A 54,003-nucleotide genomic window follows, 5' to 3' on the forward strand; every position below is an offset into this window, starting at 1 on the left:
ACGGTGCCGGGGTGGGCGCGCGCCTGCTCGGGGTCGGCGACGATGTCGGCGAGCGTGCCGTCGAAGTCGAGGGCGACGACCGCGCGGTCGGGCCGGGCGAGCACGGCGTCGAGCCCCTCGCGTCCGGCCGGGGTGGTCGGGGTCGGCAGGTTTTCCGGGTGACTGCCCATGGGGCGAGCCTAATCCCTGGGCGGCAAAGAACGCATACCCACGCTGCGAGCCCGTGCGGACGCCTGCGTCCCGGGCGGGCCGGAGGTCCGGCCGGCCGAGCTTGACACCCGCTCCTCCACGACTCCATGATTCCATTAATTGACTCATGGAATCGAGGTGAGGCGCGTGGCAGACACGAGCTCCCCGGACGCGGCGTCCGGCAGCTGGGCACTCGAAGCCCGGGGCCTGGGCAAGCGCTACCGACGCGGCTGGGCGCTGCGCGACTGCTCCTTCCGGGTCCCGGCCGGCCGCATCTGCGGTCTGGTCGGTCCCAACGGAGCCGGCAAGAGCACCCTGCTCGGGCTGGCGACCCGGCAGGTACAGCCGACCACCGGCGGCCTGCGGGTCTTCGGCGTACCGGTCGACGACCCCGCCGTCCTGCCCAAGATCGCGTTCCTGGGGCAGGACAAGCCGCTGTTCAAGCGGTTCACCGTGGCCGAGACCCTGCGGCTGGGCGCCGAGCTGAACCCCGCGTGGGACGCCGCCGCCGCGCACCGCATCGTCCGCGCGGGCAACGTTCCGCAGAACGCGAAGGTCGGCACGCTCTCCGGCGGCCAGCGCACCCGCCTCGCCTTCGCCCTCGCCTTCGGCAAGCGGCCCGACCTGCTGCTCCTGGACGAGCCGATGGCGGACCTCGACCCGCTGGCCCGCGACGAGATGAGCACCCTCCTGATGGCGGAGGCCGTCGAGCGCGGCACCACGGTGGTGATGTCCTCGCACATGCTGACCGAGCTGGAGGACATGTGCGACTACCTGCTGGTCGTCTCCGAGGGCCGCATCCGCATGGCCGGTGACGCCGACGCGCTGGTCCCGGCCCACACCCTGGTCACGGGGGTGAGCCACGACGGCTCGCTCCCGCCCGAGCTCGGCCACCACACGGTCGTCGAAACCCGCCTCCAGGGACGGCAGTTCCAGGCGATGATCCGGCCGAAGGGGCCGCTCCCCGCCGACTGGCAGAGCGCCGATCCCTCGCTGGAGGAAGTCCTCCTCGCCCACCTCCGCTCCCCGGACGCCCCCTCGCTCTACACCCAGGGCGCCCGCGTCGACGCCGAAGGGATCCAGGCCGCATGAGCGCCACCCTCACCGAGAAGCCCACCGGACCCGCCCCCGGCCGCCGCCTGTTGCGCGGAATGCCGTGGCTCGTCGTACGCCAGCATCGCATCGCGCTGGCCTGCGTCCTCGGCCTCACGCTGCTGACGGCGCTCTGGATCGTGTACGAGCGCAACGAGCTGGTCCACATGCTCGACACGAAGGGCTGGCCGGAGAACGACGTCGGCTGGCCGATGGAGAGCGACCGCGGCTACAACTACATCACCACCGTCCTCGGCGGCCTCCCGGTGATCCTCGCCGTCTTCATCGGCGCCCCGCTGATCGCGGGCGACCAGGAGAACGGCACCGCGCAGCTCGTCACCACCCAGTCGGTGACCCGCCGCCAGTGGCTGGCCGCCAAGCTCGGCCTGGCCTACACCCTCGCGCTGGTCTCCGGCGTGGTGCTCTCGGCCCTGTTCACCTGGTGGTGGAAGCCGTACCGCTCGGTCTTCCTCAGCCAGTGGATCGACGGCATGATCTTCGACAACACCGGGCCCGTCCTGCCCGCGTTCCTCCTCTTCCTCACCGCCGCGGGCATCACCATCGGCGTCCTGGTCCGCCGGGTGCTCCCGGCCATGGTGGTCACGTTCCTGTTCACGGCGATCACCACCATGTTCGTCTGGGACGAGATCCGGATGCGGCTCGGCTCCACGCAGATGTTCACCTACCCGAAGGGCACCGAACTCCCGGCACGCTTCAGCGACGCCTACGAGGTGGACCGCTGGGTCGGCAGCGCGGACGGAACCCTCTACAACTGGGGCATCTGCGCCGAGGCGACCGAGAAGGCGCAGAACGCGTGCATCGAGAAGCACGGCATCGTCAACGACGTGATCGAGTACCTCCCCTACAGCCAGATGGGCGCCATGCAGTGGATCGCCGCGGGCCTCCTGCTCGCCGGAACGGCCCTGCTCACGGCGTTCACCCTCTGGTGGGCCTCCCGCCGCCCGCTGTAGGTCCGGCCCCCTCTCCTACGTAAAGTGTCGGCAATCGAGCGGAAGGTGAAGTCCGTGGTCGTGTTCCGCATCGACCGGCGCAGTGGGGTGTCGACCTACCTCCAGATCGTCCGGCAGGTCGAACAGGCTCTGCGCATGGGGGCGTTGGAGGAAGGCGACCGGCTGCCCACCGCGGCCCAGGTCGCCGCGACCACCAAGGTCAACCCGAACACGACGCTCAAGGCGTACCGCGAGTTGGAACGTATGGGACTCGCCGAAGTACGGCAGGGCGCCGGAACGTTCATCACCCGCACCCTCGCCCAGCCCCAGTCCGGCCCCGACTCCCCCCTGCGGTCCGCGCTGACCGAATGGATGGGCCAGGCCCGCGCCGAGGGCCTCACCGGGCAGGACGTCACGGCCCTGTTCCACGCGGTGTACGCGAGCGCGTACCCGGGCGAGGCGCCGGACTGACCGGCGCCGGACCCCTCCGACCCGCCTGACCGGCACCGGGCCCACCGGCGCCGGTCAGGCGCGGTTGTAGCGGTAGCCGCTGCCGTGGGCGGGGCCGACGTCGTGCAGGATGCCGGACCCGGCGACGGTGAAGAACGAGGGGTCGGTGTCACGGCACATGCCGCCGGAACGGCCCCGGTCCACCACGCCGGCACCGACGTTGATCCGTTTCCCGCCGTCCGTCACGGAGTCGAGCTTCGCGGTGTACTCGCAGTGTCCCGTCCCCTGTACGTCGGCGACGAGGGTCACCGCCGACCCGCCGGGCGACACCCGCCGGATGACCATGGTGTGCGGCTGGAGGACATCGTACCGGGAGGCGATGGACCAGGTTCCGACGAAGTGCGACGGCACCCGGCCGTCGGGGGCGGGGCCGGGGTCCGACGCGGGCGGCTTCGCGTCGTCCCCGGAACCGCCCGACGCCGACGGGCCGGCGCCGCCCCGCCCGCCGTCCGCGCCCCCGGCCCCGGCGTCCGCGGACCCGCCCTCACCGGAGCCACCGCCGGGGGCCGAGCCGCCGCCGTCGGCGTCCCGCCCCTCGGCCGCGCCCTCCCCTTTCCCTTCCTCCGTCGTCCCCTTCTCCTTCGCCCCGCCCTTCGCTCCGTCCTTCGCCCCGCCCTCGCCCTTCCCGGCGGGGGCGGCCGCGGGGCCGGAGGGGGCGACACCGGCACCGGGCGGCATCGCGGCCTCCCCGCCCCGGGGAGCCGCGGACCCGCCGGGATCACGGTTGAGGAACGCCGTGGTCCCCCCGGCGGCCAGCACGGCGACGACCACGGCCGCGACGACCCAGACCCGGCGGCGACGCGAGCGGCCCCCGGGGGCCACGGCCACCGGGGCGGTGGTCACCGGCGCGGACGCCGGGGACGGCTCGGCCCCCTTCACCGGGCCCGGACGCAGATCGACCGTCCCGAGGTCCCGGGGGGCGGGAGGGGTGCGGGGGTCGGAGACCGCCGAGGCGGCCGTACGAGCAGGCTCCCCGCCCCCGGGCACGTCCTCGGCCCCGGGCACGTCCTCGGCCCCGGGCACGTCCTCGGCCCCGGGTCCGGCTGCGGTTCCGGGAACGGCGGCAGCCCCGGCCCCGGCCCGGGGCAAGACCCCGGCTGCGGCCTCGCGCACGTCCTCGCCCCCGGGCGCGGGCCCGGCTCCGGAGACGTTCCCGGTGTCGGACACGTTCCCGGTGTCGGGCTCGCCCGTTCCCCCCGCGCCCCTCGGGCCTTCCGAACCCGCCGAACCTTTCGAACTCCCCGGGTCCACCGCCCTCTCCGGAACGCCGGCGCCCTCCAAGCCCCCCGGCCGCTCACGGACCTCCCGACTCTCCGGTCCCCCCGCCCGCTGCGGAACATCCGCGTCGAGCAGCAGGGCGGACTGACGCGCCAGCCGGGCCAGCAGCACCGGCGGCAGCCAGGCCCCGTGCGGGACGGACGTGGACGCGGAGGCGGCCAACTCCTCCGCCAGCACGTCCACGGGCGGACGTTCGGCCGCGCTCTTGGCCAGGCAGCGTTCGATCAGGGTGCGCAGGCGGGCGTCCGCCACCGGGGTGAGGTCCGGCGGGGACTGAACGATCCGGAACATGACGGCATGCTGGTTGCTCGCACCGGCCCCGAACGGCAACTGCCCGGTGGCGGCGTACATCAGGACACAGCCGAGGGAGAAGACGTCCGCCCCGGGCCCGGTCTCCTCGCCCAGGACCTGCTCGGGCGCCATGAAGCCGGGAGAGCCGATGACCATGCCGGTACTGGTCAGGAGGGACTCGACGGACACCTGGAACGCGCGGGCGATACCGAAGTCGATGACGCGGGGGCCGTCGGCGGTGAGCAGAACGTTGGAGGGTTTGAGGTCCCGGTGGACGATCCCCGCGGCGTGGATGCCGCGCAGGGCCCGCGCCAACCCGTCGGCCAGGGCGTACACGGAGGCGACGGGCAGCGGGCCGTGCTCCCGGACGGCCTGTTCCAGGGAGGGGCCGGGTACGTAGCCGGTGGCCACCCACGGCTGCTCGGCGTCCGCGTCGGCGTCGAGCACCGGGGCGGTCCAACTTCCGCCGACCCGGCGGGCGTTCGCTATCTCCCGGCGGAAGCGGGCCCGGAACTCCCCGTTCGCGATGTGCTCCTCGTGCACCACCTTCACGGCCACGGTGCGCCCGCCGGGCGACCGGGCCAGGAACACGCGGCCCATCCCGCCCGCGCCGAGCCGGCCGAGCAGCGGATAGGGCCCGATCCGCACCGGATCGCCGGCCGCGAGCGGGCGTATGCCCTCCATCGCCGGGTACCGCCGCTCGTCCGCGCCCGCCGCTCCGCCCGCTCCTTCGCCCGCTCCCGCGCCTTCGCCCGTGCCGCCGCTCATGCTGAACAGTTCCCCCGATGGCCGTGACCCCTGCGGTGGTCCACGCCCGGCCCGAGCCGCGCGCCCGCCCAGGATAGGAGCACCGCCCGCCGGAAGGTCATGGGGCACCCGGGCGGGCCGTACCCGGCCGCGACCCCGGCACCGTCCGGCCCGCGGCAGGGGCGCCGCACAGGGGCGTACGGGCACCGCACAGGGGCGGCCGGGGACCGGCGAATACAATCGGCTCCATGTCGAAGCCTGACGCACTGCTTGTCGACGTTGCCGCCCTGGTGGAGTCAGGGCACAGCAACCAGATGACTCTGACCGTGGTCGCCGGTGGCGCCGTCATCACCGGCCGACTGGCCCCCGAAGCCGTCTGGAGGCAGCGGGTCTCGGAGGTCCTGGCCGACTCCGACCACCTCAGCGACTTCTCCACCGTCTTCACCGCCACGAAGACCGCGGAAGAACCGCCCACCCACCTGCACTTCCACGTGGCCCGCATCCTCCAGGGCACCATCGGCATCCCCGAGACAGGCGGCATGTACCGCGTCGCCATCCAGGACGTCAGCGCCTGGACCATGGGCGACTTCAGCTACTCCGACCACTGACCCACCACCCCACCCGGAAGCCACCCCACCCGGAAGCCGCCCCGCCCGGAAGCCCCACCCCGGGAAGCCCCACCCCGGCAAACCCCGGCAGAACGGGGCGAGGACCCCGCCGCCGCACCGGACGGAGCCCTCGTGCGTCCGCGTGTGCCGCCGGGCGGGGTGGCGCGATCGCTCGGCACAGCGCCGGCCTCTCGCGTTGCAAGGGAGTGGGCGCGGGGCGCCGGGGCGCGGCGAAGCGCGCCCGGTACCGGGCGGTCACTCGCGCATGCCCGCCAGTTCGACCGGCCGGACGCGCAGCGCGAACGACGCGGGCAGCACGGCGGCCACCGTCGCGAGGAGGGCGCTCGCGCCGATCACCGCGGCGACCGTGCCCCAGGGCACGACGACGTCGGACCACACGTCGAGCAGGCCGAGTGCGCTCCACACGCCGAGCAGGTTCACCCCGGCGACCACCGCGCCGAGCACCGCGCCGACGGCGACCACCACCAGGGCCTCGACCCCGACGAGCCGCAGCACCTGCCCCTTCGTGGCGCCCGTCAGACGCAGCGAGGCGAGGTCGCGGACCCGGTCCGAGGTCGCCATCATCAGGGTGTTGGCGAGCGCGATGCCCGTGTAGACCAGGGCGATGCCGAGGATCATCCACAGGCCGAGCCGGGTGTTCTCGCTGGAGCGCGGGTAGTGGGCCTCGACCCACCGGTCCCCCGTCAGGAGCTGCACGCCGGTCGCCTTCGCGGCGGCGTCGAGTGCGGCCGCCGCGCTGTCCGCGCCGTCCCGGGGCAGCGCGAGGTCGACGCGGTCGACGGGGGCGCCGGCGGCGTTGCGTTCGGTGAGGTAGACGCCGTTGCCGCCGGTGCCGGTGGAGAGCACCGCCGCGATACGCAGGTCCGCCTTGCGGCCGTCGCCCAGCCAGAGGGACACCGTGTCGCCCACCTTCGTGGTCAGCCACTCCTCGTTGACGACGATGCCGTCGTCGTCGAGGTCGGCGAGGCGGCCCGCCACGACCGGGAGGTGGGAGACGGCCGCGTGCGCCGCCGGATCGACCGCCTTGGCCTCGGACTTGACGAGGGCGACCCCCTCCTCCAGTACGGTCACGCCGGTGGACCGGGTGGCGCTGACGGTCACGCCGGGGACGGCCCCGGCGCGCCGGACGAATTCGTCGGGCAGCGCGCGGCCCTCTCCGCCCGCCGTGGCGACCAGGTCCGCGGTGATCTGCCCCCGCACCTCCCCGGCCTTGGCCTCGCTGATCGTGGCGGTGGTACCCATCAGGGAGGCGGCGAGGGCCACGGTGATGACGACCGGGGCGGCGACGGCGGCGGTCCGGCGGACCCCCGCGGACGCGTTCTCCCGGGCCAGCATGCCGATCGCGCCGGGAAGGCGGGCCGGCAGCCAGGTCAGCAACCGGGTCAGCGGCTTGACCAGGACCGGCGCGAACAGGGCGAACCCGACGATCAGCAGCATCGGCTGGGTGATGTAGGTCTTGCGCTTCAGGACGTCGCCCGGGCTGTCCAGCAGGGCCAGGGAGAGCAGCCCGAGACCGGTCGCGAGGACCGCGCCGCCGATCAGCCACCGGCTCACCGGCATGGCGCGGGAGTCGACCGCGGACTCGCGCAGCGCCTCCGTCGGACCGACCCGGCCGGCCCGCCACGAGGACACGGCCACACCGCTCAGGGCGACGAACAGGCCCGTCCAGAACGCGGTGTGCAGCGGCCACGTCTGCTCGCCGATCCGGAACCAGGCGGGGGCGATACCGGCGTCGGCCATCCAGGCGGCGAGCCGGGGCGCGCCCGCCGCGCCGAGCCGGCAGCCCGCCGCCGAGGCGAGCACGCCGATGACGAACGCCTCGGTGAACACCATCCGCCGCACCTGGGTGGGGGTGGCGCCGGCGGTGCGCAGCAGGCCGAACTCCCGGCGCCGCTGGGCGACCGCGAAGGAGAAGGTCGAAGCGACGACGAACACCGACACGAAGCCGGTGACGCCCGCGGCGGTGCCGAGGAGCGCGTTCACCGAGACCAGTGCTTCCTCGTCCCGGTCGGGGTCCGGGTCGGCGCGGCGGCGTTCATCGCCGGTCAGCACGTCGTATCCGGCGCCCACGGCCGCCTCGACCCGGTCGGCCGGGGCGTGCACGGCGACCGCGTCCACGTCGGGAGAGATCCGCGCGGCCTCGGCGTCGGTGAAGAAGAGCGCGTTCTCGAATCCGGCCGACGCGACCGTCCCGACGACGGTGACCTGCTCGGACCCGCGGGGGGTCGCGGCCTGCACCCGGGTGCCGGGCCGCAGCGCGTCCCCGGTGGCGACGGCCTCGCCGGGCACCGAGGGGGCGCGTCCGGCGGTCAGCGTGTAGGGGGTGAGCGCGGCGATCGACCACGGGTGGCCGACCGTGTCCTCACCGAGTCCGGGGCCCGACACGGGGAAGGTGCGGTCCTCGACGGCCTTGCCGAGCGCCGCGAGCTTCGCGGTGACGGCGGCCGGGACCGGCGCGGGGTCGGTGATCGTCTGCGTACGTTCCCCGATGGGCGTGTCCGCCCGGACGAGGTCGGAGGTCTTCACGACGACCGGCGCCTTCACGAGCCGCTCGGGCCCGCGGTCCGGAGCGCTGAAGGTCGCCGCCAGGGCGAGCCCCGTGGTGGCGATGAGGCCGACGCCGAGGGCGAGGGCGATGAACGAGCCGATGAACGTGTCCCAGCGGGTCCGCATTCCCTGCAGAGCGAGCTTCAGCACGGGAGGGCCGCCAGTCCGGTCATGTGCGCGGCGACCTGCTCGGCCGTCGGGGCGGACAGTTCGTCGTGGACCCGGCCGTCGGTGAGGAACAGCACCCGGTCCGCGAAGGACGCGGCCACCGGGTCGTGCGTCACCATGACGACGGTCTGCCCCTGGTCGACCATCCGGCGCAGCAGCGTGAGCACTTCACGGCTGGTGGTGGTGTCCAGGGCGCCGGTCGGCTCGTCCCCGAAGAGGACCTCCGGCCGGGTGACCAGGGCGCGCGCGAGCGCCACCCGCTGCTGCTGACCGCCGGACATCTCGCTGGGCCGGTGCCCGGCACGCTCGCGCAGCCCCACCTTCTCCAGCACGTCCAGGACCTCGTTCCGCCGGGGGCGGCGGCCGGCGAGCCGCAGCGGCAGCGCCACGTTCTGCTCGGCGGTGAGCGAGGGCAGCAGGTTGAACGCCTGGAAGACGAAGCCGATGCGGTCCCGCCGCAGCAGGGTGAGCTTCTTCTCGCTCAGCTTGCTCAGGTCGGTCTCCCCGAGGAGCACCTGGCCGCCGGTCGGCCGGTCCAGGCCCGCGGTGCACTGGAGGAAGGTCGACTTGCCGGAGCCCGAGGGCCCCATGACGGCGGTGAACGTGCCCCGGTGAATGTCCAGGGAGACGTCGTCCAGGGCGGTCACGGCGCTCGCGCCCTTGCCGTAGGAGCGAGTGACCGAACGGAGTCGGACGGCTGCTTGATTCATGGTGTCCACTCAATCGGGCCCGAAATCGGCGCACATCGCAGCCGGGCGGAGTCTTCGGGGTGGAGGTAACTCCACCCTTCTGTGCACGGTGGCCGCCCCGCGCGGGAAAGGCAGGGTCCGGAGTCGGCAGGAACGTGCGTGGGCAGCCTCCTGCCGCGGACCGGGTCGGATCACCGCGGCCCCGGCCCGCACCATGGAGGGACGGACACGGCCACCGCGGGGTGGCGGGAGGGCGGCTCGGAATGACGGTCATCAGCAGGGGGACGGCGGGGAAGTGGTTCCGGAGGTTTCCGGCGCGCGGCGGGGCGCCCCGGCTGCGCCTGGTGTGCCTGCCGCACGCCGGCGGCACCGCGACGCTGTTCCACGGCTGGTCGAAACAGCTGCCCGGTGACGTGGAGGTGCTGGCCACTCAGTACCCCGGCCGCCAGGAACGGTTCGACGAGCCGTGCGCCGCGTCCATGACGGAGCTGGCCGACGCGATCGCCGACGCGCTGGAGCCCGAACTCGACGCGCCGGTGGCCCTCTTCGGCCACAGCCTCGGTTCGGCCGTCGCCTACGAGGTGGCCCGCCGCCTCGAAGACCGCCACGGCGTCGTCCCCGAACGGGTCGTCGTCTCGGGCCGGAGGGCCCCGCACGCCGAGCGGGCCGGCGGCACCCTGCACCTGCTCGACGACGAGCACCTGGTGGCCGCGGCCCGTCGGCTCGGCGACGCGGGCTCCTCCGTCTACGACGACCCCGACCTGCGTCCGCTGCTGCTGCCCTCGCTGCGCGGCGACTTCCGGCTCATCGAGTCCTACCGGCCCCTCGACGTGCCCCCGCTGCGCGCTCCGGTGACGGCCGTCGGCGGCACGGCCGACCCGGGCTGCACCTTTCCCGAACTGCTGTCCTGGTCGGCGCTGACTACGGCGTCGTACGAGCACCGGCTGTTTCCCGGGGACCACTTCTACCTGATCCCGCAGGAAGGGGCACTGCTGCGCTTCCTCGCCGAGCGGCTGTGACCCGGACGCCGCCGGCCGCGGCGGGACCGCCCGAGGGGCCCCGGGCGCCCGCCTCTTCGGCGCGGGCGGCCGGGCGCGCCCGCCGCGGGCCGTGAGCAGCAGCGGCAACGACGTGGTCAGCAGCACGACCGACGCGCAGGCCGGCACACCCGAACCGCCCCACTTCTCCAGGGGCCCCCGGCGAGCAGCCCGAGCCCCACCCAGCACGGCGCCCACAACAGCGCGGCCGGCACCGACCATCCCGGGTACGGCCGCCAGGGCGCCCGCACCGAGCCGCACAGCGCTGGAACCGGGGTGCGCAGGCCCCCGTTGAACCGGCCGAACAGCCCGGCACGGCCGTGCCGGGCGCCCACCGTGGCCGGCGCCGGCCGATAGGACCGCGAGCCGGCGAGCCTGCCGGGGAGAGCGCCTTCCAGCCGGTCGCCCCGTACCCGAGCACATGGCCCGCCGGCGCCCCGGCCGCCGCCAGCGCGAACACCCCCTCCACCGGCAGCACCCCGTGGTGCGTGAGCGCCCCGCTCGCCACCAGGGCGGTCCGCGAAGGGAACAGCACCCCACCAGCGGTACCGGAGGCTCCCCCACGGGCAGCAGGAACACGATCACCAGCGTCGGCCAGACGGTCCCAACCGCGAACACGGCCTCCGACGAGAACACCCCGGCCCCTCCCCCCCGTACAGGAGCGGGCGGCCGTCCACCGCCCCCGTCCGACCGCGCGGCGCCCCCGCACGCACTGCACCTGGCGGCCGTCCTCACGGGGAGCCTGCTACCGGTCCGATGGTGGAGCCGGCTGGGTGTTCCGTGCCCTACGGGCCCCATATCGTGCCCCCATGCACCCACCCAGCCTCTGGCAGGCCCTGCACCAGCGCCGGTACCTCCGGAGCGGCTGGCCGTGGCGCTGTGCCCTGTACTTCCTGACCAGCGTGCCGCTGGGTGCCGCCCTGCTGGTCTGCCTGCTCGTCCTCGCGCTGGCCGGCAGCCTCCTGACCGTGGTCCTCGTCGGGGTGCCGCTTCTGCTGACGCTGGTCCTCGCCGGGCTGCCGCTTCTGCTGACGCTGGTCCTCGCCGGGCTGCCGGTCGCGCACGTGGAGCGGCGCCGGCTGCGCCTGATCGACCCGGCCGTGCCGCTGGCCGACGCCCACCAGGACCCGCCGCGCACCGGACCCGCCGCCTGGCTGCGCACCCGCCTCCAGGAGCGTTCCACCTGGCGGGAGCTGGGTTACGCCCTCCTCTTCGGCTGCCTCCTGTGGCCCCTGGAAGCGGTGGTCATCGGCACGGTCCTCGGCGTGAGCGGGGGGCTGATCTCCACCCCCCTGGTCATGACCACGGCCGGCGGCGGCGAGGAGGCGCGCGTCATCAAGCTGTGGCTGGTCCACTCCTACCCGGCGGCGTTCGCCGTCGCCCTGGCCGGACTGCTCCTGCTCCCCCTGCTGGCCTACCCGCTCGGCCTGCTCGCCGTGGGGCGCGCCCAGCTCACCCGCCTCCTGCTGGACGCGTCTCCCCGTCAGGACGACGTACGCGTAAAGGAGTTGAGCCGGTCGCGGATGCGCCTGGTGACCGCCTTCGAGGCCGAGCGCCGCCGCATCGAACGCGATCTGCACGACGGCGCCCAGCAGCGGCTGGTCGCCCTGTCGATGCGGCTGGGGATGGCGCGCCTCGACGCCCGCGAGGAACCTGTCGCCGGGCTCCTGGCCCAAGCCCACGGCGAGGCCCAGGCCGCGCTGGTCGAGCTGCGGGAGCTGATCCAGGGCATCCACCCCCGAGTCCTCACCGACCGGGGGCTGGCCGCGGCCATCGAGGACATCGCCGACCGCTCCCCGGTCCCCGTCGACCTCGATCTCGACCTGCCCCACCGGTTCCTCGAAGCGGTCGAGTCCGCCGTCTACTTCGCGGTGAGCGAGGCGCTGGCGAACGTCGCCAAGCACAGCCGGGCCACCCGGGCCTCCGTCGAGGCCCGCGTCGACCGGGGCCGACTCGTCGTCCGCGTACGGGACGACGGCGTGGGGGGCGCGGACGAGGCCGACGGCACCGGGCTGGAGGGCGTCGCGGATCGCATCTCGGTCCTCGGGGGGCATTTGCTAGTGTCCTCACCGTCCGGCGGGCCCACCGTCTTCCGCCTCCTCGTGCCCTGCGCCCCGGCTCCGGACCGCCGCCTCGACGCCCCGACGGCCCGATGATCCGATAGAGGAAACAGATGTTGCGCATCGTGTTGGCCGAGGACAGCGTGCTGCTGCGGGAGGGCCTCGTCGGGCTCATGGAGCGCTTCGGCCACCAGGTCCTCGCCGGTGTCGGCACGGCCGACGAACTCACGGCGGCCGTCGCCGAGCACGCCCCCGACATCGTCGTCACCGATGTACGGATGCCGCCCGGCTTCTCCGACGAAGGGCTGCGGGCCGCGCTGCGCCTGCGCGAGAAGAACCCGCGGCTGCCCATCCTCGTCCTCAGCCAGTACGTCCAGCGCGCCTACGCCGAGGAGCTGCTCGACTCCTCCGACGGCACCCACGTCGGCTACCTGCTCAAGGAACGCGTCGGCAACGTCGAGGAGTTCGTCGAAGCCCTCCAGCGGGTGGCGGCCGGAGCGACCGTCGTCGACCCCGAAGTGGTCCGCCAGCTCCTGCGCCACCGCCGCGATCCGCTGGCCAGACTGACCCCCCGCGAGCAGGAGGTCCTCGCGCTGATGGCCGAGGGCCGGTCCAACGCGTCCGTCGCCGCGGCCCTGCACGTCAGCGAGGGCACCGTCAGCAAGCACTTCGGCTCCATCCTCACCAAACTGGACCTGAACCTGTCCGACGCCACCAACCGCCGGGTACTGGCCGTCCTGGCCTACCTGCGCGGCTGACCTCCCGGGCGGCGTCACGGCCGCCCGCGTCCGGCCCCGCTCAGCCGGCGAGCCGGCCCCCCTGGGCCGCCAACGCTCCCAACTGGAAGCGGCTGCACACTCCCAGACGGCCCATCAAAACATCGGTCACCCGGCGACTGGTACCAGTTCCCGCACGGATGCCACCGGCCCGCGCTCCGATGCACTGCGGTACTCGTCGATCAGGTTCTCCGCCGCGAGTTCCGTCTGCGTGAGAATCCGCTGCCGCCGGAGCAGCTCCCTTTCCCGTCCGGCGTACCGGGATCGTCGGCACTCACCCAGTCTGCTTCCCGCCTTGCCCGTCGGTCCCGCGCAGACGACGAGCTCGCTCGGCGAGACCGCTGGAGAGCTTGTTCTTCACCGAGTTGGCCCGGTCGAGGGTCTCGTTTCCCAGGCTTCGGGCAGCACCCACACCCTTCACTCCTTTTTCCACCGCCTTGTCCCTCACTTCCACGGCGGCTTCCGTCCATCGCCTCGCCTCGGACGAGTCGCCACCGGACTCGATTCCGAGCCGCTCGTGAAAGTCATGGACGCCTCTCGCGATCTGGTTGCTCGACTGGACCACGGCCGGGGATGCGGCCGGATGCAGCAACACCTTGGCATTGGCCACGCCGGCAGCGGCGTTCATCCTGGCCAGCAGAGTCTCCGTACTGCGCGAGATGTACTCCAGCCGATCCTGCCGGGCGGCCTTCAGACCGAGGCGATGCCCGTTGAGCTCATCCGGGGACGCGTCCAGCACCCTGTCGAGTTCGAGTACGGCGATCGCGTCCTGCAAGTGAAAGCAGCGAGCCAGAACGGCGAGCCATTCCCCAACGACGGCCTCAGCCTCCTTGGCCATCGCGGCGAGCTCGCCGATCTTGGTCTGCCGCTCCATGTCCTCCGCGAGCGCGTCGAGTTGACGCAGTGCGTACGCCTGCGTCTCCGCGATCGTCGCCGGCGCGGCGTGCACCTTCGACCAGGTGACCTCGTCGACCCTGCCCCGCTTCTCCCGAAGGGTCATGGCCTCCCCGATCACGAAGCCCACTCCGATCATGCGGGCCAGCACAGCGTCCTTCTGGGCACGCAGTACGTCGTCGACCTTCTTGTCGATCGCGGCGAGGTAGTCGGTGATCTCGTCCATGGTCTGCTGCATGGCGACCTGCGCCATGAACTTCCCGGCGTTGGCCAGAGCAGCCGGGTTGGACAGGAGCGATCGGGGCGCATGCGCGAACTCCAGAAACCCCTTGATCTGCCCCTTCTGCCCCTTCAGCACACCCGTGCTGAGCCCCGTCTTCGCACTCTCCCTCAGGCCGTACTTCTTGAGAAGCAGCGCCGACTCCGGGGTCAGCTTCACCCAGTGAGCAGAGTGGGCGGCGATCTCCGATGCCGCCTCCGCGACCACAGCACCCGCAGCGAAGACGGACTTGTACCATCGCGGTCCGAGGCTCTTGGAGGGCAGCGCCTCCGAAGCGAGGAATTTTTCGACGTCCTCGGCGCTCCCGACGACTGTCAGCCCGTCCCCGTCGCTGATCAGCTGGATCTCGTTGTCCATGGTCCGCTCCTGAAGTGGCTACGCGCATCGCATGCAGTGCCTGGTCCGCCCGGACGGTGTGTTCGGCGCGGAGTTCATGATGCCCGTGAAAAGACGCCCCCACATGACCGAGCACTACACCTCACCGAAGCGCCTCCGCCCCCACTTCATCGGCGGCCGGCACGTCCTGCTCACTCCGCACCCCACTGAGTTCACCGAGCGCCCCCACGTCGGCCAACCGCACGACCGCACCCACCGCATGGGCCTCCTGCTCGCGGCCCGGACGTCCACCCTCACCGACCACTTCTGAGAGAAGACCCCATGAAGCACGAATACGAGGCGAAGTTCCTGGCCGTCGATGTCGCCGACCTCCAGAACAAGCTGAGCGCCCTCAATGCGGTCCAGGCGTTCCCCCGCACGCTCCTCACCCGCAAGATCTTCGAGAACGACTCCCTCGACGGCGGGGCCTGGATCCGCCTGCGGGACGAGGGCACCCGCTCGACTCTCACCCTCAAGCAGGTCACCGACGCCACGACGATCGACGGCACCAAGGAAATCGAGACCGAGGTCACCGACCTGCACGCCATGGCCGACATCCTGCGCCGGGTCGGCCTCACCGAGGTCCGGTACCAGGAGAACTACCGAGAGGAATGGCGCCTGGGAGAGGTCGCCTTCGACTTCGACACCTGGCCCGATCTCCCCACCTTCCTGGAGATCGAAGGACCCGACGAGGCATCGGTACGCCAGGCCGCCGCGCTGCTGGACCTCGACTACTCCGAAGCCCGGTTCGGCAGCGTCGACGAGATCTACAAGAGCGAGTCCGGCCGCGACATCCTCCCCGAACCCACACTCATGTTCTCCGCAGCCGAGAAGCAGAAGGACGCTTCTCCCACGGCCCAGGACCGTTGATCACGCAGGGAGACGAGCGATGCTGACGGAAGTCGCCCTACAGCACAGGGCGATCTCCGGGATCGCCGAGTTACAGGAACGGGACCGGCAATCCTTCTTCCCAAGAGCCGCCTGGCCGGCTCCCCACGGTTGAACGAATCCGCCGCGGTGAGGCGTTCGACTTCCGGCAGAAGAGCTGGCAAGTATCGGTGCCAAAGAGCAGATCCCCGCAACGGTCCCCCTCACACCGGCACGACACAGCACCCCGGCTGCGCGCCGCCCCAGGCCCCAAACAACAGAAAACCCCAGGTCACGGGTTATGCGACCTGGGGTTCAACTGAGCCGCCTTCGGGATTCGAACCCGAGACCTACGCATTACGAGTGCGTTGCTCTGGCCAACTGAGCTAAGGCGGCGCGCCCTGTCGCACTATGGTGCGATCAGCAGCGGAGCCAAGTCTACACAGTTTCCGGGGGTGCTCCGCACACGGTGCCCCTCGCGGCGTTTGCGCTGGTCAGGGGCGGTCGGGCGGGGCGCGGCGGTGGAGTGGCGGTCAATTGCACTTCTTGTCGTCCGTGGGCGGGGTGCCCTCCAGGAGGTACGTGTTGATCGCCGTGTCGACGCAGTCGCTGCCCCGGCCGTACGCCGTGTGGCCGTCTCCCTCGTAGGTGAGCAGGATGCCGGAGGAGAGCTGGTCGGCGAGGGACTCGGACCACTTGTACGGGGTGGCCGGGTCGCGGGTGGTGCCGACGACGAGGATCGGGGCCGCGCCCTCCGCCTTCGTGGGGTGCGGGGCGCCGGTGGCCCCGGTGGGCCAGTACGCGCAGTTCAGGGAGGCCCAGGCGAAGCCGCGGCCGAAGACCGGGGACGCCTTCTCGAAGTCCGGGACCGCCTTCTCCACCGCGTCGGGGCCGTCGAAGGCGGGCGGCAGGTCGAGGCAGTTCACGGCGGCGTTGGCGAACATCAGGTTCGCGTACTTCCCGTCCGGCTCGCGCTCGTAGTAGCTGTCGGCCAGGGACAGCAGACCGGAGCCGTCGCTTCGCTGCGCGCCCGCCAGCGCCTCGCGGAGCTGCGGCCAGGCCGCCTCGTCGTACATGGCGGCGATCACCCCGGTGGTGGCCAGCGCCTCGCCCAGCTTCCGGTGGTCGCCGGTCGGGACCGGGTTCGCGTCCAGGTCCTTGAACAGCTGCTTCAGGGCGGTCGCGGCGTCCGCGGGGGAGGTGGTGCCGAGCGGGCAGTCCGGCTGCTTCACGCAGTCGGCGGCGAACGACTGGAAGGCCCCCTCGAAGCCCGCCGTCTGGTCGCGGTTCATCTCGACGGCCTCGAGGGAGGGGTCCATCGCCCCGTCCAGCACGAGGCGTCCGGCCCGTTTCGGGAAGAGGTCCGCGTACGTGGCGCCGAGGAAGGTCCCGTACGACGCCCCGACGTAGTTCAGCTTCTCGTCGCCGAGGAGGGCCCGCAGGACGTCCATGTCGCGGGCCGCGTCGACGGTGGAGACGTGCGGGAGGATCTTCCCGCTCCGCTTCTCGCACCCCGCGGCGAACTTCTCGAACGCGGCCGTGAGCTTCCGGACCTCCGCCGCGTCGTCCGGAGTCTGGTCGACCTGGGTGTAGGCGTCCATCTCCTTGCCCGTGAGGCATTCGACGGGCTCGCTGCGGGCCACGCCGCGCGGGTCGATGGCCACCATGTCGTAGCGGGCCCGCACCGGGGCCGGGTAGCCGAGGGCCGCGTACCCCTGGAGATAGCCGATCGCGGAGCCGCCGGGGCCGCCCGGGTTCACCAGGAGCGAGCCGATCCGCTTGCCGGGGCCGGTGGCCTTCTTGCGGGAGACCGCGAGGTCGATGTCGCCGTCATCCGGCTTGTCGTAGTCGCGCGGCGCCTTCATCGTCGCGCACTGGAACCCCTCCACGCCGCAGTCGCGCCAGCTCAGCTTCTGTGTGTAGTACGACGACAGCCCCTCGGGGGCCGCGGTCCCGGTGGCCGAAGCGTTCGGCGAGGAGCCGCTGCTGCTGCAGCCGGAGATGAGGAGGCCGGCAGTGCCGATCCCGATGCCGAAGGTGCGGAGCAGGCGCCTGGTTTCCATTCTGGGAGCGTATCCGGCAGGTGACGAGTCGTCCGATTCCCTGCTCATTCGGGTGAACAGGTACCCATCGGCCGACCGACGGCCCCGACCGGCGGCCCCCGGGCCGTTGCCCGGCCGCCCCCGGGTTCACACGCCTCCGCCCGGCGCCCAAGCCCCTCTAGCCCACCGGCCCCCGCAGCGCGCCCCGCCCGCCCCCGGGGCGCCGCCGGTCAGCCCGCTCTCAGCGCCATCGTCATCGCCTCCACCGCCAGCAGCGGCGCCACATTGCGGTCCATCGCCTCCCGGCAGGCGATCACCGACTCGATCCTGCGCAGGGTCTGCGCGGGCGTGGAGGACTCCGCGAGCCGGTCGAGGGAGTCCTGCACGTCGGTGTTGGCGATCGCCAGCTTCGATCCGAGCTGGAGCGCCAGCACATCGCGGTAGAACCCGGTCAGCTCGGTCAGCGCCAGGTCCAGGCTGTCGCGCTGCGTACGCGTCTTGCGGCGCTTCTGCTTGTCCTCCAGCTCCTTCATCGCCCCCGCCGTGCCCCGGGGCATCCGGCCGCCCGCCACCCCGCCGAGCGCCGCCTTGAGATCCTCGGTCTCCTTGGCGTCGACCTCCTCCGCCATCTGCTTGGCGTCCTCGGTGGCCGTGTCGATCAGCTCCTGGGCCGCCTTGAGGCAGCCGCCGACGTCGGCCACCCGCAGCGGAACCTTCAGCACGGCGGCCCGCCGCGCCCGCGCCCGCTCGTCCGTGGCGAGACGGCGGGCCCGCCCGATGTGCCCCTGGGTGGCGCGCGCCGCCGCGTGCGCCCGCTCGGGATCGACGCCGTCGCGGCGGATCAGGACGTCGGCCACGGCCTCCACCGAAGGGGTGCTCAGGGTCAGGTGCCGGCAGCGGGAGCGGATCGTGGGCAGCACGTCTTCGAGCGAAGGGGCGCACAGCATCCAGACCGTGCGCGGCGCGGGCTCCTCGACGGCCTTCAGCAGGACGTTGCCCGCGCCCTCGGTGAGGCGGTCGGCGTCCTCCAGGACGATGACCTGCCACCGCCCGACCGCCGGGGAGAGCTGGGCACGGCGGACCAGGTCGCGGGTCTCCTTCACACCGATGGAGAGCAGGTCCGTACGGATGACCTCGACGTCGGCGTGCGTACCGATCAGGCTGGTGTGGCAGCCGTCGCAGAAACCGCAGCCCGGCGCGCCGCCCAGTGCCCGGTCCGGGCTCGTGCACTGGAGCGCGGCGGCGAAGGCCCGCGCCGCCGTGGACCGGCCGGAGCCGGGCGGCCCGGTGAACAGCCAGGCGTGCGTCATCTTGGAGCCCTGGTCCAGCGGCGTCCCGTCCGACACGGCGGTGACCAGCGCGTCGGCGTCCCCGGCCGCGGCGGCGAGCTGTTCCCGCACCCGGTCCTGCCCGACCAGGTCGTCCCATACGGTCATGGGTCACCGCCCTTCCGTTGGTGTCGTGCGAAAGCCTGTGACGGTGGAGGCGAGCCCTGCCGCTCCCCCTCCGACGCCCCCTGTCGGATTCCATTGTGGAGGACGCCTCTGACAACGGCGGCCCGCCCGCCCCGGGAGGACGGACGGGCCGCACGGGCGCCGTGGGGCAGGTCAGCCGCGCGGACGGCGGCCCCGGCCCCCGCGGTCGTCGTCGTCCTGGCCGCCGAGGAGCTCGTCCGCGAGGGTCGGCAGATCGTCCAGCGGGGTCTCCTCCGCCCAGTCCGGGCGGGGGCGCTTGCGACGGGACTGCTGCTGCCCGCCGGCCGCCGGGGCGTTCGGGTCCTCGATCTGCGGCAGCTCGCGGGTGCGCTCGCTCTCGCTCTCCGTCGGCGGGGCCGCCGGGCCCTCGTCCCGGAAGTAGCCCCGGGGCACCCGGTCGGAGGGCCGGTCGTCGCGCACCGGCGGCAGCACGGCCGTCTCGTCCGTCTCACGCACCGGCGGCCACGAGTCCGCCTGCCCCGGGTCCGGGACGCGCGGCAGCATCGCCGTCTCGTCGTCCCCGAGACCGGAACCCGACCCCGGACCGGAGTCGGAAGCGCGGTCGCCCTCCGGGCGGGCCGTGGGGACCGGCTGGGTGATCTCGTTCGGGTTCACGATCGGCGTGGGGACGGTGAGCTCGTTCTCCGGCACCGAGGACTCCGGCACCGAGGGCTTTCGCCCCGACGACTCCCGCGCCGAGGACCCCGGTACCGAGGACTCCGGCCCGGCCTCGGAGAACGAGGACGAACGCGAGGACGTCTCCGTACGGGACGCCCGCTCCGCCTCCGCCCGCTCGGCCTCGGCCCGCGCCGCCACCGTGCGGGCGGCCGCCTCCTCCTCGGCCCGGCGACGGGCCTCCTCGGCGCGCAGCAGGGCCTCTTCGGCCTTCCGCTGCTTCGCCAGGCGCTCGGCCTCGGCCTCCTTGCGGAGCCGGGCCTCCTCTTCGGCCCTCTGCCGCAGCCGCTCCTGCTCGGCCTCGCGGGCCGCCTCCTCGGCCTCCAGCCGGCGCCGGTCCTCCTCGGCGCGGCGGCGGGCCTCCTCGGCACGCTGCCGGGCCTCCTCCGCCTGGCGTTCGGCCTCGCGGCGGCGGGCCTCCTCCAGCTCGCGCTGCTTGCGCTCCTCCTCCTCGGCGCGCAACCGGGCGAGCTGCTCCTGGCGCTCCTTCTCCAGGCGCTCCTCCTCGGCCTTGCGGGCGGCCTCTTCCTCGGCCTTGCGCCGCGCCTCCTCCTCGGCCTTGCGCCGGGCCTCCTCGATGGCCTCGATCTCGGCCTCGGAGAGCGGAAGGAGCCGGTCGAGCCGGTGGCGTACGACCGCGGTGATCGACTCCGGCTCCTGGCCGGCGTCCACCACCAGGTAGCGGGTCGGGTCGGCCGCGGCCAGGGTCAGGAACCCGGACCGTACCCGCTCATGGAACTCCGCAGGCTCCGACTCCAACCGGTCCGGCGCCTCCGTGAACCGCTCCCGCGCCGTCGCGGGGTCGACGTCCAGCAGCACCGTCAGGTGCGGTACGAGGCCGCCCGTCGCCCACCGCGAGATCCGGGCGATCTCGGTCGGGGCGAGGTCGCGGCCCGCTCCCTGGTAGGCCACGGACGAGTCGATGTAGCGGTCGGAGATGACGATCGCGCCGCGCTCCAGCGCCGGGCGCACCACGGAGTCGACGTGCTCGGCGCGGTCGGCGGCGTACAGCAGGGCCTCGGCGCGGTTGGAGAGGCCGGCGGACGAGACGTCGAGCAGGATCGACCGCAGCCGCTTGCCGATCGGGGTGGCCCCGGGCTCCCGGGTCACGACGACCTCGTGGCCCTTGGACCGGATCCACTCGGCGAGCGCCTCGACCTGGGTGGACTTGCCCGCTCCGTCGCCGCCCTCCAGGGCGAGGAAGAAGCCGGTGGCCGCGGGCGCGACCGCCGGGTCGTCGCCGCGCAGCGCCTCGCGCAGGTCCCGACGCAGCGGCACGCCCGCCCGGTCGTCCGTCTTGGCGAGGACGAGCGCGGCGACGGGCAGCAGCAGCGCGCCGAGCAGTATCAGGGTGAAGGCGGCCCCGCCGTGGGCGAAGACGAAGTCCCCGGCGACCAGGCGGTGGCGCCCTATCGCGGCGGCCAGCAGGGGGCCGGCGACCGCGCCGAGCGCGACGAGCACCCGGACGACGGCCTGGAGGTGCTCGGTGGTCCGGGCCTGCCGGAACGCCTCGGTCTCCTGGTCGATCAGGGTGTGCCCGGTGTTCGCGGCGACCCCGGCGGAGTACCCCGCGAGAAGGGCGATGGCCAGCCCGGTCGCGGTGTCCGGCACCAGGCCGAGCGCGAGGAGCGCGAGCCCGGTGACGGAGACGGCCAGGGCCAGCAGGCGGCGGCGCGACAGGGCCGGCAGCACCCGGCGGGCGGTACGGATGCCGAGGGCGGTGCCGCCGGTCAGTCCGAGGATCAGCAGCGCGAACGTGGCGGGCCCGCCGCCCAGGTCGTACGCGTGCAGGACGGAGACGGCGGAGGCCGCCGCGACGGCTCCGGCGACGGCGGCGCAGACCGCGACCAGCAGCGGGGTCGCGCCGGTGCGGCCCTTGTCGGGGCCGTTGCCGGTGGCGGGACGGCGCAGGCCCTCCAGCGGGGAACGCGGCCGGGGCGTCCGGTCGGCCGGGAACTCGAGGAAGTACAGGACGGAGATGGAGGCGGAGAAGAGGCCGGCCGCGACGTAGGACCCCAGGGCCGCCTGGTGGAAGGAGAACCACTCCAGGCCGGAGCCGAGGAGGTTGCCGATCAGCGTGGCGGCCAGCAGGACCACCGCGGCGGTGGGAACGGCGAGGAAGTTCGTCCGCAGCGAAAGGCGGCGCAGGGCGTCGAGGTGGTCGGGCAGGGGGCGCACGGCCGCGCCCTCGGGGGGCGGGCCCGGCAGCAGCGCCGGGGCGGCGCTCTCCTTGGCCACGGCCCACAGGCGCTCACCCGCGCCCGTCACGAAGACGGTGATGAGGACCATCATGAGCGCCTTGTCCGGCGTCCAGTCGATCCACAGCGGGGCGACGACCAGCAGCGCCAGGCGCAGCCCGTCCACCCCGATCATCAGCCATCGTCGGTCCAGCTTTCCGCCGGGCCCCGTGAGGGACGTCAACGGTCCCAGGAGTACGGCTCCGAAGAGGAGGGTGGAAAGGATCCGGGCGCCGAAGACGGCGGCGACGGCAAAGGCCGCCCCGCGGTATCCGGCGCCGAATGAGCCCTCGAGGACCGCCGCTTGCAGCGACAGCAGCACCAGCACGAGAAGGGCGAGTGCATCGCCGATACCGCCGACGAGCTGGGCGCTCCACAACCGCTTCAGCGGGGGGATGCGCAACAGGGCCCGTACGGCGCGCTCGCGTGAGTCTGCGGCAAGTGTGTCGGAGGTGGGGCTCACGACCGTTGGCTGCTCGGCTCGCGTCATCCGCCCAGCCTATCGGCAGCGGTGCGGTGGCTGTCGGCCCGCCCGAACATATGGACGTGGACAGCTTCCGGCCAAGCCCGCGCCGCCCCTCTTGACGCACCGCCCGACTCCCCCCGACGCACCGCCGCCCGGCGCCGGGATCACGGGGATCGGGGCGCCGGGCGGCGGAGTGCGGTACGGGCGGCCCGGAGGCCAGGCGGTCGGCCGGAATCCAGTCGTCGGTCGGCGCGGAGGCCAGTCGGTCAGCCGGAATCCAGTCGTCGGTCGGCGCGGAGGCCAGTCGGTCGGCCGGAATCCAGTCGTCGGTCGGCGCGGAGGTCGGTCGGTCGCCCGGGGTCAGTCGTCGGTCGGCGCGGAGGAGGCCGAAGCCGTCTTCTTCGCCGCCGTCGTCTTCTTGGCGGCCGACTTGGTGGCGGTCGCCTTCTTCGCCGTCGTCGTCTTCTTCGCCGCGGTCTTCTTCGCGGCCGTGGTCGTGGCGGCCGTCGTCTTCTTCGCGGCGGTCTTCTTGGCCGTCGCCTTCTTCGCCGGTGCCTTCTTGGCCGTCTTCTTGGCCGGCCCCTTGGCGCGCTTCTCGGCGAGCAGCTCGTAACCGCGCTCCGGCGTGATCTCCTCGACGCTGTCGCCGGACCGCAGGGTCGCGTTGGTCTCGCCGTCGGTGACGTACGGGCCGAAGCGGCCGTCCTTGACCACCACCGGCCGTTCGCTGACCGGGTCGGTGCCCAGCTCCTTCAGCGGCGGCTTGGCCGCGGCCCGCCCGCGCTGCTTGGGCTGCGCGTAGATCGCCAGCGCCTCTTCCAGGGTGATGTCGAAGAGCTGGTCCTCGGAGGTCAGCGACCGGGAGTCGGTGCCCTTCTTGAGGTACGGGCCGTAGCGGCCGTTCTGCGCGGTGATCTCGACGCCCTCGGCGTCGGTGCCGACGACGCGCGGCAGCGACATCAGCTTGAGCGCGTCGGCGAGGGTGACCGTGTCCAGGGACATGGACTTGAAGAGCGAGGCGGTCCGCGGCTTCACCGCGTTCTTTCCGGTCTTCGGCGTCCCCTCGGGCAGCACCTCGGTGACGTACGGGCCGTAACGCCCGTCCTTGGCGATGATCTGGTGGCCGCTGACCGGGTCCGTGCCCAGCTCGAAGTCGCCGCTGGGCTTGGCCAGCAGCTCCTCGGCCAGTTCGACGGTCAGCTCGTCGGGGGCGAGGTCGTCGGGTACGTCGGCGCGCTGGTGGCCCTCGGCGTCCTTCTCGCCCCGCTCGATGTACGGGCCGTAGCGGCCGACGCGGAGCTTGATGCCGTTGCCGACGGGGAAGGAGGAGATCTCCCGGGCGTCGATCGCGCCGAGGTCGGTGACCAGTTCCTTCAGGCCGCCGAGGTGGTCGCCGTCGCCGTTGCCCGCGTCGGAGGCGGAACCGGCGCCGGCCGGGTCGTCACCGGAACCGGACGCTCCGAAGTAGAAGCGCCTGAGCCACGGCACGGACTTGGCCTCGCCCCGCGCGATGCGGTCGAGGTCGTCCTCCATGCGGGCGGTGAAGTCGTAGTCGACGAGTCGGCCGAAGTGCTTCTCCAGCAGGTTGACCACGGCGAACGACAGGAAGGACGGGACGAGCGCCGTGCCCTTCTTGAACACGTACCCGCGGTCCAGGATGGTCCCGATGATCGAGGCGTACGTGGAGGGGCGGCCGATCTCGCGCTCCTCCAGCTCCTTGACCAGGGATGCCTCGGTGTAACGGGCCGGCGGCTTGGTGGCGTGGCCGTCGACCGTGATCTCCTCGGCGGACAGCGCGTCGCCCTCGGCGACCTGCGGCAGCCGGCGCTCGCGGTCGTCCAGCTCGGCGTTGGGGTCGTCGGCACCCTCGACGTACGCCTTCATGAAGCCGTGGAAGGTGATCGTCTTGCCGGACGCGGAGAACTCGGCGTCGCGCCCGTCGCTCGCCCGCCCGCCGATCTTGACGGTGACCGAGTCGCCGGTCGCGTCCTTCATCTGGGAGGCGACAGTCCGCTTCCAGATCAGCTCGTACAGCCGGAACTGGTCGCCGGTGAGGCCGGTCTCGGCAGGGGTGCGGAAGCGGTCGCCGGAGGGGCGGATCGCCTCGTGCGCCTCCTGCGCGTTCTTGACCTTCCCGGCGTACGTACGCGGCTTGTCGGGAAGGTAGCCCGCCCCGTACAGCTGCGTGACCTGCGCCCGAGCAGCGGCGATCGCGGTGTCGGAGAGCGTCGTGGAGTCCGTACGCATATAGGTGATGAAGCCGTTCTCGTACAGCTTCTGCGCCACCTGCATGGTCGCCTTGGCCCCGAAGCCCAGCTTGCGGCTCGCCTCCTGCTGGAGGGTGGTGGTCCGGAAGGGGGCGTACGGGGAGCGGCGGTAGGGCTTCGACTCGACGGACCGGACGGCGAAGGAGGAGTCGGCGAGCGCGGCGGCGAGCGCGCGGGCGTTCGCCTCGTCCAGGTGGAGGGTCTGGGCGGAGCCGGCCTTGAGCTGCCCGTCGGGGCCGAAGTCGCGGCCCTGGGCGATACGGCGGCCGTCGACCGCGCTGAGGCGGGCGGTGAGGTTCGAGGGATCGGAGGCGTCACCGGTGCGGCCGGTGGCGAACTTTCCGGTCAGGTCCCAGTACTCGGCGGAGCGGAAGGCGATGCGCTCGCGCTCCCGCTCGACGACGAGCCGGGTGGCGACGGACTGGACGCGGCCCGCCGAAAGCTTCGGCATGACCTTCTTCCAGAGGACCGGCGAGACCTCGTAGCCGTAGAGGCGGTCGAGGATGCGGCGGGTCTCCTGGGCGTCGACCATGCGCTGGTTGAGCTCGCGCGGATTGGCGACGGCGGCCCGGATCGCGTCCTTGGTGATCTCGTGGAAGACCATCCGGTGGACCGGGACCTTGGGCCGCAGGACTTCCTGGAGATGCCACGCGATGGCCTCGCCCTCGCGGTCCTCATCGGTGGCGAGGAAGAGTTCGTCGGACTCGGCCAGCAGCTGCTTGAGCTTCCTGACCTGGGCCTTCTTGTCGGCGTTGACGACGTAGATGGGCTGGAAGTCGTGTTCGACGTCCACTCCGAGGCGGCGTACCTCGCCGGTGTACTCGTCCGGGACCTCGGCCGCGCCGTTCGGGAGGTCGCGGATGTGCCCGACGCTCGCCTCGACGACGTATCCGGGGCCGAGATAGCCCTTGATCGTCTTCGCCTTGGCAGGCGACTCGACGATGACGAGTCGGCGGCCGCCCTGTGCGGTCTCGCTGGTCGGGGACAACTTCGCTCTTCTCTCCGGTCGACACTCGATGGGCATCCGGGCGGGCGTCATGACGCCGCCGAGGTGCTGTCGCTGCGGAGTGTGACGGTACAACCCGCCCCCGTGTCAAACGGCAAAAGCCCGCAACGGCCACTCGAACGGTAACCCGACTTCCGCCATTCCTGCCGCCCGGACCGCCGGGTCCGTGGCGTCCGGGGCTCCGGCCCGGGGCTTTCGGAGGCGGGCGGGCTCTCCGCCGGGCGGCCCGCGGCCATCCCGGGGGGCGACCGGTCGTCCGGGGCTTCACGCCGCCGGGGCAGGGGGTCAGACGAGCGTGAGGACCCACACGCCGAGGCCGAGGGAGACTACGCCGAAGAGCGTGGTGAGTGCGGTGGAGGCGACGGGGCTCACGCCGTGCGCCACCGGCGCGCGGTGCAGGGCTCGCGCCCCTGTCCAGACCAGGAGGGCGGCGCCGAACATCGACAGGGCCGTGCCGGCGAAGACTGCTGAGACGCTCTCCATGTCGTACCCCTAGCCCGTCGAGCGACCCGTCGCACGGCCTGTCGTACGGTCCGCCGCGCGGCCTGTCGAGCGGCCTGGTGGGGCGGGCCGGCCGGGGCGGGCCGAAGCGTCGGAGCCGGGCCTCGGCGGCCCGGCACCGGGGAGGTTGCCACCCCGGGGCATCGCCCACACGAACCCGGGATGAACAGCACTCCCCCGCCACCCGAAGCGACCCCACCGGCCGCACGCGGGGGCGCGTCGGGGCGGTCAGGGCGGAGGCGAGGCCGAGGGGGCGGGGCGGGCGGAGGCGGGTCCGGCGGGGTGTCGCGGGCGCGGTCCGGCGGGTCGGGACCGCGGACCGTTCCGGGGCCGGAGCGCCCCGTGACCGGAATGCGGGGACCGGGCGCGCCGCAGCCCCCACCGGACACGAACACGCTGGCCGACAGGGACGGGGCGCCCCGGACGGTGATCGGATCCCCCCGGTACCGGAAGGCGCCGGGCCCGCCCCGTCCGGCACCCGCCCGGAAGCCCGGGCCGGCCGTCCGCTCGCCCCGCGGTACGCCGCCCGGCGCCCGGGCCGGGCCACGGAGGCAGCCGACCTGCTCCCCCGCCTCACCCCGTCCGGCGCCGGGTCACCGGGCCCGCGTCCCTCTGTCCGGAACCGGGTCACGGGGCCCGCGTCGCCCTGTCCGGCAGAGGATCACCGGGCTCGCGTCACCCTCTCCGGCACCGGGTCACTCGCCCCTCGTCACCGCGTCCGGCGCCGGCTCCAGGAAGCCCTCCTCCACCAGCAGCCGGATCGCCTGCGGGGTGCGGTCGCGCAGGAGCACGGGGTCCTCGGCCATCAACTGCGCGATGGCGTCCAGAATGCGCCCGGCGGGCAGCGAGCCGTCGCACACGCCCGCGAACCCGGCGGCCACCGCGTCGACCTTGGTCGCCCGCATCATGCCGCGGTGCTGGCGGAGCACCACATGCTCGGGGTCCTCCGCGCCGGGCAGTCCGACCTGTTCCTGCACGACCTCGTCGGCGAGGACGAAGTGCCCCGCGAGCAGTGCCGCGTCGTCCTGGTCGCGGAGGTAGTCCTGGCGGGCGAAGTGCTCCTGGACGGCCCGACCGAGCGGCTGTTGCACCGCGTGCGGCCACTCCTCGACGACGATCGAGGGGTTTCCGGCCGCCGCCGCGGCGGATTTGCGCAAGGTGATCCAGCCGAACCCGACGGCCGTGGTGCCCCGCGCCTCGAACTCGTCGAGCCACGCCTCGTACCGCTCGTCGTACTCGGCGGGGTCGCTGCGGTGGTCGCCGCTGTCCCGCAACCACAGCTCGGCGTACTGCGTGACGTCCTGGACCTCGCGCTGGACGATCCAGGCGTCGCAGCCGTGCGGCACCCAGGAGCGGAGCCGGTCCTGCCACTCCTCGCCCTCCACGTGCTGCCAGTTGGCGAGGAACTGGGCGTAGCCCCCGTCGTTCAGGTGGTCGCCCGCCTGCCGCACCAGCGTCCGGCACAGGTCGTCCCCGCCCATACCGCCGTCCCGGTAGGCGAGGCGGGCGCCGGGCGAGATGACGAAGGGCGGATTGGAGACGATCAGGTCGAACGTCTCGGAGCCCACCGGCTCGAAGAGGGAGCCCTCACGCAGGTCGGCGGGGGCGGCGCCGGACAGGGCGAGGGTGAGCCGGGTGAACTCCAGCGCACGGGGGTTGAGGTCGGTGGCGGTGACCCGGGTCGCGTACTGGGCGGCGTGCAGCGCCTGGATACCGGAGCCCGTTCCGAGGTCGAGCGCCGAGGCGACCGGTGTACGCACGGTGATCCCGGCGAGGGTGGTGGAAGCGCCGCCGACGCCCAGGACGACGCCTTCCTCCCGCGAGCCGATCCCGCCGGCCCCGCCGACCGCGCAACCGAGGTCGGACACGATGAACCAGTCCTCGCCGTCGGGCCCCCCGTAGGGCCGTACGTCGACGCAGGCGCGGACCTCCCCGTCCGCAGCGCCCTCGTGGGACACCCAGCCGTCGGCGACGCACACGGCCAGCGGCAGGGCCGCCCGGGCCCGCTCCTCGGCGACGGGGCGCTGCAGGAGGAACAACCGCACCAGCGTGTCGAGCGGGCCGTCGCCCCGGGTGGCCCGCAGGGCGGGGACGGTCTCGCTGCGGGCGAGGGCCGCGTAGGCGGGCGCGCCGAGCCGGTCGAGGAGCCCGTCCGCGGTGAAGTCCGCGGCGAGCAGGGCCTCACGGAGGTCGGCGGCATGGTCGGGGGCGGGAAGGCTGCTCTTACTCACCCCTCCATTGTGTCCGCTTCCACCGACAACGGCAGCGGCCCGGACGCCCACCGGGCGTCCGGGCCGCGAGAGCGGTGCTCAGTCCTTCTTCTCGGAGGAGTCCTTGTCGGAGGAGTTCTTCTCCGACGCGTCCTTCTCCGAGGAGTCCTTGCGCGTGGCGTCGTCGCCGGAGGCCGAGCCCTCCGCGGGCGCGTCGCCGCCGGTCGCCCCGGAACCGGAGGGCCCGGTCGAGGCGGGCTGCTTCTGGCAGCCCTTCTGCTTCGACATCGCGGCGCCGACCTTGCCGGACTCCAGCTTCTTCATGGCCTGGTTACCGCCGGTGCTGATCCTCTCCAGCTCGTTGGCGATGGTCTTCAGCCCGTCGGAGAACTTGTGCTGGTCCTTGATGTCGACCGCCTCGACCTTGGTCTTCAGCTCGGCGTACTCCTTGGAAGAGGCGTTGAGCTCCTTCATCGCCGCCTTCTGCGTGGCCTCGCCGTCGTCGACCGGCGGCGGGCCGACCTCGCCCACGGCCGTGCCCAGCGCCTTGTAGGCGTCGGACATCTGCTGGAAGGCGACCGAGTCGGTCTTCTGGACCTCGGCGGGCGGGTCGTTGTCCTGGGTCTTCTGGCCGATGGCGGCGTTGGCCTTGTCGATCTTCTGGAGTTGCGGCTGGGCCTGGGCACAGAACTTCTTGGCCCAGTCGTTGACCTTGTCGTCGCTGTCGTCGCCACAACCCGACAGCGTCAGTACGAGTACCGCACCGCCGGACAGCGCGGCTGCAAGCTTCTTGTTCACCGGTTTGGTCCCTTCCAAGGCTCTCGGCCCGGAACTTACACGCCGACGGTCCGAGGGCCGGGCGCCGGTCAACCGGTGTGCACCCTTTTGAAGCCATTTGCACCAAGCAGAATGAGGGGGACGCCACTCATGCGGAAACGCGTACGCGGGGACGGGCGCCCCTCCGAACGAGGGAAGGAAGCGGACACGAAAGAAGGAAAAGGCGGGCAGGGCGGGCGCCGGTGGTGGACGGTACGTCAGCACGCGCCGTCCACCACCTCCTTGACCTCCCGTCACACCGGCACGGAACCGCCGCCTCCCCGGCGTGCGCGGGAGCGCGTACCGACGCGTGTGCGCAGGTGCGTACGACCGCGCCTACGGATCACGGGACCGCCGCGGGGCCGGGTGCGGAAGGCGACGGGCCGCCGCCGGGCCCGTCGTCGTCCCCCACGGTGACGCCCCGCCGCTTGGAGACGTACACCGCGCCGACGATGATCCCGATGGCGACGACGGCCACCAGCGCCCGGACCCAGGGGTTCGCGTCCGTGCCGTAGCTGAACTGGACGATCGCCGGGGCGATGAGCAGGGCGACCAGGTTCATCACTTTGAGGAGGGGGTTGATCGCCGGCCCCGCCGTGTCCTTGAACGGATCGCCGACCGTGTCGCCGATGACGGTGGCGGCATGGGCCTCGCTCCCCTTGCCACCGTGGTGGCCGTCCTCCACCAGCTTCTTGGCGTTGTCCCAGGCGCCGCCGGAGTTGGCGAGGAACACCGCCATCAGCGTGCCGGTGCCGATCGCCCCGGCGAGGTACGAGCCGAGCGCGCCGACGCCGAGGGTGAAGCCGACCGCGATCGGCGCCAGTACCGCGAGGAGCCCGGGCGTGGCCAGTTCGCGCAGGGCGTCACGGGTGCAGATGTCCACGACGCGGCCGTACTCCGGCTTCTCCGAGTAGTCCATGATCCCGGGGTGTTCGCGGAACTGCCGCCTGACCTCGTGGACCACGGACCCGGCGGACCGGGACACCGCGTTGATGGCCAGTCCGGAGAAGAGGAAGACGACCGCAGCGCCCAGGATCAGGCCGACGAGGTTGTTGGGCTGGGAGATGTCCAGGCTCAGTCCCAGCTCACCCGCCCCGGCCCCCACGTCCGCGACGGCGGTGGCGATGGCGTCCCGGTAGGAGCCGAAGAGCGCCGCCGCCGCCAGGACGGCGGTGGCGATGGCGATCCCCTTGGTGATGGCCTTGGTCGTGTTGCCGACCGCGTCCAGGTCGGTGAGGACCTGGGCGCCGGCCCCCGTGACGTCCCCGGACATCTCCGCGATGCCCTGGGCGTTGTCGGAGACCGGACCGAAGGTGTCCATGGCCACGATGACGCCCACCGTGGTCAGCAGCCCCGTGCCCGCGAGCGCGACCGCGAAGAGCGCCAGCATGATCGACGTGCCGCCCAGCAGGAACGCCCCGTAGACGCCGAGCCCGATCAGCAGCGCCGTGTAGACCGCCGACTCCAGTCCGATGGAGATGCCCGCGAGCACCACGGTGGCCGGGCCGGTGAGCGAGGACTTCCCGATGTCCCGGACGGGGCGGCGGTCGGTCTCGGTGAAGTAGCCGGTGAGCTGCTGGATGAGCGCGGCCAGGACGATGCCGATGGCCACCGCCACCAGGGCGAAGATCCGTGGATCGCCGCCGTGCCCGGTGATCGCCCCGTCGGTGACCCCGTCCAGCTCGGCGTACGAGGAGGGCAGATAGCTGAAGGCGGCCACGGCCACCAGGGCGAGCGAGGTCGCGGCGGAGATGAAGAAGCCCCGGTTGATCGCCGTCATCCCGCCGCGGTCGGAGCGGCGCGGGGCGACCGCGAAGATGCCGATCATCGCGGTGACGACGCCGATCGCCGGGACCATCAGGGGGAAGGCGAGGCCGGAGTCGCCGAAGGCGGCCGTGCCCAGGATGAGGGCGGCGACGAGTGTCACGGCGTACGACTCGAAGAGGTCGGCGGCCATGCCCGCGCAGTCGCCGACGTTGTCGCCCACGTTGTCGGCGATGGTGGCGGCGTTGCGGGGGTCGTCCTCCGGGATCCCCTGCTCCACCTTGCCCACCAGGTCGGCGCCCACGTCCGCAGCCTTGGTGAAGATTCCGCCGCCGACCCTCATGAACATGGCGATGAGTGCCGCGCCGAGGCCGAACCCCTCCAGCACCTTGGGGGCGTCGGCGGCGTAGACGAGCACCACGCAGGACGCCCCGAGCAGTCCGAGCCCCACCGTGAACATTCCGACCACGCCACCGGTACGGAAAGCGATCTTCATCGCTTTGTGCGAGACGGCGGTGAGATCCTTTTCCGCTTCGCCTTCCCCCGGGGTCGCCTCACGCGCCGCTGCCGCCACCCGCACATTGCTCCGCACGGCGAGCCGCATACCGATGTATCCGGTCGCCGCCGAGAAAAGCGCGCCCACCAGGAAGAAGAGGGAACGCCCCACCCGCTGCGACCAGGTGTCGGCCGGCAACAGGAACAGCAGGAAGAACACCGCGACGGAGAAGGCGCCGACCGTACGCAGTTGTCGGGCCAGGTAGGCGTTGGCGCCCTCCTGGACCGCCGCGGCGATCTCCTTCATGCGCTCGGTGCCCTCCCCGGCCGCCAGAACCTGGCGTACGAGCAGCTGGGCCACGACCAGCGCGGCGACGGCGACCACCGCCACCGTGATCACGATCAGCCGGTTGCCGTCGGTGAGTACCGCCGCGAGAGAGGCCGGCCGGTCGGAAAACGCGGATTCTTGCGCCAGTGCTGCCATGGGGGTGATGAGGAACTCCGCCATACGTCCTCCTTGATGCTCAACGCTCAAGTCGTGGACGGATTGTAGGGAGCGGAACCCGATCAAAACAGTGGGCGGGAGAATAATTGATCGCACCTCTCCCAACGCCGAAAGATCAGCGGAAGGATTCACCTCGAATGCAGTAATACGGCAGACGCATTACGCGCACGACCCTCATAAAAAACACCCCTGTCCATCCGCCCCGAAGGCCCCGGAAACCCCGCGTCTACGCCCCGCCCCGGCCCGGCGGGGGTGGGGGCGGAGGTCCTGCGGACATCCCCTCGGGAAAGGGGTGCCGGCCGAAGGGAAAAGGGGCCGCTGGGGCGGAGGGGGAAGGGACGGCTGGGCCGGAGGGGGCGGGCCCCGGGAAGCTGGGGTGCCGGAACGCGGAGAATCCGGAGGGTCTCAGGGCTGCGGGGGCATCACACGGCCGTCGCCGCCCGGCGCCGTGGAAACCTCGCCGCCTTCGGGCGTGCCCGGGGTTCGGAACTCGGTGCGGGCCATGGCGGCTCCTACGCGGCGGTGATGCAGGGGACCGGTCCCCCGGGGGAGCCAGGGCCACGAGGCTGCCGCCACGGGTACAGCCGACGGCCGCTTGTTCGCGTTCTTCGCGCGCGACCGAGCCTGCGCTCCGCGGGGCCCTGCCTACGGCGGGCCCCTTTCCCCGGACCGTTGGCTCTCCGGGCCGGTCCTCAGGTCTGCAGCATGGCGTCAGCGGTGGGCCAGCTCATACGGATCACTCCGCCGCCCGCGCCGGAGCGGACCTCCATGTCGTCGACGAGACCGCTGATGACCGCGAGGCCCATCTCGTCCTCGCCCTCACCGTCCGTCTCGGGGCCGGGCCGACCCGGCCCCGTCCCGGAGTCGGCGGGGTCCGCACCGGGCCCGGGGACGCTGTCCCCGACCTCGATGGAGAACGCCTTCTCCTCCTCGGTCAACGCCACGCTGACCGGCTCGGTGATGCCGTGACTGCGATGCAACCCGACCGCGCGGCTGCACGCCTCGCCGACCGCGAGTCTGACCTCGTCGAGCACCGCCTCGTCCACACCGGCCCTGCGCGCCACGGCGGCCGCCACCAGGCGGGCCGTCCTGACATGTTCAGGCTGGGCGCTGAAACGGAGTTCAACGGTGGCCATGCCATCCCCCTCGAACGTTCTCGGGCGTACGACTCAGGGGCCCCGGGCGTGTCGCCCGGCACCCCTGCTCTCCTCCTCCGGAGCCGACAAAGCCGACAGCCGACCCGAAGGTCGACCGCCTGCCCATCACGGCCCACGTGCTGCCGCTGTCGGCCCGTTCACCGCCTGCCGACCGGCCCGCGGGCCAGGCCGATCCGACCTCAGTCAGTGGCGGCGACAGCCTCGTCGACCGTGGTGTGAATCGGGAACACCTTGGTCAGGCCCGTGATCCGGAAGATCTTGAGAATGCGCTCCTGGTTGCAGACCAGGCGCAGCGAGCCCTCATGGGCTCGGACACGCTTCAGGCCGCCCACGAGCACGCCGAGGCCGGTGGAGTCGAGAAAGTCGACGCCTTCCATGTCGACAACCAGGTGGTAGCTGCCGTCATTCACCAACTCGACCAACTGCTCGCGCAGCTTGGGCGCGGTATACACATCAATCTCGCCACCGACCTCGACGACCGTACGGTCGCCACCAGGCCCGGACACATTGCGAGTCGACAGGGACAGGTCCACGGATCCTCCAGCACCTTGCTATCGAGCGGTCGCCCCTCGGTCTCCCCGACGGAGGCCAGGGGACGGATCGCCAGCCGCGATGGCATTCAATCACTTACCAGCAGCCATGCACGACGCCTTGGGACCATTGTCCGTCACGCCAGTGACACACTCGGTGCCGATGGCCAAGAATCATCGTCCCGGACGACCACCCGAGAGTGGGGACTCGCGTCCCTCTCCCGCCATGATCCTCGACCGGCTCGCCGCAGGGGCGGGCCGGGCCGCGCGCATCACTCATACGGAGCACCTGCCCCCGAGACCGGGAAGCCATGCCATCTGGCCGGATCGCATCCGGCCAGAAGTGATCTCCGCAATCGAGAAGGCCGGGATCGCCCATCCGTGGGCGCACCAGGCGACCGCCGCCGAGCATGCGCTGGACGGCGCCTCGGTGGTGATCGCCACCGGTACGGCGTCCGGAAAGTCCCTCGCGTACCTCGCACCGGTCCTCAGCACCCTGCTGGACGGCTCCGAGGCCCCGAACGGCCGCGGAGCCACCGCCCTGTACCTCGCTCCCACCAAGGCCCTGGCAGCCGACCAGCGCCGCTCGGTGAAAACGCTCGCCGCCCCGCTCGGCAACGCGGTCAGGCCCGCGGTCTACGACGGGGACACCCCGGTCGAGGAACGCGAGTGGGTCCGCCAGTACGCGAACTACGTCCTGACCAACCCCGACATGCTGCACCGGGGAATCCTGCCCTCCCATCCCCGCTGGGCTGCCTTCCTGCGTGCCCTGCGGTTCGTCGTGATCGACGAGTGCCACACCTACCGAGGCGTCTTCGGCTCCCACGTCGCCCAGGTCCTGCGTCGCCTGCGCCGCCTGTGCGCCCGCTACGGGGCCGATCCGGTCTTCCTGCTGGCCTCGGCCACCTCGGCGGATCCCGCGGTCGCAGCCGGGCGCCTGACGGGTCTGCCGGTCGTCGAGGTGTCCGACGACGCCTCTCCGCGCGGCGAGCTGGTCTTCGCCCTCTGGGAGCCCCCGCTGACCGAACTGCACGGCGAGAAGGGCGCCCCCGTACGCCGTACCGCGACGGCCGAGACCGCCGACCTCCTCACCGATCTGACCCGGCAGGGCGTCCGCTCGGTCGCCTTCGTACGCTCCCGGCGCGGCGCGGAACTGATCTCGGTGATCGCCAAGGAACGACTCGCGGAGATCGACCGCTCGTTGCCGGGCCGGGTCGCCGCCTACCGCGGGGGCTACCTCCCCGAGGAGCGCCGGGCCCTGGAACGGGCGCTGCACTCCGGCGAACTGCTCGGTCTGGCGGCCACCACCGCCCTGGAACTCGGCATCGACGTCTCCGGCCTCGATTCGGTCGTCATCTGCGGCTATCCGGGCACGCGCGCCTCCCTCTGGCAGCAGGCGGGCCGGGCCGGCCGCTCGGGACAAGGCGCCCTGGCCGTCCTCGTCGCCCGGGACGACCCGCTGGACACCTACCTGGTGCACCACCCCGAGGCGTTGTTCCGGCAGCCCGTCGAGTCGACGGTGCTGGACCCGGACAACCCCTACGTCCTGGCCCCCCACCTCTGCGCGGCCGCCGCCGAGCTGCCCCTCACCGAGCCCGACATCGAGCTCTTCGGTCCGGCGGCACCCGACCTGTTGCCGCAGCTGGAGGCCGCGAAACTCCTGCGCAAGCGCCCGTCGGGCTGGCACTGGACCCGCCGCGAACGGGCCGCCGACCTCGCCGACATCCGGGGCGGGGGCGGCCGCCCGATCCAGATCGTCGAGGAGGGCACCGGCCGCCTGCTCGGCACCGTCGACGCGGCCGCCGCCCACACGACGGTTCACGAGGGCGCGGTCCACCTCCACCAGGGCCGCACCCACCTGGTCCGCAAACTGGACCTGGAGGACTCCGTGGCCCTGGTCGAGCAGGCCGACCCGCCCTACTCGACGGTCGCCCGCGACACCACGAGCATCAGCGTCCTGGAGACCGACACCGAGATCCCCTGGGGTCAGGGGCAGCTCTGCTACGGCTCCGTGGAGGTCACCAACCAGGTCGTCTCCTTCCTCCGCCGGAAACTGATCACCGGGGAGGTCCTGGGCGAGACCAAACTCGACCTGCCTCCCCGCACCCTGCGCACCCGCGCCGTCTGGTGGACGGTCACCGAGGACCAGCTCGACGCGGCCCGGATCACTCCGGAGATCCTCGGCGGCGCGCTCCACGCCGCCGAACACGCGTCGATCGGCCTGCTCCCCCTCTTCGCCACCTGCGACCGCTGGGACATCGGCGGCGTCTCCGTGCCGCTGCACCCGGACACCCTGCTGCCGACGGTCTTCGTGTACGACGGCCACCCGGGCGGCGCCGGATTCGCCGAGCGGGCCTTCCACACCGCCCGCACCTGGCTGACGGCGACCCGGGAGGCCATCGCGTCCTGCGAGTGCGACGCGGGGTGCCCCTCCTGCATTCAGTCCCCCAAGTGCGGCAACGGCAACGAGCCCCTGCACAAACGCGGAGCCGTCCGCCTGCTCACCGAACTCCTCCGGTCCGCTCCCTCCGCTCCGGAACCGGAGGGAGCGACCGAACCGTAGAACGATCCGTCCGACGCCCCGTCGCAGGAGAGGTCCCGTCGGCAGTCGGCGGGACACACCGCCCACCTCCCGCCGTCCTCGAAGGCTCACCCGCCCCCGAGCCGCGTATCCGCGTCATCACCCCCCTCGAAGACTCGCGCATCCCCGGCCGGCGTATCGGTGTCGCCGCCCCGCGGCTCCTCGCCCACACCCGGTCCCGTCCCAAAACCGGTCCCAAGCCCGGTCCCAGCCCCAGTTCCAGCCCCAGGACCGGCCTCAGCCCCAGACCCGGGACCGGCCGGGCCGGCCCGTGCTCTGACGGTGGGTGCGTACGGGCCGAATCGCGCACGGGCGGTCACATCGGCGATCTCTCCGTCCACCGCGCAGCGGGCGAGTTCGCCGCCCTGCGCCAAGGCCACTCTTCGGGCGGCTTCACATGCCACCACCGCTCCCTCCAGCGCCCGGTCCGCCGCCGCGAGCGCCGCCAGGTCGGCTGCTCCGCCCGCCCGGTGACGGGCAGCCACGGCTTGCCCCAGCGCGAGCACGAGGGCGAACACCGTGCACAGCACGGTGGCGGTGACGGCCACCCACACCGTCGCCACTCCGCGGTCCGCCCCCGAAGCCATCATCCGGTCCGCAGCCCCCTCTTCGCCCGAAGCCGCTCCCCGGCCCACCCGGCTCGCGCCCGAGACCACTCCGCGGCCCCTCCCCCGACCCGCGCCCGGAGCCACCGGTCGCCCTCCGCCCCGAACCGCGCCCCCACCCCGCCCCCCGGGCACTCTCCGTGGAGCTCCGCCCGGCCACCGCCTCAGGCTCCGCCTCCCCTGCCACCTCGTCCTCATGTGGCCGCGCCTCCCACCACGTCCTCGGCCAGAGCGGCGGCCTCGGCACTCAGTGTCAAAGCCAGCGCCCCCGGCCCCGGGGCCGGCGCCTCCACCCGGACCCGCCACATGTCGCCCGCCCGCGCCACCTCCACCCGGGCCCCGTGGGGCGCGGCATCACGCGCAGCCCCCAACACCGCCGCCTCCGGTTCCGAACGGGCCGCGGCTCGCGCTCCCGCCCTCGCCGCGTCCACGCACCGGATCTGGTCGGAGGCCGCCACGAGCCCCCAGAGCAGCGCCAGGGCGAAGGTCACCAGCACCGGGATCACCACGGCCGCCTCCGCCGTCACCGCCCCCCGGTCCCCGCCGCCGCTCCGGAGCCGACCCAGGGGCCCGCCCCCGGAGGCGGCCGGGAGAAAGTCCCGGAAGAGAATCCGGCCCCGGTACCGGAAGGGAAACCGCCGCGTCCCTCCGGGCGAAGTCGCCGTGCAGGAACCCGAACGGATCTCAGAACTTCGCATCGAGCGCGTCCTCGACCAGGGACTGCAATGCCGACAGCACCGGCCCGCTGTTCACCACCTTGTAGAGCACCGCCGCGAACGCGCACGCCGCGATGGTTCCCACCGCGTACTCGGAGGTGGTCATCCCCCGATCGGACCGGCCGAGCCGGCCCGCCCACCGCTCGGACCACCTCGCCGAGCAGTTCTGCGTACCTGTGAACAACCGCCCCCGGCACAGTGCGTTGACGGCCAGGCCCCAGAACGTCGTTTTCATTTCGTCCCCCGATGAGCATCGATGATGAGCAGGCGTCCGAACGGAACGCCCCGTGAGTGGCACGGAGAATCCGTGAGAGTGACGGAACTCCGGTGTTCGGCAATCGAAGTGAAGAGCGGAGAGGGCTCCGCCCGCCGTGGACCGCGTACGGCCTCACCGACCCGGGCCATCACCCGAGAGCAGGCCGCCGGCCAGGCCGATGATCACCGGTGCCACCCCGACCGTCAGGAAGGCGGGGAGGAAGCAGAGACCGACCGGAGCGGTGATCAGCACTCCGGCTCGTTGCGCCCGCGCGACCGCCGCGGCGGATCGCTCGGCGCGCATCGACTCGGCGAGCCTGGCGACCGGCTCCGCGGCCGGAGCGCCCGTCGACCCCGCCCGGTACAGACAGCGGGCCAGCGGGCCGGCACCCGGTATCTCCGCGAACCGCCCCCACGCCTCGGCCGGTTCGCCGCCGAGACGGATCTCGGCAGCCGTGCGGGCGAGCCCGTCACCGACCGGGCCCCCGATCGACGCGCCCACCTCCTCGGCCGCCTCGCCAGGACCGGCTCCGACCGCGATACAGGCGGCCAGAAGATCCGCGGCCAGGGGGAGCTGCCCGGCGATCACGGCCCGGTCCGGACCGGTGCCCTCCGCACCGCGCCCGAGCCGGGTCCGCTGCCACCGCCACGCCCCGTACGCGGCAACCGAACCAGCGACGCATCCCAGCACACCGCCGACCAGAATCCATCCGGTCAACCAGGCCCCCGCCGGAACCGCCCACCGCCGGGCCGGGCCCGACGCCCCCGGCCCACCGGTCGGTCGGAGCCGTGCGGCCATCCTGGCCGCCCCCCGCCTGCCGGGATGCGCCACCACGGCCGCCCCCACCAGCAGGGCCCCCCGACCGCGAACCGCTCGCCTCCGGTACCGGGCAGCGGTCATCGCCGCCAGCTGCCCCGCCAGGCCCAGCAACGCCGCCGCCGTCCCCAGGCTGTGGAGAACTCCTCCGCCCGACGCGCTCACGTCGCCTCCCCTCCGCGCACGATGCGGCAGGCCCAGTACAGGCCGGCCGCCTCCAGCAAGGCGCCCACCGCCAGGCACGCCAGGCCCGCCGGGGTATGGAGCAGGACGCGCACGGGTTCGGCTCCGAGCGCCGCCCCGAGCCCCAGCCCCGCCACCGGGAGCAGCGCCAGGACCACGACGGTCGACCACGCGCCCGCCAACTGGGCGTGCAACTCCTCACGTCTGCGCCGCTCGCCCCGCAGCGCCGCCTCCAGCCGCTCCAACCCCGCCGCCAACCCGGCTCCGCCGTCGACGGCCACCCGCCAGCACGCGGCCATGCCGGAAAGCCCTCCCAGCCCCGGCCCCTCCGCCGCCTTCCGCAACGCGGCCGACACGTCGCCGCCGAACCGCGCCGCCGCCAGCACCTCGCCCTCCGCCTTCCCCAGTCGGCCACCGGAGCCGGCGGCCCCCGCGGGCGTGCCGTCCTCCGCCAAGCCCTCGCACAGCGCGATCAGCAACGCCTGCCCCGGCTCGCGGCCGGCGCGCAACTCTCCGACCACGGCCCCGCACAACGCCGCCACCGCGGCCTCGCCCCGCTCCGCCTCCCGGGCTCCGGCCCGTCTCCGCAACCACCGGCGCACCAGCGGGACCGCCAAGCCTCCCGCGACCAACGGGAGCACCGAACTCCCCAGCACAGCGAGCAGCACGGCGGCCGGAACGCACCACCACTCCCGGCGCCCCCGGGCCGTCTCCGCCGTCTGCTCCCAGGCCCTGAGCAGCCGGGGCCACCGCCCCGCCGACCGCTGCGGGCGGGCATCCACGAACAGCACCCGCGCTCGCCTCGCCCCGGGATCCCGCATCATCGCGAGCCAGGTCGCCGAACCGGCGCAGAGCGCCACCGCGTGGGCCGCGTACACGGACGTCGCCGCCGTCACAGCGCACCCCCGATCAGCGTCCGCAGCCGTTCCCAGCCCCGCTCCGGCACGAAGCCGCCGGCTCCCCAGGTCAGGGCCGGAACGGTGAAGGCCAGCCCCGCCGCGTCCCGCTCCACCACGTGCACCTCGGCGACCCGCCGCTGCCCCGCCCGGTCCCGCACGAGATGCACGACCACCGAGAGAGCCGCCGCCAACTGGCTGTGCAGCGCGGCCCGGTCGAGACCGGCCGCAGTGCCCAGCGCCTCCAGCCGGGCCGGGACATGCTCCGCCGCGTTCGCGTGGACGGTGCCACACCCTCCTTCGTGCCCCGTGTTCAACGCGGCCAGCAATTCCGTGACTTCGGCGCCGCGCACCTCTCCGACCACCAGGCGGTCGGGCCGCATGCGCAGCGCCTGCCGCACCAGGTCCCGCAGCGTCACCCGGCCCGCGCCCTCCTGGTTGGCCGGGCGGGATTCCAGACGGACCACGTGCGGGTGGTCGGGCCGGAGTTCGGCGGAGTCCTCGGCGAGCACGATCCTTTCGTTCCCACCGACCGCGCCGAGCAGACTGGCGAGAAGCGTCGTCTTGCCCGCCCCCGTGCCGCCGCTGATCACATAGGAGATTCGCGCTTCCACGAGTGCTCGCAGAATCCGGTCGCCACCCGGCGGTACCGTGCCCGCCTCCACCAGTTCCGTGAGCGAGAAGGCCCTCGGCCGCACCACACGCAGGGAGAGGCAGGCCGAGCCGACGGAGACCGGGGGCAGCACGGCGTGCATCCGGGTGCCGTCGGGCAGCCGTGCGTCCACCCAGGGCCGCGCGTCGTCCAATCGCCTGCCCGCCACCGCGGCAAGACGTTGGGCCAGTCTCCGGACCGCCGCCGCGTCCGAAAAGGCGACGCTCGTCAGCTGAAGGCCTCTGCCCCGGTCCACCCACACCCGGTCCGGTGCCGACACCAGCACGTCCGTCACTTCGGGGTCCGCGAGCAACGGCTCCAGCACTCCCGTTCCCACGAGCTCGCCGCGCAACTCCGCCGCGGCTCCGAGCACCTCGGCATCTCCCAGCAGCCGCCCCTGGGCCCGTAGGGCGGCGGCCACCCCGGCCGGGGTCGGGGCGGTGCCGCTGCGAGCCAGCCGCTGGCGCACGGCGTCGAGCAGTTCGTCCGTCATGACGTCGCTCCCCCGGGCGAGCCGACAAGGGAACTGGTACCGGCGGTTGCCTCCGCCTGCGTCCAGAAGGCCGAGCAGAACCGGGCCAGAGGTCCCCGCCCGCTGCCACCAGGTGGGGTGCCGTCGTCCTGGGAGACCAGAAGGCACGGCTCCCGAGGAAGCTCGCCGACGAGCGGGAGGCCGATGGCCTGGGCGACCCACTGCCCGTCCAACCCCGCCGCGTACGGTCCCCGGGCAACCACTCGCAGGTCGTCCAGCACCATGCGGGTCGTGGCCGCGACGCGTTGGGCGGCGGCGACCGCGCGCAGTTCACCCGGTACCACGAGCAGACCGAGGTCGATCTGGGCCAAGGCTTCCGCGACTCCCCCGTCCACCCGGCGCGGGAGGTCCACCACCACGGCTCCGCCGAGTCGGCGCGCGGCGGCGAGCACCGCCCGCATCGCCTGCGGCGGGATCACCACCTCGTCGTCACGGCCCCAGCTCAGCACCCGCAGCCCGTGGAGCGCGGGCAGCGAGTCCTCCAGCGCACCCCCGCCGAGCCGTCCCTTCGATTGGGCGAAATCCGGCCACCGCATACCCTCGACGCGCTCACCGCCGAGCAGGACGTCGATGCCGCCGCCCAACGGGTCGGCGTCGATCAGCATCGTCCTCCGGCCGGACCTCGCGGCGCTCACGGCAAGGGCGCAGGCCAGCGTGGACGCGCCGGCTCCGCCCCGTCCGCCCATCACTCCCACGGTGAGCGCGGGCTTCTCCACGCCTTCGGCGGCGTTGGCGATCTGGTCGACGAGCCAGCCTTCGGAATCAGGCAGCCGCAGCACATATTCGGCCCCGATCTCCACCGCCCGCCGCCATACCTCCGGGTCGTCCTGGTCCCGCCCGACCAGCATCACCCCCTTCCTGCGGCCGGCACTGCGGCACCGCGCGGCGGCATCGTCCCCGACCAGCACCATCGGAGCCCGCTCCCAGCCGCCCCGGCGCCCCGGCGGCCCGTGATGGACCTCCGGCTCGGCTCCGGCCGCCGCGCACAGCCGCAGCAGGTCGTCGAGCAGTTCCACGTCCTCCGTCACGATCAGCGGGCCTCCGCGCCGCCGCTCGGCGACCGCCGCTCCGTCTCCTACGAGGGATCCAGCCACGATCTCCGCCCCTTCCCACTGCCCCATCAGTGCGGTTCGCGGTGTTCTCGGAGCGTTTCCGAGGTGCGCGTTCCGGCACCCGCGGACTTCGCGGGTGGAATCAACGTGGGGCACGACGGAAAAAGATGTGGATCTTGATGGAAAACTGTGGACAACCCCGGGCTTGTGAATAACTCCGTAACCCGAACCAGCGACTTCCGCAGCGCATCAGTTCAGCTACACACTGTGACGAGACGAGTCGCACGGCACCCGACTCGCACGAACAGGCCTATGACGGCCGGAAGGGAGATCGAGGTGGTTTCCGCCCCCTGAAACGCGTCCGGACATGCGACGACCCCCGCCGGGGGGGAGAGCGGGGGTCGTCCCCACGGCCGACTCGGGGGGGGAGGAGTCGGGCCGGGTTAGACACGGTCGCGAACGATCCGTGACTTCCATGGTGTACCCGAGGCCCTTCTCAGGCAAACCCACGCGCCGGAGTTTACGCCGAATGGTGGGCCCCTATGCTCAGCGTTGTGGAAAACTGCTTCTCGCCGCGCACAGCAGCCTTCTTTGACCTGGACAAGACGGTCATTGCGAAGTCTTCGACGCTGACCTTCAGCAAGTCCTTCTACCAAGGCGGCCTGATCAACCGCCGCGCCGTACTACGTACCGCGTACACCCAGTTCGTGTTCATGGCCGGGGGCGCCGACCACGAGCAGATGGAGAAGATGCGCGCCTACCTCTCCGCCCTCTGCAAAGGGTGGAATGTCCAGCAGGTCAGGGAGATCGTCGCCGAGACCCTGCACGACCTGATCGACCCGATCATCTACGACGAGGCCGCCACCCTCATCGAGGAACACCACACGGCGGGGCGCGACGTGGTGATCGTCTCGACCTCGGGCGCCGAAGTCGTGGAACCCATCGGCGAACTGCTCGGAGCGGACCGCGTCGTCGCCACCCGCATGGTCGTCGGCGACGACGGCTGCTTCACGGGCGAGATCGAGTATTACGCCTACGGACCGACCAAGGCCGAGGCCGTGAGGGCCCTCGCGGAATCGGAGGGGTACGACCTTTCGCGCTGTTACGCCTACAGCGACTCGGCGACCGACGTGCCGATGCTGGAGTCGGTCGGCCACCCGCACGCGGTCAACCCCGACCGCGCCTTGCGCCGCGAAGCGACCCTTCGCGAGTGGCCGATTCTCGTCTTCGACCGCCCGGTTCGTCTCAAGCAGCGCCTGCCCGCTTTCTCCATGCCGCCCCGGCCCGCCCTCGTGGCGGCGGCAGCGGTGGGCGCGGCAGCGGTCACCGCCGGACTGGTCTGGTATGCCAGCCGTCGGCGCGCCATCACCTCCGCAGTGCCCGGATAGGCACGACGAGACGGAGCCGGATACAGCGAGGCGGGGTGGGAGCGGCGGGGACGGCAGGAAGCCCGTCCCGCGTCGGCCCCCAGTCCGATTCGCCCTTGATTGAGCATAAAAGTAAAGAAGTGTGGGCAGGGGTTTCCCTCCCCGGTGTCCTGGAGTACAAAGGAGCTAACGGCCCGCGAGACCAAGGACGTCCGTGAGGATGACCTGCTACGCATGACGGCCCCCCGGACCGCGCACGAAAGCCGAGCACCCACGCGACGTCGACCCGTCGATTACGGGCCAGCCACACCAGGTGACGGGCAAAGCACCCGACCTGATGGGCGAACTCACGAGGACGCTTGGTAACTCGGCAGACGTGCCAGCGGCGGTACCGGAGTCCGGTACCGCCGCAACTCCATCCGCCGCCCCAGCCCGGCTCCGCCCTCCTTCGGCCGACCCGCCGGCCAGGCGACCCGGGCCATCACGCCTCGCGACCGACCTCACCATTCGGCCTCACCGCTCGACCTCGCACTGGGCCTCCACGACTGCTCGGCCTCCACGGCAGTGGGCTACTCGGCCTTTACGGCAGTCGATCTCAGCGATCGGCCTCTCGCGCACCCCGCCCGGCGCCCGCCCCCGGAAACAGCCTCACCGACTCCCACCGCCCAGCGGCCCCGCAAAAGGCGCACGCCCCGGGAGGCCCCGCGGGAAAGCCCCCCAAGGGAGGGCACCGCGGGAAGGCGCGCACCTCCTGGGAGGCACCGCGGGAAGGCGCGCACCATCAAGGGGCCTGTCGGGAGGACACACGCCCGGGAGGGAGCACCCGTCCCGCGAGAAGCACGCCGCGGCCGAGGGCACCGCACCTTCACGGCGACGCGGGGCCTTCAAGCAGGTCAGGCAGCGCCGCGCTGCAGCGCCTCGCAGACCGCGGTGGACTCGCGCACGCCCAACTCGACCGAACGCCCGCAGTGGGCGATCCAGGAGGCCATGCCCTCCGGCGTCCCGGCCGTGTAACCCTCGAACGCCGCCACATAGGCCGCCCGGCCCTGTTCCGCGTGGCCCACCTCGGCCGGGCAGATCGACTTGGGGTCCAGACCGCTGCCGATCAGCACGATGCGCTCGGCCGTCCGGGCCACCAGGCCGTTGTGCGAGCCGAAGGGGCGCAGCGCCAGCAGTTCGCCGTGCACCACGGCGGCCGTGACCAGGGCAGGGGCACTGCCACCCGCGATGATCAGCCGCGAGAGCCCTTCGAGTCGCCCGGCGACCTCCTCGGCCCCCGGGAGCGGCGCCTCGATCAACGGCTCGTCGACCGGTTCGCCCGCCAGCCGAGGACGCCCCACCGCCTCGTCGGGGGTCGCCCCGCCCGCCGCCACCAGATGCAGCCGGGCCAGCACGCGCAGCGGGGACTGCCGCCAGATGGAGAGGAGTTGACCCGCCTCCGCGGTGAGCCGCAGGGCGGCGCCGACCACCCTCGCCTCGGCCTCGCCGCTGAAATCGGTTCGACGACGGACCTCTTCGAGGTTCCAGTCGGCGCCGGCCAGCGCGGCCGAACCGCGAGAACCCCGCAGTGCGGCCTCGGCCGTGACCTCGTTGCTGCGGCGGCGCATGACGCGATGGCCGTAGACCCGGTCGACGGACTTGCGCACGGAGTCCACGGCGTCGGGCACGCCGGGCAGGGAACCGAGCGCGGCAAGCGGGTCTGAGGCAGTCGTACTCATAAGGAGCGAGGCTACGCGCCCGCCCCGTCCGGATGACGCCCAAGTGGTCTTCTTCACGAACGGTGACAGCACAACGCGACGGAGCCACTACCCTAGGTGAACATGAAGATCGCTTTCGTCGGGAAGGGCGGCAGCGGCAAGACCACGCTGTCCTCGCTCTTCATCCGCCACCTCGCCGCCAACGAAGCCCACGTGATCGCCGTGGACGCCGACATCAACCAACACCTGGGGGCCGCGCTCGGCCTGGACGACGTGGAGGCCGCCGCGCTTCCGGCCCTGGGCGCACACCTCCCCCTCATCAAGGACTACCTGCGGGGCTCCAACCCCCGTATCGCCTCCGCCGAGACGATGATCAAGACGACGCCCCCCGGAGAGGGCTCCCGGCTGCTGCGGGTCCGCGAGGACAACCCGATCTTCGATGCCTGCGCGCGCACCGTACGGCTCGACGACGGGGACGTCCGGCTGATGGCCACGGGCCCCTTCACGGAGTCCGACCTCGGGGTGGCCTGCTACCACTCCAAGGTCGGGGCTGTGGAGCTCTGCCTCAACCACCTGGTCGACGGCCCGGAGGAGTACGTGGTGGTCGACATGACGGCGGGCTCGGACTCGTTCGCCTCGGGGATGTTCACGCGCTTCGACATGACGTTCCTGGTCGCGGAGCCGACCCGCAAGGGAGTCTCGGTCTACCGCCAGTACAAGGAGTACGCACGCGACTTCGGCGTCGCCCTGAAGGTCGTCGGGAACAAGGTGCAGGGGCCGGACGACCTGGAGTTCCTGCGCGCGGAGGTCGGCGACGACCTGCTGATCGGATTCGGTCACTCCGACTGGGTCCGAGCGATGGAGAAGGGGCGGCCGTCCAGGTTCGAACTGCTGGAGGCCGACAACCGGATGGTCCTGCAGACGTTGCAGGACACCGCCGAGGACTCCTACGAACTGCGCGACTGGGAGCGCTACACCCGCCAGATGGTGCACTTCCATCTGAAGAACGCCGAAAGCTGGGGCAACGAGAAGACCGGCGCCGATCTGGCCGCCCAGGTAGACCCCGCCTTCGTCCTCGACGAGCGGCGCGCCGGAGCGGGAGCGGTCGCACCCGCCTGACGCGCCGTGGTCGGGCGGGGTTCGCGATCACGTGCCCGTGTTCGCCGGCCACCTCTTCTTTTCGGTGACCGGCGAACACCGCGGCGCGTCCACCGTCGTTTCGGCCGACCGCTCCCGTGGCCCGCGCCGCGCGCTCCGGGTTCTATCCTTCCGCCGCCCCTCCGCGTACCCGGGGTCCTACTTCTCCGTGCCCTTCCCCGCCTTCTCCGGGGCATCCGCTTCACCCTTGCTCCCGGCCTTCTGGGGCGCCGGCCGGTTACCGAGGAAGGACTGCCAGCCGGTCTTGGGGGCCTCGCCCACGCCGAGCTCGGTGAGCTTGGCGAGCGTCTTCGGGTCCTGGGCGTCCAGCCAGTCGGCGAGCTGCCGGAAGGACACGCACCGCACGCCCTCCTTCGGGCACACCTTCGCGATGGTCTCCTCGATGGCGCGCATGTAGGTGCCGCCGTTCCAGGATTCGAAGTGGTTGCCGATGATCAGAGGCGCCCGGTTGCCGTTGTAGGAGCGGTCGAAGGCCTGGAGCAGGCCGTCCCGCATCTGGTTGCCCCAGAACTCGTGCTGGGAGGGATCTCCCTGAGTGGCCGTGCCGGACTGGTTGACCATGAAGTTGTAGTCCATCGAGAGGGTCTCGAAGGCACGCCCGGGCATGGGGACGAGCTGGAGCGGAATGTCCCAGACGCCGCCCTTCTTCTTGGGCCAGACCTGGTCCCCGACGCCGCTGGAGTCATAGCGGAAGCCCATGGTCCGGGCTGCGGCGATCATGTTCTTCTGGCCTTCGAGGCAGGGGGTGCGGGCGCCGACCAGTTCCTTGTCGTAGTCGAAGGGGAGCGGGTCTTCGCCCTTCAGCTCCGGAGCGTTGGACTTCCAGCTCTTGACGAAAGCTTTCGCCTGGCTGATCTCGCTCTTCCACTCCTCGACGGACCAGGTCCCGACCCCACCGTCCTTGCCGCAGAAGTGCCCGTTGAAGTGGGTACCGATCTCGTTGCCGTCCTTCCAGGCGGCACGGACCTCGGCGAGGGTGGCGCGGATGCCCTCAGTGTCGTTGAAACCGATGTCGGAACGGCCCGGCGCGTGCTGGGGCGGGTTGTAGAGGTCCTTCTTCTCCTCCGGCAGCAGGTACACACCGCTGAGGAAGTACGTCATCTTGGCGTTGTACTTCTTGCCCACACCGCGGAAGTGCGAGAAGAGCTTCTGGCTGTCCTCCCCGGCGCCGTCCCAGGAGAACACCACGAACTGGGGGGGCTTCTCGCCGGGGGCCAGGCGCTCGACGGCCGGCATGTTCGGCTGGACGCCCGTGTGGGCGGTGGACCCGTCCCCGATGAGTTTGACGGCGCCCTTCGGGGCGGCCGGGGGATTCTCCTTGGCGCCGTGGGCACCCTGCTCCGTGTCGTTCGCTCCGGAACCGGAACCTCCGGAACAGCCCGCGAGAACGGCGACCAAGGCAGTGGACATGACGCCCAAGGCGATCCTCTTCGTGGCGGCCATCATCCGCCCACCCTCTTCCTTGCAGGTTATTTGCGTTGGAGTGCCGACACGGCGCGGCCAAATTCGCACGCGGTCCCGCACAGCAAGGGCGACATACCGAATGAAAAACTGACTATTCACCAATAAGAGTTATCGACTGGCCCGAACGCCTCAGCCCGCCTCACCCGGCGCCCCCTCCCCCGGAGAGCACCCGCCCGGAGACCGCCGCGCCCGGAAGTCCTCATGACGGATTCGGCGGACAGGCCCGCCCCACCGTCCGGTGCCCGGTCCCCGCCGCACCGCCGGCACGCCGGGCCCCGCCGCGCCGTCCGGGCGTCGCCGCGCCGTCCGGGCTCCGGGCTCCGGGCTCCGGGCTCCGGGCCGAATCCTCCCGCCCTGCGTCCCGGCCGGACCGCCCGGACGCGTCCGGTCTGAACCCGGCCCCCTCCGGGCCCGTGCAACCAGAGGAACGACCGACAGGAGCGCCGCCGAACAGGACCGCCGACCACCACCCCGCCCCGCACCACCCCGACGCCCCGGGGTCCCGACGCCCCGAGATCTCCGCGCCCCCTGGGGGTCGCCCTCCACGCCCACAGGCGCGAAATCGCCGTGCCCCACGCGTCGACCGGCGCCCGCGTACGCGGAACGGGATCATGGCTCCATACACGAAGACACAGGTCTAAACCAATTCCCGGCAGACACTTGTCACCCGGCCTCGCGCCTGATGAGCTATGCCCCGGGACACAACGGACACCCTGGGACTGGGAGAAGTCGTGAGCAACGAAAGCCTGGCCAACCTGCTGCGGGAAGAGCGGAAGTTCGCTCCGCCTGCCGAGCTGGCCGCCAACGCCAACGTCACCGCAGAGGCGTACGAGCAGGCCGAGGCGGACCGGCTGGGCTTCTGGGCCGAGCAGGCGCGCCGCCTGACCTGGGCCACCGAACCGACCGAGACCCTCGACTGGAGCAATCCGCCCTTCGCGAAGTGGTTCGCGGACGGCGAGTTGAACGTCGCGTACAACTGCGTGGACCGCCACGTCGAGGCCGGCAACGGCGACCGGGTCGCCATCCACTTCGAGGGCGAGCCGGGTGACAGCCGGGCCATCACCTACGCGGAGTTGAAGGACGAGGTCTCCCGGGCCGCCAACGCGCTGACCGAGCTGGGCGTCGGCAAGGGCGACCGGGTCGCGGTCTACCTCCCGATGATCCCCGAGGCAGCCATCGCGATGCTGGCCTGCGCCCGTATCGGCGCCGCGCACTCCGTGGTCTTCGGAGGCTTCTCGGCCGACGCCATCGCCGCCCGCATCAAGGACGCGGACGCCAAGGTCGTCATCACGGCCGACGGCGGCTACCGTCGCGGCAAGCCGTCCGCGCTCAAGCCCGCCGTGGACGACGCCGTCTCCCGGTTCGACACCGTCGAGCACGTCCTCGTCGTCCGCCGTACCGGCCAGGACACCGCGTGGACCGAGGGCCGCGACGTCTGGTGGCACGAGATCACCGGCCGCCAGTCCGCCGAGCACACCCCCCAGGCGTTCGAGGCCGAGCAGCCGCTCTTCATCCTCTACACCTCGGGCACCACGGGTAAGCCGAAGGGCATCCTGCACACCTCCGGCGGCTACCTCACCCAGGCCGCGTACACCCACCACGCGGTCTTCGACCTGAAGCCCGAGACCGACGTCTACTGGTGCACCGCCGACATCGGCTGGGTGACCGGGCACTCGTACATCGTCTACGGGCCGCTGGCCAACGGCGCGACGCAGGTCATGTACGAGGGCACCCCGGACACGCCGCACCAGGGCCGGTTCTGGGAGATCGTGCAGAAGTACGGCGTCACGATCCTCTACACCGCGCCCACCGCGATCCGTACGTTCATGAAGTGGGGCGACGACATCCCCGCGAAGTTCGACCTGAGCAGCCTCCGCGTCCTCGGTTCGGTCGGCGAGCCGATCAACCCCGAGGCGTGGATGTGGTACCGGAAGAACATCGGCGCCGACAAGTGCCCCATCGTGGACACCTGGTGGCAGACCGAGACCGGCGCCATGATGATCTCGCCGCTGCCCGGTGTGACCGAGACGAAGCCGGGAAGCGCCCAGCGCGCGCTGCCGGGCATCGCCGCCACCGTCGTGGACGACGAGGCCAACGAGGTGCCGAACGGCGGAGGCGGCTACCTCGTCCTCACCGAGCCGTGGCCGTCCATGCTCCGCACCATCTGGGGCGACGACCAGCGCTTCATCGACACCTACTGGTCGCGCTTCGCGGGCACGTACTTCGCGGGCGACGGCGCCAAGAAGGACGAGGACGGCGACGTCTGGCTGCTGGGCCGGGTCGACGACGTCATGCTCGTCTCCGGCCACAACATCTCGACCACCGAGGTCGAGTCGGCGCTCGTCTCCCACCCGTCGGTCGCCGAGGCCGCCGTGGTCGGCGCGGCCGACGAGACGACCGGCCAGGCCATCGTGGCGTTCGTCATCCTGCGCGGCACGGCGACCGCCTCGGACGACCTGGTCGCGGACCTGCGCAACCACGTCGGCGCGACGCTCGGTCCGATCGCCAAGCCCAAGCGGGTGCTGCCGGTCGCCGAGCTTCCGAAGACCCGGTCCGGCAAGATCATGCGCCGCCTCCTCCGCGACGTCGCGGAGAACCGCGAACTGGGCGACGTCACGACGCTGACCGACTCCTCGGTGATGGACCTCATCACCACTCAGCTCCCGTCCTCGTCGTCCGAGGACTGATCCGAGGTCTGATACGGCCCCGTACCGGCGTACGGAGGCACGAGCAAGGCTCCGATGGGCATCCGGCGACGCGCCGGATGCCCATCGGGCATTTAGCCTGAAGATCGCTTCACCGCGAAGATCACCTCATACGGCCCCGCTCCGCACGCCCCCGGTAGAGTGGGCGCTTCATCGACAATTTCAGAGAACATCTCCACAGGGGCGCCGGGAAGTCTGGTCGGCACGCCGATCAGCGCTACCCCCACGCCGTCCCGACCTGGAGGTCTCTCTCGTGGTTCCGCCCCACCCGCCCACGGCCGCACCCACGCCCCCCACCCCGCCCGGCCCCACGCCACCGCCCCGCCGGCCCCTGCTCGGCAGGCTCTCGCTCCCCGAGCGGAACTACGTGGCGGAGGCGCTCCGCACCGAGACGGTCGGCGGAATGCTGCTGCTGGTGGCGGCGGTCGCCGCCCTCGTCTGGGCGAACGCCTTCGGCGGCTCGTACGAGGCCGTCAGCGACTTCCACTTCGGCCCCGGCGCCCTCGGTCTGGACCTCTCCGTGGCGCACTGGGCGGCGGACGGGCTGCTCGCCGTCTTCTTCTTCGTCGCGGGGGTCGAGCTCAAGCGCGAGCTGGTCGCGGGCGAACTCCGCGACCCGAAGGCCGCGGCCCTCCCCGTGGTGGCGGCCCTGTGCGGCATGGCGGTGCCCGCCCTCGTCTACGCCCTCACCGCGGCCGCCGGCGGGGGGACGCTGGACGGCTGGGCGGTCCCCACGGCCACCGACATCGCCTTCGCCCTCGCCGTCCTCGCCGTGATCGGCACCTCCCTGCCGTCCGCGCTGCGGGCCTTCCTGCTCACCCTGGCCGTCGTGGACGACCTCTTCGCGATCCTGATCATCGCGGTGTTCTTCACCTCGGACCTGAACTTCCTGGCCCTCGGCGGAGCCGTCCTCGGCCTGGTCGTCTTCCACCTCCTGCTCCGCTTCGGAGTCCGGGGCTGGTACGTCTACGTTCCGCTCGCCCTGGTCGTCTGGGGCCTGATGTACAACAGCGGCATCCACGCCACCATCGCCGGTGTCGCGATGGGCCTGATGCTGCGCTGCTCCCGGCGCGAGGGCGAGCGGCACTCCCCCGGCGAGCACATCGAGCACTTGGTCCGCCCCCTGTCCGCCGGGATCGCCGTCCCGTTGTTCGCCCTGTTCTCGGCCGGGGTCGCGCTGAACGGCGAGGCACTGGCGGGCGTCTTCACCCGGCCCGAGACGCTCGGCGTCGTCCTCGGCCTCGTCGTCGGCAAGACCGTCGGCATCTTCGGCGGTACCTACCTGGCCGCCCGCTTCACCAAGGCGGAGCTGAACAAGGACCTGGCCTGGGCCGACGTCTTCGCTGTGGCCTCGCTCGCCGGCATCGGGTTCACCGTCTCGCTGCTCATCGGCGAGCTCGCCTTCGAGGGCGATCCCGAGATGGTCAACGAGATCAAGGCCGCCGTCCTGCTCGGCTCCCTCGTCGCGGCCACGTTCGCCGGTGTGCTGCTGAGGATCCGGGTACGCAAGTACCGTGCGCTGTACGAGGCCGAGGAGCTGGACGAGGACGCGTCCGGAGTACCGGACGTCTACGAGCAGGGCGACCCGGAGTACCACCTGCGGATGGCCGTCATCCACGAGCGCAAGGCGGCCGAACACCGCCGTATCGCCGAAGAGCGGGCGGGGGCAGCGCGCACCGAGCCGAACAGTCCGGCATGATCTGACATCGGATGTGTCGAAGACGGAGAGGGAGTCAGGGATGAGCGACCCCGGCAACTACGCGGGCAACACCGACCGCAGTATCGGGCAGCTGGTCGCCGAGGCGACGGCCGAGATGTCCGCGCTGGTGCACGACGAGATCGCCCTGGCCAAGGCGGAGGTCCGCCAGGACGTCAAGCGCGGCGCGATCGGCAGTGCGGCGTTCATCGCCGCGGGCGTGCTGCTGCTCTTCACGATGCCGATGCTGAGCTTCGCGGCCGCGTACGGAATCCACAACCTGGGGCTGGGGCTGGCCTGGTCCTTCCTGATCGTGGCCGGCGCCTTCATCCTCCTGGCCGCTCTGATCGCCTTCATCGGCCTGCGGAAGTTCAAGAAGATCAAGCCGCCGGAGAAGTCCATCGCCTCCGCCAAGCAGACCGCCGCCGTCCTCCAGAAGGCCAAGCCGCACCCGCGTCCGTCCGTCGAGGCCGCCGCGATCGTCGAGCGCTCCGGCAGTTCGTTGGCGAAGAAGGGCATCGAGAGCGGCGGCGGTCAGGACAGTGCCTCCGCTGTGGCACGCTCGTCCACATGACGGCTCCCGATTCCAGCGCTTTCCGCCCGACTGGTCCCGTGGACCCGGAAGGCCCGGCCGCCCGGCCCGCCGCCGACCCGGCGGCCCCCGTCGGCCAGGCGGATCCGAACGGCACGGCGACCCGGGACGACCCGGTCGCGCCCCCCGCGGGCCGGACCGCCGCCGGGGGCCCCGTGCGGCTGGAAGGCCCCTGGACCCACCGCGACGTGGCCGCCAACGGCGCGCGCTTCCACATCGCGGAGGCGGGCGAGGGCCCGCTGGTGCTCCTGCTGCACGGCTTCCCGCAGTTCTGGTGGACCTGGCGCCACCAGTTGACCGCGCTCGCCGACGCGGGCTTCCGGGCGGTCGCGATGGACCTGCGCGGCGTGGGCGGCAGCGACCGCACGCCGCGCGGTTACGACCCCGCCAACCTGGCCCTCGACGTCACCGGCGTGATCCGTTCCCTCGGCGAGCCCGACGCGGCCCTGGTCGGCCACGACCTCGGCGGCTACCTCGCCTGGACGGCCGCCGTGATGCGGCCCAAACTGGTCCGCCGGCTCGCCGTCTCCTCCATGCCGCACCCGCGCCGCTGGCGCTCCTCGATGCTGTCCGACTTCGCCCAGTCCCGGGCCGGATCGTACGTCTGGGGCTTCCAGCGTCCGTGGCTGCCGGAGCGTCAGCTCCAGGCGGACGAGGCCGCCCTGGTCGGCGACCTCATCCAGGACTGGGCGGGCCCCCGCACCCCGGACTTCCCCGACGAGGAGACGCTGGCCGTCTACCGGCGGGCCATGAGCATCCCCTCCACCGCCCACTGCTCGATCGAGCCGTACCGCTGGATGGTGCGGTCGATGGCGCGTCCCGACGGGATCCAGTTCAACCGGCGAATGAAGCGCCCGATCCGGGTGCCCACGCTGCACCTGCACGGTTCGCTCGATCCGGCCGTCCGCACCCGCAGCTCGGCGGGGTCCGGACAGTTCGTCGAGGCTCCCTACCGTTGGCGACTTTTCGACGGTGTCGGACACTTCCCGCACGAGGAGGACCCGATCGGCTTCTCCACCGAACTCATCAACTGGCTCAAGGACCCCGAGCCCGACCGGTAGCCGTGGGCACGGCGTGGGCACGGCTGTCCGACGGATCGCCACGTGCCTGCCGCATAGGCCAATCGGCTGACTCGCACGCGATTACCGACCTTGGGTCACGGGCAGACGTCGGGGTATGGGCTGGACGCACGACTTCACCGACGAAGCACGCAACCGCCGCTCCACCGCGTCAGCCGGTGTGAGCACGCATGAGGGGGGCGGCCCTCGCGGCCGGGTGCACCACGTGCATGACGTTCACCGTTCCCGTCTCGGGATCTCGCGCATTCTCCGCCGCCGGGCCCGCTGGGTCTCGGCACGACTCCGCCACCCCCGCAACTGACCCGCACCGCCGCCCTCCTCGACACATCGGAGGGCGGCGCTTCGACGTCGGGACCTAGGGCGTGTTGCGAAAGTCCCGCCTGCTCCGGGCGGACGACGCTACTTTCGCAACACGCCCTAGATGTATTGAC

41 protein-coding genes and 1 tRNA gene (1 of these 42 cut by a window edge) are annotated in these 54,003 nt (G+C 72.4%); 17 read left to right on the top strand and 25 right to left on the bottom strand.

Annotated elements, in window-relative coordinates; translation table 11 throughout:
* Window positions 1–170 carry the 5' portion of a trehalose-phosphatase gene (gene otsB / locus AMK24_RS05520; RefSeq protein WP_073765465.1) on the bottom strand. The gene continues 682 nt to the left of window position 1, outside the view, so only the first 170 of its 852 coding nucleotides appear in the window; the start codon lies at window positions 168–170; the stop codon falls past the left edge of the window.
* 166 nt (window positions 171–336) lie between these two features.
* On the opposite strand from otsB, the gene AMK24_RS05525 reads away from it, so the two are divergent.
* Genes AMK24_RS05525 through AMK24_RS05535 form a run of 3 tightly spaced genes read left to right on the top strand, consistent with a single transcriptional unit; the run spans window position 337 to window position 2,702 of the window.
* The gene (locus tag AMK24_RS05525; RefSeq protein WP_073765467.1) at window positions 337–1,281 is read left to right on the top strand and encodes an ABC transporter ATP-binding protein; all 945 of its coding nucleotides are present in this window, start codon (window positions 337–339) and stop codon (window positions 1,279–1,281) included.
* Window positions 1,278–2,252 carry an ABC transporter permease gene (locus tag AMK24_RS05530; protein WP_073765469.1) on the top strand — a complete coding sequence of 325 codons (975 nt, stop codon included), beginning with the start codon at window positions 1,278–1,280 and terminating at the stop codon, window positions 2,250–2,252. Before AMK24_RS05525 ends, AMK24_RS05530 begins: the two co-directional genes overlap by 4 nt.
* Window positions 2,253–2,297: 45 nt before the next feature.
* Window positions 2,298–2,702: a GntR family transcriptional regulator gene (locus AMK24_RS05535; RefSeq protein ID WP_079190426.1), complete on the top strand. Its 405-nt coding sequence runs from the start codon at window positions 2,298–2,300 to the stop codon at window positions 2,700–2,702.
* A 54-nt stretch (window positions 2,703–2,756) separates the two neighbouring features.
* Here AMK24_RS05535 and AMK24_RS05540 read toward each other — a convergent pair whose 3' ends face one another.
* Window positions 2,757–4,994 (bottom strand): serine/threonine-protein kinase, encoded by a 2,238-nt coding sequence (locus AMK24_RS05540; protein ID WP_073765719.1) that lies wholly within the window; start codon window positions 4,992–4,994, stop codon window positions 2,757–2,759.
* A 311-nt stretch (window positions 4,995–5,305) separates the two neighbouring features.
* Here AMK24_RS05540 and AMK24_RS05545 point away from each other — a divergent pair, with 311 nt between their 5' ends.
* A complete protein-coding gene (locus tag AMK24_RS05545) occupies window positions 5,306–5,665 on the top strand; it encodes a hypothetical protein (protein WP_073765473.1) in 360 nt (119 codons plus the stop codon).
* A 255-nt stretch (window positions 5,666–5,920) separates the two neighbouring features.
* On the opposite strand, the gene AMK24_RS05555 is transcribed toward AMK24_RS05545, so the two are convergent.
* Window positions 5,921–8,383, bottom strand: a complete 2,463-nt coding sequence (locus AMK24_RS05555) for an ABC transporter permease (RefSeq protein WP_073765477.1) — start codon at window positions 8,381–8,383, stop codon at window positions 5,921–5,923.
* Window positions 8,377–9,111, bottom strand: coding sequence for an ABC transporter ATP-binding protein (locus AMK24_RS05560; protein ID WP_073765479.1), 735 nt, complete (start codon window positions 9,109–9,111; stop codon window positions 8,377–8,379). Before AMK24_RS05560 ends, AMK24_RS05555 begins: the two co-directional genes overlap by 7 nt.
* A gap of 242 nt (window positions 9,112–9,353) precedes the next feature.
* Here AMK24_RS05560 and AMK24_RS05565 point away from each other — a divergent pair, with 242 nt between their 5' ends.
* From AMK24_RS05565 to AMK24_RS05580, 3 genes are all read left to right on the top strand, one after another.
* Window positions 9,354–10,109, top strand: coding sequence for a thioesterase II family protein (locus tag AMK24_RS05565; protein WP_073765481.1), 756 nt, complete (start codon window positions 9,354–9,356; stop codon window positions 10,107–10,109).
* An 827-nt stretch (window positions 10,110–10,936) separates the two neighbouring features.
* Window positions 10,937–12,283, top strand: coding sequence for a sensor histidine kinase (locus AMK24_RS05575; RefSeq protein ID WP_073765483.1), 1,347 nt, complete (start codon window positions 10,937–10,939; stop codon window positions 12,281–12,283).
* A gap of 17 nt (window positions 12,284–12,300) precedes the next feature.
* Window positions 12,301–12,945 carry a LuxR C-terminal-related transcriptional regulator gene (locus AMK24_RS05580; RefSeq protein WP_079190428.1) on the top strand — a complete coding sequence of 215 codons (645 nt, stop codon included), beginning with the start codon at window positions 12,301–12,303 and terminating at the stop codon, window positions 12,943–12,945.
* A gap of 292 nt (window positions 12,946–13,237) precedes the next feature.
* Here the strand turns inward: AMK24_RS05580 and AMK24_RS05585 are convergent, their stop codons facing one another.
* A complete protein-coding gene (locus tag AMK24_RS05585) occupies window positions 13,238–14,494 on the bottom strand; it encodes a hypothetical protein (RefSeq protein ID WP_073765485.1) in 1,257 nt (418 codons plus the stop codon).
* Between the two features lie 103 nt (window positions 14,495–14,597).
* Here AMK24_RS05585 and AMK24_RS05590 point away from each other — a divergent pair, with 103 nt between their 5' ends.
* Both AMK24_RS05590 and AMK24_RS05595 read left to right on the top strand, forming a co-directional pair.
* A complete protein-coding gene (locus AMK24_RS05590) occupies window positions 14,598–14,783 on the top strand; it encodes a hypothetical protein (protein WP_242434917.1) in 186 nt (61 codons plus the stop codon).
* Window positions 14,784–14,794: 11 nt separating this feature from the next.
* Complete coding sequence (locus AMK24_RS05595) at window positions 14,795–15,382, top strand: class IV adenylate cyclase (protein WP_073765487.1); 588 nt, start codon at window positions 14,795–14,797, stop codon at window positions 15,380–15,382.
* Window positions 15,383–15,701: 319 nt separating this feature from the next.
* Here AMK24_RS05595 and AMK24_RS05600 read toward each other — a convergent pair.
* The 11 genes from AMK24_RS05600 to AMK24_RS05650 all read right to left on the bottom strand — a co-directional run bounded on the left by AMK24_RS05600 (window position 15,702) and on the right by AMK24_RS05650 (window position 33,528).
* Window positions 15,702–15,775: transfer RNA gene (locus AMK24_RS05600), tRNA-Thr, on the bottom strand.
* Between the two features lie 137 nt (window positions 15,776–15,912).
* Entirely contained in the window at window positions 15,913–17,442 is a 1,530-nt protein-coding gene (locus tag AMK24_RS05605) for an alpha/beta hydrolase (RefSeq protein ID WP_073765489.1), read from the bottom strand.
* Window positions 17,443–17,651: 209 nt separating this feature from the next.
* Window positions 17,652–18,857 (bottom strand): DNA polymerase III subunit delta', encoded by a 1,206-nt coding sequence (locus AMK24_RS05610; RefSeq protein ID WP_073765491.1) that lies wholly within the window; start codon window positions 18,855–18,857, stop codon window positions 17,652–17,654.
* Between the two features lie 171 nt (window positions 18,858–19,028).
* Window positions 19,029–22,298 carry a dTMP kinase gene (gene tmk, locus AMK24_RS05615; protein WP_073765493.1) on the bottom strand — a complete coding sequence of 1,090 codons (3,270 nt, stop codon included), beginning with the start codon at window positions 22,296–22,298 and terminating at the stop codon, window positions 19,029–19,031.
* A 336-nt stretch (window positions 22,299–22,634) separates the two neighbouring features.
* The gene (topA, locus tag AMK24_RS05620) at window positions 22,635–25,529 is read right to left on the bottom strand and encodes a type I DNA topoisomerase (RefSeq protein ID WP_073765495.1); all 2,895 of its coding nucleotides are present in this window, start codon (window positions 25,527–25,529) and stop codon (window positions 22,635–22,637) included.
* A gap of 303 nt (window positions 25,530–25,832) precedes the next feature.
* Window positions 25,833–26,030 (bottom strand): hypothetical protein, encoded by a 198-nt coding sequence (locus tag AMK24_RS05625; protein ID WP_073765497.1) that lies wholly within the window; start codon window positions 26,028–26,030, stop codon window positions 25,833–25,835.
* Between the two features lie 713 nt (window positions 26,031–26,743).
* Window positions 26,744–28,279: a DUF7059 domain-containing protein gene (locus AMK24_RS05630; RefSeq protein ID WP_073765499.1), complete on the bottom strand. Its 1,536-nt coding sequence runs from the start codon at window positions 28,277–28,279 to the stop codon at window positions 26,744–26,746.
* A gap of 78 nt (window positions 28,280–28,357) precedes the next feature.
* Window positions 28,358–29,056, bottom strand: coding sequence for a small secreted protein (locus AMK24_RS05635; protein WP_073765501.1), 699 nt, complete (start codon window positions 29,054–29,056; stop codon window positions 28,358–28,360).
* Window positions 29,057–29,417: 361 nt separating this feature from the next.
* Window positions 29,418–31,841, bottom strand: coding sequence for a sodium-translocating pyrophosphatase (locus AMK24_RS05640; protein WP_073765503.1), 2,424 nt, complete (start codon window positions 31,839–31,841; stop codon window positions 29,418–29,420).
* 689 nt (window positions 31,842–32,530) lie between these two features.
* A complete protein-coding gene (locus tag AMK24_RS05645) occupies window positions 32,531–32,974 on the bottom strand; it encodes an ATP-binding protein (RefSeq protein WP_073765505.1) in 444 nt (147 codons plus the stop codon).
* A gap of 200 nt (window positions 32,975–33,174) precedes the next feature.
* Entirely contained in the window at window positions 33,175–33,528 is a 354-nt protein-coding gene (locus tag AMK24_RS05650) for an STAS domain-containing protein (protein WP_003967428.1), read from the bottom strand.
* A gap of 79 nt (window positions 33,529–33,607) precedes the next feature.
* Between AMK24_RS05650 and AMK24_RS05655 the strand changes: the two genes are divergently transcribed.
* A complete protein-coding gene (locus AMK24_RS05655; RefSeq protein WP_073765508.1) occupies window positions 33,608–36,088 on the top strand; it encodes a DEAD/DEAH box helicase in 2,481 nt (826 codons plus the stop codon).
* Between the two features lie 86 nt (window positions 36,089–36,174).
* On the opposite strand, the gene AMK24_RS32550 is transcribed toward AMK24_RS05655, so the two are convergent.
* From AMK24_RS32550 to ssd, 7 genes are all read right to left on the bottom strand, one after another.
* On the bottom strand, window positions 36,175–36,909 hold the full coding sequence (locus tag AMK24_RS32550) for an Rv3654c family TadE-like protein (RefSeq protein WP_384578780.1): 735 nt from the start codon (window positions 36,907–36,909) through the stop codon (window positions 36,175–36,177).
* Window positions 36,906–37,238, bottom strand: a complete 333-nt coding sequence (locus AMK24_RS05665) for a TadE family type IV pilus minor pilin (protein WP_384578782.1) — start codon at window positions 37,236–37,238, stop codon at window positions 36,906–36,908. The genes AMK24_RS32550 and AMK24_RS05665 overlap by 4 nt, the downstream gene beginning before the upstream one ends.
* Window positions 37,239–37,395: 157 nt before the next feature.
* Window positions 37,396–37,662, bottom strand: coding sequence for a DUF4244 domain-containing protein (locus AMK24_RS05670; RefSeq protein WP_073765510.1), 267 nt, complete (start codon window positions 37,660–37,662; stop codon window positions 37,396–37,398).
* A 153-nt stretch (window positions 37,663–37,815) separates the two neighbouring features.
* Complete coding sequence (locus AMK24_RS05675; protein ID WP_073765512.1) at window positions 37,816–38,664, bottom strand: type II secretion system F family protein; 849 nt, start codon at window positions 38,662–38,664, stop codon at window positions 37,816–37,818.
* Window positions 38,661–39,578, bottom strand: a complete 918-nt coding sequence (locus AMK24_RS05680) for a type II secretion system F family protein (protein WP_073765514.1) — start codon at window positions 39,576–39,578, stop codon at window positions 38,661–38,663. The genes AMK24_RS05675 and AMK24_RS05680 overlap by 4 nt, the downstream gene beginning before the upstream one ends.
* On the bottom strand, window positions 39,575–40,723 hold the full coding sequence (locus AMK24_RS05685) for a TadA family conjugal transfer-associated ATPase (protein ID WP_073765516.1): 1,149 nt from the start codon (window positions 40,721–40,723) through the stop codon (window positions 39,575–39,577). Before AMK24_RS05685 ends, AMK24_RS05680 begins: the two co-directional genes overlap by 4 nt.
* Complete coding sequence (gene ssd / locus AMK24_RS05690) at window positions 40,720–41,856, bottom strand: septum site-determining protein Ssd (RefSeq protein ID WP_107427351.1); 1,137 nt, start codon at window positions 41,854–41,856, stop codon at window positions 40,720–40,722. The genes AMK24_RS05685 and ssd overlap by 4 nt, the downstream gene beginning before the upstream one ends.
* Window positions 41,857–42,356: 500 nt before the next feature.
* Here ssd and AMK24_RS05695 point away from each other — a divergent pair, with 500 nt between their 5' ends.
* Complete coding sequence (locus AMK24_RS05695) at window positions 42,357–43,202, top strand: HAD family hydrolase (RefSeq protein WP_073765520.1); 846 nt, start codon at window positions 42,357–42,359, stop codon at window positions 43,200–43,202.
* 872 nt (window positions 43,203–44,074) lie between these two features.
* Here the strand turns inward: AMK24_RS05695 and AMK24_RS05700 are convergent.
* A complete protein-coding gene (locus AMK24_RS05700) occupies window positions 44,075–44,899 on the bottom strand; it encodes an oxidoreductase (RefSeq protein ID WP_073765522.1) in 825 nt (274 codons plus the stop codon).
* A 102-nt stretch (window positions 44,900–45,001) separates the two neighbouring features.
* Here AMK24_RS05700 and AMK24_RS05705 point away from each other — a divergent pair, with 102 nt between their 5' ends.
* Window positions 45,002–45,997: an ATP-binding protein gene (locus AMK24_RS05705; RefSeq protein ID WP_073765724.1), complete on the top strand. Its 996-nt coding sequence runs from the start codon at window positions 45,002–45,004 to the stop codon at window positions 45,995–45,997.
* A gap of 177 nt (window positions 45,998–46,174) precedes the next feature.
* Here AMK24_RS05705 and AMK24_RS05710 read toward each other — a convergent pair whose 3' ends face one another.
* The gene (locus AMK24_RS05710; protein WP_073765524.1) at window positions 46,175–47,482 is read right to left on the bottom strand and encodes a hypothetical protein; all 1,308 of its coding nucleotides are present in this window, start codon (window positions 47,480–47,482) and stop codon (window positions 46,175–46,177) included.
* 707 nt (window positions 47,483–48,189) lie between these two features.
* Here AMK24_RS05710 and acs point away from each other — a divergent pair.
* From acs to AMK24_RS34590, 5 genes are all read left to right on the top strand, one after another.
* Complete coding sequence (gene acs, locus AMK24_RS05715; RefSeq protein WP_073765526.1) at window positions 48,190–50,187, top strand: acetate--CoA ligase; 1,998 nt, start codon at window positions 48,190–48,192, stop codon at window positions 50,185–50,187.
* Between the two features lie 271 nt (window positions 50,188–50,458).
* Window positions 50,459–51,904 (top strand): Na+/H+ antiporter NhaA, encoded by a 1,446-nt coding sequence (gene nhaA / locus AMK24_RS05720; protein ID WP_073765528.1) that lies wholly within the window; start codon window positions 50,459–50,461, stop codon window positions 51,902–51,904.
* Between the two features lie 40 nt (window positions 51,905–51,944).
* Entirely contained in the window at window positions 51,945–52,475 is a 531-nt protein-coding gene (locus AMK24_RS05725; protein ID WP_073765530.1) for a phage holin family protein, read from the top strand.
* Window positions 52,472–53,554, top strand: a complete 1,083-nt coding sequence (locus AMK24_RS05730) for an alpha/beta fold hydrolase (protein WP_073765531.1) — start codon at window positions 52,472–52,474, stop codon at window positions 53,552–53,554. Before AMK24_RS05725 ends, AMK24_RS05730 begins: the two co-directional genes overlap by 4 nt.
* Window positions 53,555–53,669: 115 nt before the next feature.
* Window positions 53,670–53,873, top strand: a complete 204-nt coding sequence (locus AMK24_RS34590) for a hypothetical protein (RefSeq protein ID WP_073765533.1) — start codon at window positions 53,670–53,672, stop codon at window positions 53,871–53,873.
* Window positions 53,874–54,003 lie beyond the last annotated feature (130 nt).

Origin of the sequence: Streptomyces sp. CB02366 (assembly GCF_001905905.1) — a bacterium.
Lineage (GTDB): Bacteria > Actinomycetota > Actinomycetes > Streptomycetales > Streptomycetaceae > Streptomyces.

Bases quoted from the DNA above. Each gene is read 5' to 3' on its own strand.
- AMK24_RS05530 (WP_073765469.1), top strand. From the start codon at position 1,278: ATGAGCGCCACCCTCACCGAGAAGCCCACCGGACCCGCCCCCGGCCGC.
- AMK24_RS05540 (WP_073765719.1), bottom strand. From the start codon at position 4,994: ATGGAGGGCATACGCCCGCTCGCGGCCGGCGATCCGGTGCGGATCGGG.
- AMK24_RS05545 (WP_073765473.1), top strand. From the start codon at position 5,306: ATGTCGAAGCCTGACGCACTGCTTGTCGACGTTGCCGCCCTGGTGGAG.
- AMK24_RS05560 (WP_073765479.1), bottom strand. From the start codon at position 9,111: ATGAATCAAGCAGCCGTCCGACTCCGTTCGGTCACTCGCTCCTACGGC.
- AMK24_RS05565 (WP_073765481.1), top strand. From the start codon at position 9,354: ATGACGGTCATCAGCAGGGGGACGGCGGGGAAGTGGTTCCGGAGGTTT.
- AMK24_RS05575 (WP_073765483.1), top strand. From the start codon at position 10,937: ATGCACCCACCCAGCCTCTGGCAGGCCCTGCACCAGCGCCGGTACCTC.
- AMK24_RS05580 (WP_079190428.1), top strand. From the start codon at position 12,301: ATGTTGCGCATCGTGTTGGCCGAGGACAGCGTGCTGCTGCGGGAGGGC.
- AMK24_RS05585 (WP_073765485.1), bottom strand. From the start codon at position 14,494: ATGGACAACGAGATCCAGCTGATCAGCGACGGGGACGGGCTGACAGTC.
- AMK24_RS05590 (WP_242434917.1), top strand. From the start codon at position 14,598: ATGACCGAGCACTACACCTCACCGAAGCGCCTCCGCCCCCACTTCATC.
- AMK24_RS05595 (WP_073765487.1), top strand. From the start codon at position 14,795: ATGAAGCACGAATACGAGGCGAAGTTCCTGGCCGTCGATGTCGCCGAC.
- AMK24_RS05605 (WP_073765489.1), bottom strand. From the start codon at position 17,442: ATGGAAACCAGGCGCCTGCTCCGCACCTTCGGCATCGGGATCGGCACT.
- AMK24_RS05610 (WP_073765491.1), bottom strand. From the start codon at position 18,857: ATGACCGTATGGGACGACCTGGTCGGGCAGGACCGGGTGCGGGAACAG.
- tmk (WP_073765493.1), bottom strand. From the start codon at position 22,298: ATGACGCGAGCCGAGCAGCCAACGGTCGTGAGCCCCACCTCCGACACA.
- AMK24_RS05625 (WP_073765497.1), bottom strand. From the start codon at position 26,030: ATGGAGAGCGTCTCAGCAGTCTTCGCCGGCACGGCCCTGTCGATGTTC.
- AMK24_RS05640 (WP_073765503.1), bottom strand. From the start codon at position 31,841: ATGGCGGAGTTCCTCATCACCCCCATGGCAGCACTGGCGCAAGAATCC.
- AMK24_RS05645 (WP_073765505.1), bottom strand. From the start codon at position 32,974: ATGGCCACCGTTGAACTCCGTTTCAGCGCCCAGCCTGAACATGTCAGG.
- AMK24_RS05655 (WP_073765508.1), top strand. From the start codon at position 33,608: ATGGCATTCAATCACTTACCAGCAGCCATGCACGACGCCTTGGGACCA.
- AMK24_RS32550 (WP_384578780.1), bottom strand. From the start codon at position 36,909: ATGAGGACGAGGTGGCAGGGGAGGCGGAGCCTGAGGCGGTGGCCGGGC.
- AMK24_RS05670 (WP_073765510.1), bottom strand. From the start codon at position 37,662: ATGAAAACGACGTTCTGGGGCCTGGCCGTCAACGCACTGTGCCGGGGG.
- AMK24_RS05685 (WP_073765516.1), bottom strand. From the start codon at position 40,723: ATGACGGACGAACTGCTCGACGCCGTGCGCCAGCGGCTGGCTCGCAGC.
- AMK24_RS05695 (WP_073765520.1), top strand. From the start codon at position 42,357: ATGCTCAGCGTTGTGGAAAACTGCTTCTCGCCGCGCACAGCAGCCTTC.
- AMK24_RS05700 (WP_073765522.1), bottom strand. From the start codon at position 44,899: ATGAGTACGACTGCCTCAGACCCGCTTGCCGCGCTCGGTTCCCTGCCC.
- AMK24_RS05705 (WP_073765724.1), top strand. From the start codon at position 45,002: ATGAAGATCGCTTTCGTCGGGAAGGGCGGCAGCGGCAAGACCACGCTG.
- AMK24_RS05710 (WP_073765524.1), bottom strand. From the start codon at position 47,482: ATGATGGCCGCCACGAAGAGGATCGCCTTGGGCGTCATGTCCACTGCC.
- acs (WP_073765526.1), top strand. From the start codon at position 48,190: ATGCCCCGGGACACAACGGACACCCTGGGACTGGGAGAAGTCGTGAGC.
- AMK24_RS05725 (WP_073765530.1), top strand. From the start codon at position 51,945: ATGAGCGACCCCGGCAACTACGCGGGCAACACCGACCGCAGTATCGGG.
- AMK24_RS05730 (WP_073765531.1), top strand. From the start codon at position 52,472: ATGACGGCTCCCGATTCCAGCGCTTTCCGCCCGACTGGTCCCGTGGAC.
- AMK24_RS34590 (WP_073765533.1), top strand. From the start codon at position 53,670: ATGGGCTGGACGCACGACTTCACCGACGAAGCACGCAACCGCCGCTCC.